Annotated in this window: 53 protein-coding genes, 5 tRNA genes, 1 other RNA gene and 1 other annotated feature; of the genes, 50 read left to right on the top strand and 9 right to left on the bottom strand. The window is 37.0% G+C overall.

Going from position 1 to position 52183, the window contains the following annotated elements; all coding sequences use genetic code 11:
• The first annotated feature begins 146 nt into the window (after positions 1-146).
• The 9 genes from IV36_RS07500 to IV36_RS07460 all read left to right on the top strand — a co-directional run bounded on the left by IV36_RS07500 (position 147) and on the right by IV36_RS07460 (position 6736).
• Positions 147-218, top strand: a tRNA-Glu gene (locus IV36_RS07500).
• 8 nt (positions 219-226) lie between these two features.
• A tRNA-Thr gene (locus IV36_RS07495) sits at positions 227-299 on the top strand.
• Positions 300-685: 386 nt separating this feature from the next.
• Complete coding sequence (locus tag IV36_RS07490) at positions 686-1666, top strand: hypothetical protein (RefSeq protein WP_056991561.1); 981 nt, start codon at positions 686-688, stop codon at positions 1664-1666.
• Positions 1667-2199: 533 nt separating this feature from the next.
• Complete coding sequence (locus IV36_RS07485; RefSeq protein WP_420864920.1) at positions 2200-3654, top strand: peptide MFS transporter; 1455 nt, start codon at positions 2200-2202, stop codon at positions 3652-3654.
• A 76-nt stretch (positions 3655-3730) separates the two neighbouring features.
• Positions 3731-3816: transfer RNA gene (locus tag IV36_RS07480), tRNA-Tyr, on the top strand.
• 3 nt (positions 3817-3819) lie between these two features.
• Positions 3820-3891, top strand: a tRNA-Gln gene (locus IV36_RS07475).
• Between the two features lie 163 nt (positions 3892-4054).
• Positions 4055-4855, top strand: a complete 801-nt coding sequence (gene proC / locus IV36_RS07470; protein WP_056991559.1) for a pyrroline-5-carboxylate reductase — start codon at positions 4055-4057, stop codon at positions 4853-4855.
• 20 nt (positions 4856-4875) lie between these two features.
• Positions 4876-6012, top strand: a complete 1137-nt coding sequence (gene nagA, locus IV36_RS07465) for an N-acetylglucosamine-6-phosphate deacetylase (RefSeq protein ID WP_056991558.1) — start codon at positions 4876-4878, stop codon at positions 6010-6012.
• 22 nt (positions 6013-6034) lie between these two features.
• Positions 6035-6736 (top strand): GntR family transcriptional regulator, encoded by a 702-nt coding sequence (locus tag IV36_RS07460; protein WP_056991566.1) that lies wholly within the window; start codon positions 6035-6037, stop codon positions 6734-6736.
• 139 nt (positions 6737-6875) lie between these two features.
• Here IV36_RS07460 and IV36_RS07455 read toward each other — a convergent pair whose 3' ends face one another.
• Positions 6876-7622, bottom strand: a complete 747-nt coding sequence (locus IV36_RS07455) for a WecB/TagA/CpsF family glycosyltransferase (protein WP_056991557.1) — start codon at positions 7620-7622, stop codon at positions 6876-6878.
• A 181-nt stretch (positions 7623-7803) separates the two neighbouring features.
• On the opposite strand from IV36_RS07455, the gene IV36_RS07450 reads away from it, so the two are divergent.
• From IV36_RS07450 to IV36_RS07425, 6 genes are all read left to right on the top strand, one after another.
• Positions 7804-9267 (top strand): nicotinate phosphoribosyltransferase, encoded by a 1464-nt coding sequence (locus tag IV36_RS07450; RefSeq protein ID WP_056991556.1) that lies wholly within the window; start codon positions 7804-7806, stop codon positions 9265-9267.
• Positions 9268-9324: 57 nt separating this feature from the next.
• Positions 9325-10152 (top strand): ammonia-dependent NAD(+) synthetase, encoded by an 828-nt coding sequence (gene nadE / locus IV36_RS07445; RefSeq protein ID WP_056991555.1) that lies wholly within the window; start codon positions 9325-9327, stop codon positions 10150-10152.
• 86 nt (positions 10153-10238) lie between these two features.
• A complete protein-coding gene (locus IV36_RS07440) occupies positions 10239-12416 on the top strand; it encodes a Tex family protein (RefSeq protein ID WP_082623731.1) in 2178 nt (725 codons plus the stop codon).
• 6 nt (positions 12417-12422) lie between these two features.
• Entirely contained in the window at positions 12423-12881 is a 459-nt protein-coding gene (locus tag IV36_RS07435) for a SprT family protein (RefSeq protein WP_056991553.1), read from the top strand.
• A gap of 49 nt (positions 12882-12930) precedes the next feature.
• A tRNA-Leu gene (locus IV36_RS07430) sits at positions 12931-13016 on the top strand.
• A gap of 138 nt (positions 13017-13154) precedes the next feature.
• The gene (locus IV36_RS07425; RefSeq protein WP_056991552.1) at positions 13155-14138 is read left to right on the top strand and encodes a beta-ketoacyl-ACP synthase III; all 984 of its coding nucleotides are present in this window, start codon (positions 13155-13157) and stop codon (positions 14136-14138) included.
• 154 nt (positions 14139-14292) lie between these two features.
• Here the strand turns inward: IV36_RS07425 and IV36_RS07420 are convergent, their stop codons facing one another.
• The gene (locus IV36_RS07420; RefSeq protein WP_056991551.1) at positions 14293-15453 is read right to left on the bottom strand and encodes an LCP family glycopolymer transferase; all 1161 of its coding nucleotides are present in this window, start codon (positions 15451-15453) and stop codon (positions 14293-14295) included.
• Between the two features lie 206 nt (positions 15454-15659).
• Here IV36_RS07420 and IV36_RS07415 point away from each other — a divergent pair, with 206 nt between their 5' ends.
• The 4 genes from IV36_RS07415 (at position 15660) to IV36_RS07400 (ending at position 20137) form a co-directional block, all read left to right on the top strand.
• On the top strand, positions 15660-16604 hold the full coding sequence (locus tag IV36_RS07415) for an AEC family transporter (RefSeq protein WP_056991550.1): 945 nt from the start codon (positions 15660-15662) through the stop codon (positions 16602-16604).
• 14 nt (positions 16605-16618) lie between these two features.
• Positions 16619-17572, top strand: coding sequence for a DMT family transporter (locus tag IV36_RS07410; RefSeq protein WP_056991549.1), 954 nt, complete (start codon positions 16619-16621; stop codon positions 17570-17572).
• Between the two features lie 368 nt (positions 17573-17940).
• On the top strand, positions 17941-19131 hold the full coding sequence (locus IV36_RS07405; protein WP_056991548.1) for a C40 family peptidase: 1191 nt from the start codon (positions 17941-17943) through the stop codon (positions 19129-19131).
• A gap of 331 nt (positions 19132-19462) precedes the next feature.
• The gene (locus IV36_RS07400) at positions 19463-20137 is read left to right on the top strand and encodes a 2,3-bisphosphoglycerate-dependent phosphoglycerate mutase (protein WP_056991547.1); all 675 of its coding nucleotides are present in this window, start codon (positions 19463-19465) and stop codon (positions 20135-20137) included.
• A gap of 199 nt (positions 20138-20336) precedes the next feature.
• On the opposite strand, the gene IV36_RS07395 is transcribed toward IV36_RS07400, so the two are convergent.
• From IV36_RS07395 to IV36_RS07385, 3 genes are all read right to left on the bottom strand, one after another.
• The gene (locus IV36_RS07395) at positions 20337-21671 is read right to left on the bottom strand and encodes a C1 family peptidase (protein ID WP_056991546.1); all 1335 of its coding nucleotides are present in this window, start codon (positions 21669-21671) and stop codon (positions 20337-20339) included.
• A gap of 74 nt (positions 21672-21745) precedes the next feature.
• Complete coding sequence (gene rpiA, locus IV36_RS07390) at positions 21746-22429, bottom strand: ribose-5-phosphate isomerase RpiA (protein WP_056991565.1); 684 nt, start codon at positions 22427-22429, stop codon at positions 21746-21748.
• 13 nt (positions 22430-22442) lie between these two features.
• Entirely contained in the window at positions 22443-22736 is a 294-nt protein-coding gene (locus IV36_RS07385) for a GNAT family N-acetyltransferase (RefSeq protein WP_056991545.1), read from the bottom strand.
• A gap of 103 nt (positions 22737-22839) precedes the next feature.
• Between IV36_RS07385 and IV36_RS07380 the strand changes: the two genes are divergently transcribed.
• The 17 genes from IV36_RS07380 (at position 22840) to mprF (ending at position 38045) form a co-directional block, all read left to right on the top strand.
• The gene (locus IV36_RS07380) at positions 22840-23376 is read left to right on the top strand and encodes a dCTP deaminase/dUTPase family protein (RefSeq protein ID WP_056991544.1); all 537 of its coding nucleotides are present in this window, start codon (positions 22840-22842) and stop codon (positions 23374-23376) included.
• An 83-nt stretch (positions 23377-23459) separates the two neighbouring features.
• On the top strand, positions 23460-24830 hold the full coding sequence (gene radA / locus IV36_RS07375; protein WP_056991543.1) for a DNA repair protein RadA: 1371 nt from the start codon (positions 23460-23462) through the stop codon (positions 24828-24830).
• Positions 24831-24851: 21 nt separating this feature from the next.
• Positions 24852-25979 carry a PIN/TRAM domain-containing protein gene (locus IV36_RS07370; protein WP_056991542.1) on the top strand — a complete coding sequence of 376 codons (1128 nt, stop codon included), beginning with the start codon at positions 24852-24854 and terminating at the stop codon, positions 25977-25979.
• A 128-nt stretch (positions 25980-26107) separates the two neighbouring features.
• Positions 26108-27592, top strand: coding sequence for a glutamate--tRNA ligase (gltX, locus tag IV36_RS07365; RefSeq protein WP_056991541.1), 1485 nt, complete (start codon positions 26108-26110; stop codon positions 27590-27592).
• A gap of 317 nt (positions 27593-27909) precedes the next feature.
• The gene (gene cysS / locus IV36_RS07360) at positions 27910-29331 is read left to right on the top strand and encodes a cysteine--tRNA ligase (RefSeq protein WP_056991540.1); all 1422 of its coding nucleotides are present in this window, start codon (positions 27910-27912) and stop codon (positions 29329-29331) included.
• Positions 29324-29728 (top strand): Mini-ribonuclease 3, encoded by a 405-nt coding sequence (locus IV36_RS07355; RefSeq protein WP_056991539.1) that lies wholly within the window; start codon positions 29324-29326, stop codon positions 29726-29728. Before cysS ends, IV36_RS07355 begins: the two co-directional genes overlap by 8 nt.
• 1 nt (position 29729) lies before the next feature.
• Entirely contained in the window at positions 29730-30479 is a 750-nt protein-coding gene (rlmB, locus tag IV36_RS07350) for a 23S rRNA (guanosine(2251)-2'-O)-methyltransferase RlmB (RefSeq protein WP_056991538.1), read from the top strand.
• 2 nt (positions 30480-30481) lie between these two features.
• The gene (locus IV36_RS07345; RefSeq protein WP_056991537.1) at positions 30482-31018 is read left to right on the top strand and encodes an NYN domain-containing protein; all 537 of its coding nucleotides are present in this window, start codon (positions 30482-30484) and stop codon (positions 31016-31018) included.
• A 54-nt stretch (positions 31019-31072) separates the two neighbouring features.
• On the top strand, positions 31073-31222 hold the full coding sequence (gene rpmG / locus IV36_RS07340) for a 50S ribosomal protein L33 (RefSeq protein WP_056991536.1): 150 nt from the start codon (positions 31073-31075) through the stop codon (positions 31220-31222).
• A 12-nt stretch (positions 31223-31234) separates the two neighbouring features.
• Entirely contained in the window at positions 31235-31402 is a 168-nt protein-coding gene (gene secE / locus IV36_RS07335; protein WP_056991535.1) for a preprotein translocase subunit SecE, read from the top strand.
• Positions 31403-31533: 131 nt separating this feature from the next.
• A complete protein-coding gene (nusG, locus tag IV36_RS07330; RefSeq protein ID WP_003688889.1) occupies positions 31534-32085 on the top strand; it encodes a transcription termination/antitermination protein NusG in 552 nt (183 codons plus the stop codon).
• Between the two features lie 22 nt (positions 32086-32107).
• A complete protein-coding gene (locus tag IV36_RS07325; RefSeq protein WP_056991534.1) occupies positions 32108-32842 on the top strand; it encodes an alpha/beta fold hydrolase in 735 nt (244 codons plus the stop codon).
• A gap of 114 nt (positions 32843-32956) precedes the next feature.
• The gene (rplK, locus tag IV36_RS07320; RefSeq protein ID WP_003688885.1) at positions 32957-33382 is read left to right on the top strand and encodes a 50S ribosomal protein L11; all 426 of its coding nucleotides are present in this window, start codon (positions 32957-32959) and stop codon (positions 33380-33382) included.
• 101 nt (positions 33383-33483) lie between these two features.
• Positions 33484-34173, top strand: a complete 690-nt coding sequence (rplA, locus tag IV36_RS07315; RefSeq protein WP_056991533.1) for a 50S ribosomal protein L1 — start codon at positions 33484-33486, stop codon at positions 34171-34173.
• Between the two features lie 59 nt (positions 34174-34232).
• Positions 34233-34371 (top strand) — a sequence feature (ribosomal protein L10 leader region).
• A 27-nt stretch (positions 34372-34398) separates the two neighbouring features.
• Positions 34399-34902 (top strand): 50S ribosomal protein L10, encoded by a 504-nt coding sequence (rplJ, locus tag IV36_RS07310; RefSeq protein ID WP_056991532.1) that lies wholly within the window; start codon positions 34399-34401, stop codon positions 34900-34902.
• A 45-nt stretch (positions 34903-34947) separates the two neighbouring features.
• Positions 34948-35316 (top strand): 50S ribosomal protein L7/L12, encoded by a 369-nt coding sequence (gene rplL / locus IV36_RS07305; protein ID WP_003688881.1) that lies wholly within the window; start codon positions 34948-34950, stop codon positions 35314-35316.
• A gap of 143 nt (positions 35317-35459) precedes the next feature.
• Positions 35460-38045: a bifunctional lysylphosphatidylglycerol flippase/synthetase MprF gene (gene mprF, locus IV36_RS07300; protein WP_056991531.1), complete on the top strand. Its 2586-nt coding sequence runs from the start codon at positions 35460-35462 to the stop codon at positions 38043-38045.
• A gap of 145 nt (positions 38046-38190) precedes the next feature.
• Here the strand turns inward: mprF and nrdF are convergent, their stop codons facing one another.
• The 4 genes from nrdF to nrdH are packed head-to-tail and all read right to left on the bottom strand — an operon-like array spanning position 38191 to position 41930.
• Positions 38191-39150, bottom strand: coding sequence for a class 1b ribonucleoside-diphosphate reductase subunit beta (gene nrdF / locus IV36_RS07295; protein WP_056991530.1), 960 nt, complete (start codon positions 39148-39150; stop codon positions 38191-38193).
• Between the two features lie 23 nt (positions 39151-39173).
• Complete coding sequence (gene nrdE / locus IV36_RS07290; RefSeq protein WP_056991564.1) at positions 39174-41345, bottom strand: class 1b ribonucleoside-diphosphate reductase subunit alpha; 2172 nt, start codon at positions 41343-41345, stop codon at positions 39174-39176.
• Positions 41323-41703 (bottom strand): class Ib ribonucleoside-diphosphate reductase assembly flavoprotein NrdI, encoded by a 381-nt coding sequence (gene nrdI / locus IV36_RS07285; RefSeq protein ID WP_056991529.1) that lies wholly within the window; start codon positions 41701-41703, stop codon positions 41323-41325. The genes nrdE and nrdI overlap by 23 nt, the downstream gene beginning before the upstream one ends.
• Entirely contained in the window at positions 41700-41930 is a 231-nt protein-coding gene (nrdH, locus tag IV36_RS07280; RefSeq protein WP_010077655.1) for a glutaredoxin-like protein NrdH, read from the bottom strand. The genes nrdI and nrdH overlap by 4 nt, the downstream gene beginning before the upstream one ends.
• 194 nt (positions 41931-42124) lie before the next feature.
• Here nrdH and IV36_RS07275 point away from each other — a divergent pair, with 194 nt between their 5' ends.
• The 14 genes from IV36_RS07275 (at position 42125) to IV36_RS07215 (ending at position 52181) form a co-directional block, all read left to right on the top strand.
• The gene (locus IV36_RS07275; protein ID WP_056991528.1) at positions 42125-42733 is read left to right on the top strand and encodes a class I SAM-dependent methyltransferase; all 609 of its coding nucleotides are present in this window, start codon (positions 42125-42127) and stop codon (positions 42731-42733) included.
• Between the two features lie 17 nt (positions 42734-42750).
• A complete protein-coding gene (gene tadA, locus IV36_RS07270; protein WP_415587397.1) occupies positions 42751-43239 on the top strand; it encodes a tRNA adenosine(34) deaminase TadA in 489 nt (162 codons plus the stop codon).
• A 41-nt stretch (positions 43240-43280) separates the two neighbouring features.
• Positions 43281-43367: signal recognition particle sRNA small type (gene ffs, locus IV36_RS11885), an RNA gene on the top strand.
• A gap of 68 nt (positions 43368-43435) precedes the next feature.
• Positions 43436-45169, top strand: a complete 1734-nt coding sequence (gene dnaX, locus IV36_RS07265) for a DNA polymerase III subunit gamma/tau (RefSeq protein WP_056991527.1) — start codon at positions 43436-43438, stop codon at positions 45167-45169.
• A 14-nt stretch (positions 45170-45183) separates the two neighbouring features.
• Positions 45184-45498 carry a YbaB/EbfC family nucleoid-associated protein gene (locus tag IV36_RS07260; protein ID WP_156648639.1) on the top strand — a complete coding sequence of 105 codons (315 nt, stop codon included), beginning with the start codon at positions 45184-45186 and terminating at the stop codon, positions 45496-45498.
• Between the two features lie 30 nt (positions 45499-45528).
• Positions 45529-46128 carry a recombination mediator RecR gene (gene recR / locus IV36_RS07255; protein WP_056991526.1) on the top strand — a complete coding sequence of 200 codons (600 nt, stop codon included), beginning with the start codon at positions 45529-45531 and terminating at the stop codon, positions 46126-46128.
• A gap of 14 nt (positions 46129-46142) precedes the next feature.
• Positions 46143-46382, top strand: a complete 240-nt coding sequence (locus tag IV36_RS07250) for a YaaL family protein (RefSeq protein ID WP_056991525.1) — start codon at positions 46143-46145, stop codon at positions 46380-46382.
• A 79-nt stretch (positions 46383-46461) separates the two neighbouring features.
• Positions 46462-47100 carry a dTMP kinase gene (gene tmk / locus IV36_RS07245; RefSeq protein WP_056991524.1) on the top strand — a complete coding sequence of 213 codons (639 nt, stop codon included), beginning with the start codon at positions 46462-46464 and terminating at the stop codon, positions 47098-47100.
• Between the two features lie 25 nt (positions 47101-47125).
• Positions 47126-47455: a cyclic-di-AMP receptor gene (locus tag IV36_RS07240; protein WP_010077663.1), complete on the top strand. Its 330-nt coding sequence runs from the start codon at positions 47126-47128 to the stop codon at positions 47453-47455.
• Between the two features lie 11 nt (positions 47456-47466).
• Positions 47467-48462 (top strand): DNA polymerase III subunit delta', encoded by a 996-nt coding sequence (holB, locus tag IV36_RS07235; protein ID WP_056991523.1) that lies wholly within the window; start codon positions 47467-47469, stop codon positions 48460-48462.
• 14 nt (positions 48463-48476) lie between these two features.
• Complete coding sequence (locus IV36_RS07230; protein ID WP_056991522.1) at positions 48477-48821, top strand: DNA replication initiation control protein YabA; 345 nt, start codon at positions 48477-48479, stop codon at positions 48819-48821.
• Positions 48818-49711 (top strand): 16S rRNA (cytidine(1402)-2'-O)-methyltransferase, encoded by an 894-nt coding sequence (gene rsmI / locus IV36_RS07225; protein WP_056991521.1) that lies wholly within the window; start codon positions 48818-48820, stop codon positions 49709-49711. The genes IV36_RS07230 and rsmI overlap by 4 nt, the downstream gene beginning before the upstream one ends.
• A gap of 17 nt (positions 49712-49728) precedes the next feature.
• Positions 49729-50472, top strand: a complete 744-nt coding sequence (locus tag IV36_RS07220; RefSeq protein WP_056991520.1) for an acyl-[acyl-carrier-protein] thioesterase — start codon at positions 49729-49731, stop codon at positions 50470-50472.
• A gap of 614 nt (positions 50473-51086) precedes the next feature.
• Positions 51087-52181 (top strand): glycosyltransferase, encoded by a 1095-nt coding sequence (locus IV36_RS07215; RefSeq protein ID WP_056991519.1) that lies wholly within the window; start codon positions 51087-51089, stop codon positions 52179-52181.
• Positions 52182-52183 lie beyond the last annotated feature (2 nt).

Below are 52183 nucleotides of genomic sequence, written 5' to 3'. Positions count from 1 at the left end.
TAGCGCCGATAGTAGTTGGGGGATCGCCCCCTGCGAGGATAGGTCGTTGCCGTGCAAGTGGCTCAGAATTTGTTGATAACCGGGATAACTGATTATTTTCAGTTTCTGAGTTTTTTGTTAGCAAAATCGGTTGTATTTTGCTGTGCGACCCGTTGGTCAAGTGGTTAAGACACCGCCCTTTCACGGCGGTAACATGGGTTCAAATCCCGTACGGGTCATCTGAAATGCCGGCTTAGCTCAGCTGGTAGAGCATCGGTATCGTAAACCGAGGGTCACAGGTTCAAGTCCTGCAGCCGGCATATATATACCTTATTTTACGAGGCTTTAAGCAGCTCCATTGCATCATTATTGTATTAATTGCCAGTTTTTCTAAAGCTGGTTTATTTTTTTGCCCAATTTTATCCGGTAAGTTTTTAATTTACGGTTAAGTTTTTCGTAAATTGGGTCTTTTTTATATTTTTCAATCAAATGTGTATGTAGTTTTCCTATGTTTGGCAACTAATTGTATGTTCAAATTATATGGAGTACTTTGTCAAGTCATCCTTTATAGTTATTATATGTAGGCGTATAAAGCAGCTAGTAATAGAATAATATAATTTATCTATATTTAATATGGGCACTATGTTTTTCGTAAATAGAGATATATAATGAATAGACTAGTTTAATTATAAAGGGGAGCTTAAACTTGAGGCATTTAAGTATTAAACGATATAGGAGAATTATAATTGCTTCTGGCATAGGAGTCATCGCAACAACATCTTTATTGGGGTATGGATTTGTCAAAAATCAGAACCAAAGGGCAGATGCAGACCAGGTTAAAACCGAATTAGTAAAAGTTAGCAGTTATGGTAAGGATTTCAATGGTAGTAGCGAAAAGAGATTAAAAGCACTTAAAAAGTTGGAAACCGAATATGCTAAATATTTGAAATCAACTACTGTGGGAAAAAATGGGGAAATCACCTATAAATTTGAAACATTGATTACCAGAGAAAAGAGATATTTTAAAAATAAAGCCGACAGTATCATTAGGGAAAATGAGACCAATAATTTGAAGAAGGAAACAAAGGATACACTGCAGTCCAAGGTTGCCAACTTAATCCGTGAATTAAAGGACGTTAAGAGTGAAAAAGGTATTGTATTTACGTCCAAAAAAGTTAAGGACTATACTGAGGAAATTAACGCTTTTCTTAATAAATACAATTCTAAATTAAAAAAAATAAATAATAAAAGGGAGGCTAAGGCTTCCAGTACAGCAATCACTGCGGCAGAAAGTTCAGCAACATTGGCTACAAATCAATCTGACTCTGTCAATACTGCTAATTCGACAGCGGCTGTTAAATCATCTACAGAAACAAGCTCAACTGGTACATATTCAAGTGCCGAAAATAGCAAAACATACAGCTCTGCGGGAACGGCCAAGCCAACAGTATCTAGAACATATACAACATCAAGCACAAAAGGCTACAGGGCAACGTCAACTTATAAAGCGCCAACATATTCTAGTTCTGCCAGATCAAGTAGTGATGCACAAGAGTCAAGTACTACAACTGATTATGCAGGGCAAACATCAGACACTCAGCATTATGTTGGAACCAGCACTGAGGGTGAAAGTTCAATCACTGTAAATAACAATTATGGAGAATCTAATGGTGCTGATTTTAAATGATTTATCGAAGTGACACTTAAATGTTAGATAAAAATTTATCAAAGAGTGGGAAAAATTTTATTTATTCATTAATCTTTATTATGAATATACGATTAAATTAAATAAGGGAATAGAATGATGTGTAGGTATGTGATAAGCCATTTTGGTGGTCTGCCTATACATTATAAATAATTGCAGTAAGCCAAACGATGCTAAATGGGAGAGATATAACGATGATATGAAAATCTTAGTTAAATCTATCATGGATGCTGCAAGGAATAATTTGAAAACAAATACTGAAGTAGCAATGAAAATACGGCAATACGACCGAATTGAGTTTCTTATTTTTAATTTTGTTGACACTTTTGTATGACTGTTTTTATCATAAACATGGAAACGTTTTGATTACTTATGTGTTAAATTATAGAATAATGATACTTATAATTTTATTTTACATACGATGTAACCATGCGCGTAATTAAAAAATTATTTAATTATATAGGACAAAGTACTAATTGAAGATCAGGAGGAATTTACTAATGGATAAAAAAACGATGGATGTGACGTTTTTGGGACATCCGCGAGGATTATCCACACTTTTTTTCACAGAGATGTGGGAACGATTTAGCTATTATGGCATGAGAGCGATATTACTTTATTATATGTACTATGCTGTCGATGCTGGTGGACTTGGTTTTAGCAAATCACTTGCATTATCTATAATGTCGATTTATGGGTCGCTTGTTTATCTTTCAAGTGTTTTGGGAGGATTTATCAGTGACAGGGTCTGGGGCAGCCGCAGAACTGTATTTGTGGGCGGAATTTTAATAATGCTAGGTCATACGGTATTAGCCACCCCATTTGGTAAACTGGCACTTTTTATTTCAATTGCATTAATTGTCATAGGAACTGGACTCTTAAAACCAAATGTTTCGGAGATGGTTGGAGATTTATATCAAAAAGGTGATGCAAGAAGAGATACAGGCTTTAACATCTTTGTTTTTGGAATTAATCTAGGGGCGTTTATTGCTCCAATTATTGTGGGTTATTTGGGTCAAAAAGTGAATTTTCACCTGGGTTTCTCACTAGCAGCAATTGGAATGCTAATAGGTTTAATCCAATATTATTTTGATGGTAATAAGTACCTATCAAAGGATAGTCTGTATCCAAATGATCCAATCGATCCAAGCGAATTACGGACAATTATTAAGAAGATACTTCTCTTTGTCATAGTAATTGCTCTGATTCTTACTATCATGTATTTATTTAATCTGTTGACCATTAGTAATGTTATTTTATTGATAACGATTATTGCAGTATTGATTCCAATCTATTATTTTGTAGTAATGCTGAATAGCAGAAAGATAACTAAAAGTGAAAGATTACATGTGTGGGCATATGTTCCATTATTTATTGCAAGCATATTATTCTGGTCAATTGAGGAGCAAGGTGCCGTTGTATTGGCAATATTTGCCAATGAGCAAACCCGACTAGAGTTTTTGGGATATTCATTTCCATCTAGTTGGTTTCAAAGTATGAATCCATTATTCATCATGATATATGCTCCAATTTTTGCAATAATTTGGACTGCACTAGGGAGTAAGCAGCCAGCAGCACCATCCAAGTTCTCGTATGGTCTTTTTTTTGCAGGCCTGTCCTTTCTATGGATGATGCTTCCAGGAATTTTATTCAGCACCGATACGAAAGTCGGTCCTTTATGGTTAATAATGAGTTGGGCCCTAGTAATAATTGGTGAAATGCTGATTTCTCCGATTGGACTTTCTGCTACAACCAAATTAGCCCCTAAAGCATTTGAATCACAAATGATGAGCTTATGGTTTATCAGTGATGCAGTTGCACAGGCATTCAATTCACAATTAGTAAAATTTTATAATGAACAAAATGAAGTTGCTTATTTTGGAATAGTCGGGGCTGTTACAATTCTTTTTGGAGTTGTATTATTGATGTTTTCTTCAAAAATAAAGAAATTGATGAAGGATATCGAATAAAAATTCAAAAAACACTTGCACAAGATAGTGAAAAATAGTATTATTATTAGGTCGGATATGACAACGGTAATGCTATGGAAGGGTAGCGAAGTCTGGCTAAACGCGGCGGACTGTAAATCCGCTCCTTCGGGTTCGGTGGTTCGAATCCACTCCCTTCCACCATATTGGGCTATAGCCAAGCGGTAAGGCAACGGGTTTTGATCCCGTGACGCGCTGGTTCGAATCCAGCTAGCCCAATTAAGAATAGAAGATAGAGAACGAAATAATTTTGTTTCGTTCTTTTTTTGTCTTTTTTTTATTTTATATCGAAAAAGATGGAACAAGAGTGATTGACTTTTCAAATAAAAATGATACATTCAGTACATTGGTATATATCATTTTCTAAAGTGGAGGTTGGCAAATGAAAATTGGATTTATCGGTGTTGGGAATATGGCCAAGTCAATAATTACAGGCTGGTTGACGAAAAAGGTTTTTGAACCTGGGGATATCCTTGTACATAGCGCACATCGGAATAATTATGAGGAATACGCACAAAAAACAGGAGTTATTGCATGTACTAGTAATGCTGCTGTGGTTGAGGAGGCAGACATTGTTTTATTGGCTGTGAAACCTTTTGTGTTAGCTAGTGTGATTGATGAAATAAAAGATGTAACTACTGGGGGAAAGCTTATTATCTCTATGGCTAGTGGTGTTTCATTGGAAGAAATATCTACACAATTTGAAAGTAAGAAAATACCTATAATTAGAATCATGCCTAATGTAAATGTCGAAATCAATGAAGGAATGACAGCGTTTGTTAGGAATGATGCTGTATCTGATATCATTTACGAACAGACTAAGAGCTTGTTTGACAGTTTGGGTCGGACATTGGAGATTCCTGAGAAGGATTTTAGTATTTTTGTAGCACTGGCAGGAAGCTCACCTGCGTATATCTATTATTTTATAGATGCGATGGCTCGTTCAGGTGTTAAGTACGGTCTTACTAAGAAACAAGCAACAGAAATATCTGCCCAAGCAGTTTTAGGCAGTGCCCAAAAAGTTTTAGCAGGAACAAAATCTCCTATGGATATGGTTGATGATGTTTGTTCTCCAGGTGGAACGACAATAGCTGGATTATTGGCAATGGAGGAAGCAGGTTTCATGACTGCAGTTGTCAAGGGCATAGATGCAACTGTTTTAAAGGACCAGGCAACACACTAAGAAGGGGAGACGAAAATATTATGACAAAAGTTTTAAAACACGCTGATATTTTTACTGGGACAGAAGAAATTAAAGATGGGTACATTCGTTTTTCTGAAAAAATCGAAGATGTTGGACCAATGGCACAGTTTGTCGCTAAGGGGGAAGACACAGAGGTTGTTGACCTTGAGGGCAAAATCATTGTTCCTGGTTTTATTGATGTTCACAGCCACGGTGGTTATAGTTTTGATGCGATGGATGGAAATGCTGACCAAATCGATGAGATGGTGACAGACATGATTCATGAAGGCATTACGAGCTATTTTGCAACGACAATGACACAATCGCATGAAAATATAGCGAAGGCTATGGTCGGAATCAAGGAAGCGGCAAAGAGAAATCGTGTAATTCAAGGTATTCATTTGGAAGGCCCATTCATTTCACCTGTTTTTAAAGGAGCCCAACCGGAAAAATATATTCAAGCACCAGATGTTGAGTTGTTTGATAAATGGAATGAACTTTCTGGTCATCTGGTAAGACTGGTTACTTTTGCTCCCGAGCATGAAACTTCAGCAAAGTTTGAGGATTATTGTCTGCAAAATGGGATTGTACCTTCAATTGGTCATAGTAATGCTTTAAGAGAACAGCTTAAGCATTCAAAAGCAAGTCATGTTACACACTTATATAATGCACAGCGAGAATTCAAGCATCGTCAACCTGGTGTAACTGGGCATGCATTACTTGAAGATAACATTTATTGTGAAATGATTGCTGACGGGTTTCATGTTGTTCCAGATATGATTAAGTTGGCATACGAGATAAAGGGACCGGAGCGAATTGAGTTGGTTACTGATTCGATGAGAGCTAAAGGAATGCCTGAGGGTATTTCTGAACTTGGAGGACAAAAAGTTATTGTTAAAGATCGTCAGGCACGACTAGAAACTGGAAATTTAGCCGGATCGGTATTGCAATTTCAAGAAGCATTCCGTAATATTATTGCATATACAGGTTGTGGAATTAAAGACGCGGTTTTAATGTCATCTGTTAACCAGGCACGCGAATTTGGTCTTACTACCAAAGGTACTCTTGAGATTGGGAAAGATGCTGATCTGAACATTTTAACTGGTGGATTAAAACTAATAGAGACATACAGTTATGGAACTTGCTACAAAAATTAAACACGAAAGAGGGAATATACTAATGTCATCACCTATTTATATTCAGATTCACAACGAAATTAAGCGTTCAATTGAGTCTGGGAGGTGGAAGGTAGGCGAGCGTATTCCCTCAGAACGTGAGATGGCTGTGACCTTTGGTGTGAGTCGAATGACTCTGCGACAAGCAGTAAAAACTCTTGTCGATGAAGGTATTCTCGAAAGGCATGTAGGTTCTGGTACATTTGTCGCTAGACAAAAAGTTCAAGAAAAAATGTCATCTGGTGTGACTAGTTTTTCTGAATTGATGAGAGCACAAGGGAAAAAGCCATCTAGTAAAACAATTTCTTATCATATTGCAACTCCATCTTTGAGTGAAATGGAGAAACTGAATTTGGTGGAAAAAGATCTGGTTTTGAGAATGGAAAGAATCAGGTATGCTGACGGTGTGCCAATTTGTTTTGAGGTTGCTACAATTCCTCATGAATTAGTAAAACAATACAGTAAGGAAGAAGTCACAAGTTCTTTGTATCATGTGCTTGAAGAGAGTGGGCATATAATTGGGCACGCACAACAAACGGTTTCTGCGATGTTAGCTTCAGAACAGATAGCTGAATATTTAGGAATTCGCAGAGGCGAGGCTGTACTGCGATTGCGTCAGATCACTAATCTAGAAGATGGAAAGCCATTCGAATATGTTAGGACGCAATATGTTGGTGAGAGATTCGAGTTTTACTTGGAAAAATAGCTTGTTATTTTGCTAATAAAGAATTGATGAAACTTTGACTTATGAAACACGTTTATATGGAATAAATAAATAGAGGAGCTGGTTCAAAATATAACTTTTGAACCAGCTCCTTTTTTGAACTTAATAATAATAATTTAAGTCAGTCATCAGTCTTAAGCAGGCCAAATTTTTCCAAATATATCATTATTAGGTATTTGGGCAATGCTAGCATTCTCCAGAATCTAGATGGTTCTTGGAATAAACGATATAACCACTCAATATGATGCTTTTGCCAAAAAAGTGGAGCACGTTTGACAGTTCCTGCTAGAACATCGAAACTACCACCGACTCCCATCCAGATAGAAGCAGTGAGCTGACGATGCTTGGCAATAAAAAATTCCTGTTTTGGGAAGCCCAATGCAACAAAGACAAAATCTGGATTGCTTGCTTTAATCTCGGTTGCGATCTCCTGTTCGTCCTCAAAATAACCATCATGATATCCCGCAATCTTCAAAGCAGGATATTCATGACGAATTTTAGCAATTGCTTTTTTGACTGTTTCGGGCTTAGCACCTAAGAAATAAACACTTTTTTGTTCTTTATCAGCAAATTCCAACAAAGAGCAAAGCGTATCAAAACCGGTTACTCTTTCAGGCAAAGGAGTCTTCAGTATATTAGCACCCTTAATAATCCCAATCCCATCGGCAGTTGTGTAGTCGGCTGATTTGATTACCGCTAAATACTCTGGATTATCACGCGCGTACAAAACAATTTCAGGGTTGGCTGTGATTACGAAACGATTTGAATGATTCAGGCTATCTGTCTTTAACTGTTCCAGTAGTTCCTTATTTGTAATTTTAGTAAAATTGACACCAAGGACAGCTACTTTTTCATATTTATCTGACATAAAATACCTCTTTTTCAAAATGACTAGCCATAGTATAACAGAAATGACGTGATTATGAAAAAGTGTTATTATAGTGCAATGGACATTGCATAAAGGGAAAGCGTTACAGCTTTTATTTTTTTGTGTAAATGTGATTACAAATAATAATATTGCTCAGCATAGCTGAGAAGGAGTAAAAAAGATGGAAATGAATTATCCAGACGATAGTTATGCTTTACATACTGATGAATATCAGATCAATATGATTCAAACGTATTGGCTGAAGGGGATTGACCAAAGAAAAGCAGTTTTTGAGCTTTATTTTCGAAAAATTCCCTTTCAAAATGGGTATGCTATCTTTGCTGGTTTAGAACGTGTAATTGATTATCTTAATAAATTACACTTTACAAAAAGTGATCTTGAATATTTAAAAGAAACTGGTAATTTTTCTGATGATTTTTTGGAATACTTAAGAAATTTCAAGTTTTCAGCAACGTTAAGAGCTGTAGTGGAAGGAGAAGTTGTCTTCAATAATGAACCAATCTTGCAAGTTGAAGGTCCCCTTGCGGATTGTCAACTTGTCGAGACGGCAATTTTGAATGTAGTCAACTATCAAACATTGATTGCAACAAAGGCAGCTCGTGTGAGATCGGTCGTTCATGATGATGCTATCATGGAGTTTGGAACAAGAAGAGCTCAAGAATTTGATGCAGCTATTTGGGGAACCAGAGCGGCTTATATTGGTGGCTTTGATGCGACGAGTAACGTAAGGGCCAGCAAAATTTTTGGAATCCCAGCTAGCGGGACTCATGCACATGCGCTTGTTCAAGCATATCGTGATGATTATGAGGCGTTCAAGGCATATGCTACTACACACAAGGATTGTGTATTTCTTGTTGATACTTATGACACCTTAAGGAGTGGAGTTCCTAATGCAATCAGGGTTGCAAAGGAATTAGGTGATAAGATAAATTTCTTGGGTGTGCGAATTGACTCTGGAGATATGGCGTATATTTCTAAACGTGTTAGGGAACAGTTGGATGAGGCTGGCTTTTCAAGTGCTAAAATATATGCTTCAAATGATCTTGATGAAAAGACAATCACAAATTTAAAAATGCAAGGGGCAAAGATCGATGTGTGGGGAGTTGGAACAAAGCTGATCACGGCATACGATCAGCCTGCACTTGGCGCAGTCTATAAGATGGTAGCAATTGAGAATAGCGACGGAATTCTCGAGGATACGATTAAATTATCAAGTAATGCAGAAAAAGTTTCAACACCAGGGAAGAAACAGGTATGGCGCATTACAAAGAAGGCCGATGGTAAATCCGAGGGTGATTACATCGCTTTGTGGGATGAAAAGCCCGCAGAAGAAAAATCATTGTACATGTTTCATCCACAATACACATATATTAATAAGAATATAACAGATTTTGATGCACGCCCGCTTTTAAAGGATATTTTTGTAAATGGAACACAGGTTTACCAAGTTCCTAGTCTAATAGCAATCAAAGAATATGCACATGAGCGGCTCGACAGTCTCTGGGAAGAATATAAGCGTGACCTTAATCCACAAGACTATCCAGTCGATTTGTCTGAAGCGTGCTACAATAATAAAATGAAGATAATTAAAGAAATTCGTGAAAGTATCAATAAAAAAGCGTAAAATGATGGTAGAAAACATCACATATAATTATGTGTGGCACTCAAGGAGGATTTCTAGATGAGAGAGTTACAAAAAAAAATTATCAGTGAATTGTGTGTTAGTTCTGCTTTTGATCCAAAGGCTGAGATTCGAAAAAGTGTTGACTTTATGAAGGAGTATCTAAAAAAACACGATTTTCTGAAAACACTTGTTTTGGGAATATCGGGTGGACAAGATTCTACTTTGACCGGTGCGTTAAGCCAGTTAGCAATCAAGGAATTACGAACAGAAACCGGTGATAATGAATATCAATTTATTGCTGTACGACTACCATATGGTAACCAAGCCGATGAACAAGATGCGATGGATGCAATCGAATTTATGAAGGCTGATAAAATAGTTCGTGTTAATATCAAGCCAGCAACAGATGCGATGGTAGAAAGTATTGCAGAAAATGGCTTAGAAGTCAGTGATTTCAATCGTGGGAATATCAAGGCACGTGAACGAATGATTGCTCAATATGGAATTGCAGCTGCTAACAAAGGAGCTGTGGTTGGCACGGATCATGCTGCTGAAGCAGTAACTGGGTTTTATACAAAATTTGGTGATGGCGGCGCAGATATTACTCCACTATGGCGCTTAGATAAACGACAGGGTAAAGCAATGCTCGAGATTCTTGGGGCACCGGAGCACTTATATAAGAAGAAACCAACGGCGGACTTAGAAGATAATCGTCCAGCGTTACCAGATGAAGTAGCCTTAGGAGTTACCTATGATGATATCGATAATTATTTGGAAGGCCACGATATTGATAGTGCCGCGGCAGAAAAGATTGAAGCATGGTATTTAAAGACGCAGCATAAACGGCATTCACCAATCACAGTTTATGATGAGTTTTGGAAATAAAAAAATTAGTGTGGTTAAACCATAATCTGAAGTGAATTATCAACTTGGAGGTTTAACTATGCTATTTTTTTTAAAGGAGAATGACAGTGAGTAATCTGATATTAGATAAAATTGCAAAACAGCTTAATTTAAAGTATAAGCAAGTACAAGCGACTGCAGAAATGTATGATGAAGGTGCAACCGTTCCATTTATGGCAAGGTACCGAAAAGAAAAAACCGGTAATCTGGACGAAGTAAAAATCCGTGAAATTCTTAATAGTAAACAGTTGTTAGAGAAGATTGAAAAAAGGCGTGCAGATGTTCAGGCCGCAATTGAAAAACAAGAAAAATTGACTCCAGTTTTGAAGAAAAAACTTGAAGAAGCCAGTTCTTTACAGACAATCGAGGATTTGTATTTACCTTTTAAGAAAAAAAGAAGAACAAGGGCGATGGTTGCAAGAGAAGCAGGAATTGAACCATTTGCTAAATGGTTAATGACGGTAAATGCAAAAGCAGCAAAGAAATATGCTGAGAAGTTTGTAAATCCATCACAAGATGTTCTTGATGTACAGCAGGTTATTTCAGGAGCATGTGACATTATTGCGGAAGAAGTAAGCGAGAATGCTTTATATCGTACTAGAATTCGGCAAATTACTAAGCAGTTAGGTAAAATAACGACTAAGCCTAAGAAAACAGAAGAGGATGAGCAGCAAGTTTTTAAAAACTATTATGATTTTGTAATGTCATACAAAAAAATTGCTAATCATCAAGTTTTGGCAATTAACCGTGCAGAAAGACTTGGAATCATCGGTGTTAGTATTCAGGTGGATGAGGCTCAGATTCTAGACTATTTATCAGTAAGAATTATAAAAAATAAAACACCAGAGATCATTAAAATCTTGCAAGCAGCAATTGCTGATGGATATAAAAGGCTGATCAAGCCAGCAATTGAAAGAGAACTTCGTACTGAATTGACACAAAGAGCTAGTGCACATGCAATTGAAATTTTTGGAGATAATTTATATCATCTATTGATGCAGTCTCCTCTAAAGGGCAAGTGTGTATTAGGATTTGATCCTGCGTACCGTACGGGCTGCAAATTAGCAGTGGTGGATGAGACAGGGAGATTTAAGAGTAAGGCAATTATATATCCGCATAAACAAAAGAATTCGCAAAAAGATGATGTGAATTGGAATAAGGCAATGAGTCAATTTGTAGAGATACTTGAAAAAAACAAGGTAGATGTCGTTGCGATAGGAAATGGAACAGCAAGCCGCGAGTCTGAATCTTTTGTGGCTGAGGCTGTGAAGCAGACTGAGCAGCCGGTTGTCTACGCGATTGTGAATGAAGCTGGTGCGTCAGTTTATTCGGCCAGTAAAATTGCACGGGATGAATTCCCAGACTTTCATGTAGAAGAACGTTCCGCCGTAAGCATTGCAAGGCGTTTGCAGGATCCACTGGCAGAGTTGGTAAAAATTGATCCGCAAGCAATTGGTGTTGGACAATACCAGCATGATTTACCGCAAAAAGAACTTAGTAATAAGTTAGATGCTGTGATTGAAACTGCGGTTAACCAAGTTGGAATTGATTTGAATACAGCAAGTCCACAGCTTTTGCAGAATATTTCTGGCTTGTCAAGTACGACAGCAGCAAATATTGTTGCTTATCGTAATGAAGTCGGGATGTTTACGCAAAGAAATGAGTTAAAAAAGGTACCTAGACTTGGACCAAAAGCATATGAACAGGCTGCCGGTTTCTTGAGAATAATCGGCGGTAAGAATTTCTTAGACAATACTGATATTCATCCTGAGAGTTACCATGTAGCTAAAAGTCTGTTAGAGAAATGCAAGATTATCATTTCAGATATTGGAACAAGCAAGGCCACCGTAAAATTGAAAGGTGTGGATATTCAGGCAGTTGCTGGTGAACTTGGTGTTGGAACGGCAACACTAGCCGATATTGTTACAAGTTTAATTAAACCTGGTAGGGATATTAGATCCGATTTACCTCCAATTCTGTTACGAAGCGATGTTTTAAAAATATCAGATTTAAAAGTGGGCATGAAACTCAAAGGTACAGTGCGTAATGTTATTGATTTTGGTGCTTTTGTGGATATTGGAGTAAAACAAGATGGATTGGTTCATCTATCCCAATTAAGAAGGGAATTCGTAAAAAATCCTAATGATGTTGTAGCAGTGGGTGACATTGTCGATGTATGGGTTTTGAGTGTTGACGAACAAAGGAAGAGGATTCAGCTAACAATGATTTCTCCAGAAAAGAGATGAGTTATTTTGAATAGTGATACTTTGCAAAAACTTGTTGAAAAAATATCTGTGGAGTCATTTGGACAGACTTTTGATTATAATGCAACGTTCAATACGCGTTTACGCACGACTGGTGGGCGCTATGATCTTAGGACACACAACATTGATATAAACCCAAAGATGTTAACTGAACATGGCGTGGAGACTTTGCAAGGTGTGATTAAGCATGAGTTATGTCATTATCATCTGCATCTTAATAATAAAGGATATAGGCATAGAGATTGTGATTTTAAGAAGTTATTGGCCGAAGTAGGTGGCTTAAGATTTGCACCCTTAAGCAGTAACAGCTCAGCACATGCGTATAGGTACATCTGTACAGAATGCGGTCAACCTTATTTGAGAAAACGTAAGATAGATTTAAAAGGGTATGTCTGTTCAAGGTGCCATGGCAGATTGAAATTACAAAAAGAAGCAATGTATAAATAAAAAAGGCTTGCCCTCACGCAGAGTATTTGGTATAATTATTTTTGTTGTTGCGGGTATGGCGGAATTGGCAGACGCGTCAGACTAAGGATCTGGTGGGCGTTACAGCCCGTGATGGTTCGAATCCATTTACCCGCATCATATGGGCTATTCCAAAATTATTGTTTTGGTATGGATTTTTTATTTATGTATAAGTAAAATAAAAGTATCGCAGATTTGTATAAAGAAGTTGACCAATGAACTAATTGGATATTCGATATAGGAGAATATAATAAGATGCCTAGAGCCGTAAAAATAGAAGCCAGTGCACATTATGTGCCAGAACGTGTAGTGACTAATGCTGAACTATCTAAGTATATGGATACTTCAGATGAGTGGATTCAAAAGCATACAGGGATAAAAACGCGCCATTATGCTATTAATGAGAATACGTCAGATCTTTGTGCAAAGGTGGCCAAAAAATTATTAGCCGAGGCCAAGGTTGAAGCCAGTGAAATTGATTTAATCATAGTAGCTACAATTAGTCCGGATTCAATTACACCGGCTACTGCATCACTCGTTCAGCAAAAAATTGATGCAGTGAAGGCTTTTTCTTTTGATATAAGTGTCGCTTGTGCAGGTTTTATCTTTGCATTAAGTACAGCAGAAAAGTTTTTGCGTCACGGAAATTATAACAAAGCAATTGTGATCGCTGGTGAAGTAAATTCCAAAATGATGGATTTTTCTGATCGAACATCTGCTGTTTTCTTTGGTGATGGAGCCGGCGGAGTGTTGTTGACGGCAAGTGATAATCCAGATGATGAAATGTTCATCGCGGAAAAACTTGAAACAAGTCCAGCGCCTAACGTAATTCATAGCGGAAGAATTGCTCCTTTAAGTGAGATATCTGGAGATAATTATCCTAAGATGGATGCTTTTTATCAGGATGGACGTGCAGTTTATGAGTTTGTGACATCGATAGTTCCAGAACATATTACTAATTTACTTGAACAAAATGGTTATACAAACTCTGAATTGGAATTAATTGTGACGCATCAAGCCAATCTAAGGTTAATTGAAAATATTGCACTTGGCATTAATGTACCATTAAGTAAGTTTGAAACAAATGTTGAATTCTATGGTAACACGTCTTCAGCTGGAATAGCGATTGGCCTGGACCGAGCACTAAAGCGAGGAGAAAGGCCCCATGTTGCACTGATATCGGGTTTTGGAGCAGGGCTGTCATATGGCAGTATGCTGCTGGATCTATCTAGAATATAAAAATGGCGTGGGGTGGCTATGCGTGATCTAACATGAGATTATGAAATTTGTAAACACATTTTTTGCTGTGGTTAATTCGAAGTTATATGGATAGAAAATCAAAAAAGGACTAAATCAAAATTAATCTTTGATCTAGTCCTTTTTATATTATATTTTAGTAACCATAGTGAGAAGGAGAACTTGAAGAATAGGTACCATAGGTAGTACCAGTTCCTGATGAATAGGTAGAACCATAGCCAGAGCTTGAGCTGTAGCTGGAACTTGAACCATACGAACTATATATTTGACCAGTGAAAGTAGCAGTTGAAGGATTCAATCCTAATTCTGAACGAATCTTATTAGAAATTTTACGTTTTTCATCTGCCGTGGCAACTTGGTATGATAAACCACCAATTGTTGCATCTTCACCTTGAAGTACATACGATTTAATGGTTCCTGCCGCGTCTTTATAGTTAGTTTCAATTGTCATCATATCATTGAAAGTTAAGTCAGTTTGCATATTGTCTTTAACGGTATTCAATATTTTTTGAAAGTTGGATATGGAAGAAATTGTCAGCAGTTTAGAAACAATTGCTTCAATTACCTGTTTTTGACGTTTCTGGCGTCCATAATCACCCTCTGGATCAGAGTAGCGCATTCTTGAATATGCAAGGGCTTCATTTCCATTTAAGGTCACGGTTTTGCCCTTAGTAACATTGGCATAGCTATAATGGAAGGTCAATAGAGGATCAATTGAAACCCCACCAACTGCATTAACCAATTTTGATAAGCCTCCCATATTAACCAGTAGATAGAAATCAATCGGAATATGGAGTGTCTTTTGCACGGTTGAAATTGCAGCAGATGTTCCCCCAATTGTATAAGCCGAATTGATCTTGTCATAGGAATTGGATGAGCCAGTAATCTTAACTTGAGTATCACGAGGAATACTTGTTAAAGTTGCCCTTTTGGTTTGTGGATTGATAGTAGCAACAATGATAGTATCGGTACGTCCCTTGTCAGTTCTTCCTAGGTCACCAGTATCAGTTCCTAGAAGTAAAACTGAGAAAGGTTTTTTCTTTTTTAAGATCTGAGAGACATTCCTTAGTTTCTTAACTTTGGTTTTTTGATATGTTTTATCAAGAGTTTGTTGGGCAGCTCCTAGCAAGCTGCGAGCATAAATACCAGCTCCATAGAATAAAATCAATACTACAATAAGTCCAATTAAATTTAACATTCTGCGCTTTTTATGTGGTCTCTTTTTGCGGTGGTCATGATTATTTTCTCTTCTTAATGGAGAAGACGTGGAAAATTCATTATTATTATTGTTATTCATCAGTAACTCCTTAATCAACATTGTTACAAGAATTATACTACTAAGAATTGTGGATTGAGTAGCATAACTTAAAATTAAATTTTTTTTAAACTATTTTGGATATTAAATAGGATAATCTAATTAAAAACCGGAGGAAATTTTGTAATAAATTGTGATATACTGGTGAATGTTGATATATGACAGAATGAAGAGAAAGAGATGAGAATATGAAGGTTTTTGAGCACAGCATTTCTGGTGTGCTGGTAATATTAGTGATGATAATACTGGGATATATTTTAGCAGAACGCGGCTGGTTTGGTGAAAAGTCGACTAAACTGATAGCTAGATTAGTAACACAAATTGCGTTACCATGCTATATGGTATCCACGATTACGATGAAGTTCAGTGCCAATGATCTGTCTGGAATGTTGCCAGATTTAAGGTTTCCAGTCATCTCGATGGTAATACTGATGGCACTTGCGTTTGCAATTGTAAAAATATTTAGAATTCGCAAAAGTCATGCAGGCTTGTTTTCATCGATGTTTTTTAACTCGAATACGGTCTTTGTAGGTTTACCAATTAATAGAGCGCTTTTTGGGGTGGATAGCATACCATATGTATTGATTTATTATATGGCAAATACTACCATTTTTTGGACGTTGGGTACATACTTGATACAGCGAGACGGTGGATTGAAAAGTAAATTGGACTGGAAAAAAACGCTAGGTAAGATTTTTTCACCGCCGCTTATGGGTTTTGTAGTAGGTGTTATCTTAGTCCTATTAAAGGTCAAATTACCAATATTTGTTAAATCTGACTTGGATTATATTGGTAACCTAACCGTACCACTTTCAATGTTGTTCATTGGTATCTCTGTTTCGCATGCCGGTCTTAACCATCTTGCTTTGCATAAAGATAATATTCTGGTGCTAATGGGGCGTTTCTTATTTGCGCCAGCGTTGATGTGCTTGCTGGTTATACCAGCAGATATGCCAGTTTTGATGAAGCAAGTTTTCATACTTCAATCGGCTATGCCTGTAATGACTAATGCTCCGGTTGTTGCGAATTTATATGGTGCAGACTCTGACTACGCTGCGGTGATGGTCACGGAGACGACATTGATGTCATTAGCAGTCGTACCAATTTTAATGTTAGTTACACAAAGTATTTAAAAAGAGGGATAGTTGTGAAAAAGACAATAGTTTATGTCCTAATATCGACATTTATGTTCAGTTCAATGGAAATAGCGCTAAAGGTAGCCGGTGCCACGTTTAATCCAATCCAATTGAATCTTATTCGTTTCTTTATTGGTGCCTTGGTATTGCTGCCATTTGCAAATAAGGGATTGAAAGCAAGTAAGAGAAAGCTGAGAAAAGAAGATTGGTACCTTTTCTGTCTTACAGGATTTCTCTGTGTAATTGTCAGCATGTCGCTTTTTCAGTTGGCGGTTGTTGCAACGAAGGCTTCAACAGTAGCAGTTTTATTTAGTTGTAATCCAGTATTTGCGTTAATATTTGCTTTCATTATCTTGCGAGAACGTTTAGGACGAGCAAATTTAATTGCTGTTGTGATATCTATTTTAGGCCTGATTGTAATCATTGATCCACTTCATCTTACTAAACCAATGGGAATCATCTTGGGTGTCCTAGCTGCAATAACATTTGGTTTTTATTCAATTATTTCACGCTATGGTTCTACTAAAAGAGGACTCAATGGGATTGTCATGACATGCTATACATTCATAGCTGGAACAGTTGAATTGTTTATACTTTCACTAATTACACATATACCATTTGTTGCTGATGCTTTAGGAAGCATTCCAAGTTTAAAATCTTTTCAAGACCTGCCAATATTGCAGAATATAACAATTGGTTCTTTACCAATGTTACTCTATTTAGGAATCTGTGTTACAGGTGGTGGATTTGCTTTTTATTTTCTTGCAATGGAGAATTCGAATGTCTCCACTGCTTCCCTAGTGTTTTTTATAAAACCAGGGTTGGCTCCAATTTTAGCAGCAATCTTGATTGGAGAGAAAGTAACAACATTGACAATTATTGGAATTGTAATTATTTTGTTGGGTTCTGTTGTCACATTTGTGGGTAATCGAGCCAAAGAAGAAACGATCATACCCAAAAATTAATTATTACATGACTTATATATTTCAAATTTGGAAGGGAATTGCTGCTCTAAGCAACAAACATCCCTTCTTTTTTATTGTTTTTAACTAATTAATTCCACTAAGAGAGCCATTATAATAATAAAAAGTATGAAACTTGTAAATTTTGTCGAAATATGCGAATAAAAAGAGCAAAAAACCTCTAGATTTCCTTTTGTAATTTTTGAAATCTTAATGTAATAAAAGTGCTTGAAATTGCTATTCTTGAGCAGATTTTGTAAATATAATGTAATGCTCATTACTGTGCAAGCGTGGTAGAATTACTCTTGTAGTTAAATTGTACGTAAAAAATTAAAAAAAAGTATTTAATCAAATGTCAGAGGTGTAAGTCAGTGAAACATAATTTAATTTCAAAAACTGTACTCGTAGTTGCTTCACTTGTAACAGTTGTCAGCTTAGGAACACACGTTTCAGCTTCAGATACTGCAACACAAATTAACGAGGTAAATCAAAAGATTTCTGATACTCAGAAATTAGTAAACGAAAGTCAAAAGAAACTTTCAAAGTTACAGGATCAGCAATATTCCGATTCAGTTGAGATTGCTTCATTGACGAAAAACATTAATGCAAGAAAATCTCATTTAGCTGAGCAAGCACGTTCGGCTCAACAAAATGATACAGGAAGCTTAATAGAATTCTTAACAGATTCAAAAAGCTTTAGTGATGCAATTGATCGTGTTGCTACAGTTGCAACGATGATTCATGCAAATAATCAAACTTTGCAAGATCAAAAAAATGATCAAGAAAAAGTTGCGGCTGATAAAAAGCAAGTTGATGAATCCGTAGCAGCTCAAAAGAAGACTAGTGAAAAATTAAGAAATGATATGGCTGATTTAGCTGTTCAAAAGATACAATTAAAGGTTAAGAAAGCTAAAGAAGATGCTGCAAAGGAAAAAGCTGAAGCAGCTTTAGCAGCGGCCCAGAAAGCGGCTGCAGCTGTCAAAGCAGCCAAGAGTAGTGCAGATGCTAATAAGGCTTTAGCAACAGCTACAAAGGCTGTAGCGACAGTCACCACTACTAATACAAATAGTGGTACGACTACTTCGAACACCTCTACAAATAGTTCCAACAATTCTAATAACAGCAGCACAAGTAGTTCAGCAACTGTAACTCAGACCGCATATTCAACCACTTCAACTGCGACTGCATCATCAAGTTCGAGTGTGGATACAAGTTCAGTTGTTGCAGCTGCATTATCTTTGACAAAAATGAACATTCCTTATGTTTGGGGCGGTGAGTCTCTATCAGGGATGGATTGCTCAGGTTTGACTGCATATGTCTATGCTAAGTTTGGAGTATCGTTGCCACATAATACTGTTGCGCAAGAGGGATATGTTACATATGAATCTGTTTCGCAAGCACAACCAGGCGATTTATTATTCTGGGGTAGCAAAGGAGCATCATATCATGTAGCAATTTATATTGGAAATGGTCAATATGTACATGCACCAAGAACTGGTGAAACAGTTCGTGTTGGATCAGTTTCAGGATATGCACCTTCATTTGCAGGACGCTTAAAGTAGGAAAGTTCTGATTTAGTTAAACTGACATTTGATTAATGAAACAATCTAAGAATAGATCTAGTTCAAGTAACTAAATTAATGAAATACTTTATTAATTTAGTTTCGCGGGCTGGGTCTTTTTAGTTACACTGATAATGAAGCTAGAAAACGCAGCGTAACATCAGTCGAAAAGATTTGACTTATAGAACGTGTTTATAAGGAATGATAGGGGAGTTAGGTCAGAAGTTGAATCTTGACTTGACTTCTTTTTTGCTCTGAATAAACTACTCTAGATCAAAAAAGTCTGATATGATAAAGATATTAGGCAAGACTATTAGAGGAGACAGAAGATATGGTTAAATTAGTTTTACTAAGGCATGGACAAAGCACAGCAAATTTGGCAAATGAATATACCGGTTGGTCAGATTCACCATTAACTGTAGAAGGAGAACAGCAGGCGATAAAGGCTGGGAAGCTCTTAGATGAAGAGAAAATTATTTTTACTGATCTGCACACATCCGTCCTTACGCGTGCAATTAAGACCGCTAATATTGTACTCGATTGTATTAATCAAAATAGTGTTCCAATAAAAAAAACATGGCGTCTAAATGAGAGACATTACGGAGCTTTACGAGGTTTAAACAAACAGTGGACGGTGGAAACTTATGGGAAAAAAGAAGTTGCGTTGTGGAGAAGGAGCTTTACCACTGTACCTCCTAAAATGGATAAACCTGACGAAGATAGACGATATTCTGCTTATCCAAAGACAATTTTACCTTTGGCAGAAAGCTTAAAGGATGCATCTGATAGAATTATTCCGTATTGGTTGGATAGTATTGCTCCTAACTTGATTCATCAAAAAAATCAGATCATTGTGGCACATGGTAGTACTTTGAGGGCTTTAATCAAGTATATTGAAGGAATCAGTGATTCAGCAATTGACGGAGTTGAAGTCGAAAATGCGGTCCCAATTGTCTATGAACTTGATAATAAGTTAAAGATTATTTCCAAAAGGGAATTAAGATAGGGTATGTAAAAAATAAAGCGGAAATTAGACATAAATTGGTAAAATTTGTGGTTAGTAGGAGAACGTTGATTTGTGTCACACACTTATCTGAAATAAATAGAGGAGTCAGTCAAAAGTTAACTTTTGACTGACTCCCTTTACTAATTAAAATTATATTTTTTTGTAAGTAAAGCCTTATCTAACATTGAGTTTCTCTAACTTATGCTAAAGCACCCATTGGATCCCAAGGAGCTAGTACTTTTGGCTCTTCCTTGAGGACTTCTTGTAATTTTTCAGAAAGGAATTTCTTGTTAACAACAATTTGATAGCAATATTCATTCATCCAGTCATTACTCATAACGAAAAATCCATTAGTACCAACTTTTTTACCCCATGAATTTTCAACTTTCCATTTAGTTGGTTCACCATCGACAAGATCAACTCCAGTTAAAACCATGGCATGTGTCATTAGGCTTTCACCGTAATCCAATCTTTCAGCCTTAGAAATACTTAAATCAATATCAAAAAGTTCATCTTTGTGATATAACTCAGTATCCATGATTCCCTTTTGGCGGTCGGAAGATTGACCTACATCACAGCCAAACCATACACTTTCACCACTTTGAAGCTGCTTTACTGCAACGTCGCGGAATGTTGCCATGTCAACGTTCAAGTGACGAACTTGACGACCGTCTACAACGTTACCAAGCATTTCAACAGTATACATGTGATTGAATGGCTTGTCAGCAGTTGGGCCGTTGATGATTGAAACATAGTCATCTAGGTTCCAGCCAACATACTTGTTAAAGAAATCGATAGGTGTAATGTTACGATCAATATGATATTTTTTATCTGAATCACGATACTCGAAGTCAAAGTGAGCAGGTGGTTCACCAAAGCTATAAGCTAGCATGCGGTATGCATCATCTAACATTTTTTCTTTTGTATCCTCAAGCTCTTTTTCCGATGCTCCGTTTGCAACTAAATTACGTAAAGTTACAGCGTCTTTGCGTAATTTTAAGTCAAAAGTATTATTAAATTCACGTGAAGCAGAAGAATTGAATGTTTCAGGCATAGCTGATTGAGGAACTACACCATATTTTTCAATGATTGCCACGATCATATCCCACTGACCACCATCTTGTTGAGGTGTTGTCATCAGGAAGGAAACTTTACGATCTGATGTTGGTAAGGAAGCTGTATTAATCACATTTTCATAGAAGTAATTAGCTTTTTCAAGTTTATCCCAGAAAAATGTATAGTTTTGTGAAAGCTCGAAATCCTTTGGCATATTGAATTTATTTTTCATGTCATGGCGCATTGTATTTAATGCGGCAAACATCCAACAACGGCCAGATTGTTTTTGATTAGCAACATCCCCTGTATCCAAGTCGATAGAAAAAACAGGTGTCATGTTAACTTCAGAACGATAATCAGCAGAGGTTGTATAGATTCCGTTTTTTGTAACTGCACGCTCAAGGACCTTATGATCTACACGGTTTTCTAGAGAATTTTTAAATTTTGATAATTGTTGGTGCTGAATAGCTTTACTCACTATTTGTCACTCTCCTTAAAAAGATATAACAACATTATATGATAAATAAAGTAACACGTAAACCTTGCTTCCAATTAGCGGGCTTCGAGAACTTTAGGACCACTAGCGTAACCAACGATAACAGTGTTGACAGTATTTAAGAAGAGGCCGTGCTCGACGACACCAACTTGTGCTTTCAAATAATCAGCAAGCTTAAATGGATCTGATATTTGTTCCAAATGCAGATCAATTATATAATTATCGGAATCAGTTCGTAATTTTGAACCATCAGCGGCTAATCTGAAAGTTGGATGGAATTTCTTAGAATCAAAACGTTCAAAAATCTTTTTGCTGCCATAGGGAATTACTTCGACTGGAAGGGGAAAGCTTCCTAATTTATTTACTAACTTGCTTTGATCCACAATCCAGATATTCTTTTTCGAGTTAGTTGCCACTATTTTTTCGAACAAAAGGGCAGCTCCACCACCCTTTATACCTTGGAAGTCGGAACTAACCTCGTCGGCGCCATCAATCGTGAGATCAATGTGATCAACTTCATCGACTGACTTTAAGGGAATGCCTAAGGAAGTTGCCTGCTTAGCTGTTTCTGCGGATGTGACAACACCTGTAATCGACAGATTTTCTTTCTGAATTTTTTTTGCGAGAGCTTCTATCATATATTTAACTGTTGACCCTGTTCCTAAGCCAATAGTCATATTATCAAAAACCCAATCTACTGCTTTTTTTCCAACAAGAGCCTTTAACTCATTTTGATTCACCATATTCACCTCATTAATTATTTTCTTCTTTAAGTAGATGCTGATACTCAGCATGGTTTTCAAAGAATTTCTTCGTATAGGGACATAACGGGATAACTTTCTTGGATTCTTCAGTCACCTTGGCAAGAAAATCCTTCGTAATTTTTCCTGCTAGTCCGGTTCCACGTGCATTTTCATCTACCCAAGTGTGTTCAACTAAGTATGTTTGGGAGTTGTCAAGCAATGAAAAACCAATATGTGCTACAGGTTTTTTATCACTTTCTGAACGATAATAATCAAAGGAATTTTCTGTGAATTTAGTAATCATATAAAACACCTCTTTTTGTTTAATTATAGCATACGAGAAGGTACTGTATCTGTTTGTTGATTAATGATAGAATAGTAGAATAAATTAGGGAAAGAGTGATATTTTGAAAAGAGGATTCGAGGTAGTAAAGCGGTTTAAAAAAGAAGAAATCACACTGCCGACGCGTGCTACAAAAAATGCAGCGGGGTATGATTTTTATGCGGCACAGGATTTTGTGTTGCCATCAATATGGAAACTTAATTTTTTAAAAATTTTATGGAGTATTACGAAAAAACAAAAGATTACAGATATTGATTATGAAAAAGCCACCAAAGTCCTTAAGCCACTTTTAGTTCCGACAGGCATCAAAGCATATATGGGAGACGAGGAATTTTTGATGCTTGCCAATCGCTCTAGCAATCCATTAAAAAGAAACTTAATTTTACCAAATGGGGTCGGAATTGTTGACGCTGATTATTACGGCAATGCTGATAATGATGGAGAGATATTCTTTCAACTCATGAATTTTGGCATCAGGGATGTAGTAATCAAGAAAAATGAACGTATTGGTCAAGGCATCTTTATTCCTTTTCTGACGATTGACAGTGAAGAGGAGCCATTAAAGAAACGAACAGGAGGTTTTGGATCATCAGGTAGGTAAAAAAAATTAAAGAATGAAGGAAACACGCTTAAAAATAAGCAAACATGCTATGATGAATCTAGTAAGCGAAAGAAGGCTAGCAAGTGGTCAAGATTAAAACACAGTATGTGTGTCAAGATTGTGGGTACTCTTCACCACGATATTTGGGGCGCTGTCCAAATTGTGGTGCATGGAATACTCTAGTTGAAGAGGTTGAAAAATCCAATAAAACTAATAAAAAAACGAGGGTTAGTTTTAGCGGTAACAGTCCTAAACCACAATTAATTGATGAAGTGGATGTGCAAGATAATCCGCGAACAACGACTGCATCGGTTGAACTTGATCGAGTTTTAGGTGGAGGGATCGTGCCGGGTTCGCTTATCCTAATAGGTGGTGATCCTGGGATTGGAAAGTCCACGCTATTGCTTCAACTTTCGGGACAGCTGGCAAAACAGAAATTAACGGTTTTATATGTATCCGGTGAGGAAAGTGCAATGCAAATCAAGCTGCGGGCACAGCGCTTGGGAGTAAAAGGACAGCAATTTTATCTATACCCAGAGACTGATATGACAAGTATTCACCAATACATTGATAAGTTGAAGCCTGATTTTGTAGTCATCGATTCTGTTCAGACCATGCAGGAACCTGAGATGTCTTCTGCAGTTGGGAGCGTGGCACAGATCAGGGAGGTTACAGCTGAGTTAATGCAGATTGCAAAGACTAACGGTATAACTATTTTCATAGTTGGTCATGTTACCAAGGGTGGAGCAATTGCTGGTCCAAAAATACTGGAACATATGGTTGATACAGTCTTATATTTTGAGGGAGACTTGCACCACGCTTATCGAATTCTTAGAGCTGTAAAAAATAGATTTGGCTCGACAAATGAAATTGGAATTTTCGAAATGAAAGAAGGAGGGTTGTACGAAGTTCAAAACCCTTCTGAGATTTTTTTAGAAGAACGACTCAGTGGAGCGACCGGCTCTGCCATTGTTGTCTCTCTAGAGGGAACACGTCCGATTTTGGTTGAAATTCAGGCACTTGTTACACCAACTGCTTTTGGAAATGCCAAGCGAACTACGACGGGATTAGATCACAACCGAATCTCTTTGATTATGGCTGTTCTTGAGAAACGTGCGGGTCTGCTTTTACAAAATCAGGATGCATATTTAAAGGCAGCCGGTGGGGTGAAGCTAGATGAACCGGCCATTGACTTAGCAATTGCGGTCAGTATTGTTTCAAGTTATCGTGATGCTCAATCGCAAGCAACCGATTGTTTCATTGGAGAACTCGGATTAACCGGTGAAATCAGAAGAGTTAATCGAATTGAGCAAAGGGTCGCTGAGGCAGCTAAACTTGGGTTTAAAAGAGTAATTTTGCCTAAAAATAATTTGGCTGGATGGACTCCCCCAAAAAATATAAAGGTTGTCGGTGTTTCGACTTTAAGTGAGGCACTGAAAGTAACTTTTAACTAATAATTTAGGAAGGAGAAGGAAATGAGAAAAATAATGATAAAAGTTGTACTCGCAGTACTAGGAGTTGGTGCAGGGTACACCTTTATGCCACCAATCTGGTTATTGGTAGGTCTCTCAGATCATATCTGGATTAATAATTTTGCTGTAAATATTTTAATTGGGTTGGCAGTGATGCATGTCGTCTCGATATTTGTGACTGAACCCTTGGAAAGATTAATAAAGAGACTAGAGAACAACTTGGCACAGCAGAATCCGTATGTAATAATTTCAACAAGTCTTTCGGTTGTCGTAGGTTTAATGATAGCCGCCTTGATATCAACTTTGGTTTCGCGTTCACAGGTATTTTTATTGAATACAGTGATCCCTATTGTTTTGATGGTTATATTTGGTTACTTAGGATATTTCGTAGGGAAGAATCATTTAGATTTCTTTAAAAAACTTATGAACAGCAGGAAACTGCGAACAGAAAAAAAGACTGAGAGTGCGGATAATGCCAGTGTCTTGGAACGAAAGACTGGGGATAATTTTCATCGCCTAAAACTTTTGGATACAAATATCTTGATTGATGGCCGAATCTATGATTTGGTTAATACTGGATTTATCGAGGGAACACTGATTGTGCCTAATTTTGTATTGTATGAGCTGCAGTATATCGCTGATTCTGCAGACAGTATTAAGAGGGTTCGTGGCAGACGGGGACTTGATATTCTTAATAAGCTGCGAGATGAAAAGAAAATACCTGTTGAAATGTATGAAGGCGATTTTGATGATATTCAAGAGGTTGATAGCAAGTTGATTAAATTAGCTAAACTCTTGGATGCAGTGATTGTTACGAATGATTATAATTTAAACAAGGTTAGTGAGTTTCAGAATGTTGAAGTATTAAACGTTAATGCATTGGCAAAAGCTCTAAAGCCTAGAGTGGTACCTGGGGAGAAGCTCACGGTCACGGTTATCAAGAATGGTACTGAAAGGCAGCAAGGGGTTGCATACTTAGACGATGGAACGATGATTGTTGTTGAAGATGGAAGATTTTATTTGAACAATCCAATTGAAGTGGTAGTGACAAGTGCATTGCAGACAGACGCAGGGAGAATGATCTTTGCTAAACCTGTACATTCAACAAGAGGAATAAAAGAAAATAATTAAAATAGGAAATTTTTATCTAGTTGGTTTATTTTTCTGCATATTCATTGTAAAATTATCGGTGTATCGATTATTTTGACTATGAAATTTAGTTTGATTAATCAATTCAGAAAAAGAAAGAGGCGCTATAATTGGTAGATAAAAAAATTCGTGTGCGTTATGCACCAAGTCCAACGGGGCATTTGCATATAGGGAATGCACGAACTGCATTGTTTAACTATTTGTTTGCAAGACATAATAACGGAACCATGGTTATCAGAATTGAAGATACTGATTCTAAAAGGAACATTGCAGACGGTGAAAGAAGTCAATTAGAGAATTTAACATGGTTGGGGATTGACTGGGATGAAGGCCCTGATAAGCCAGGAGACTTTGGACCATACCGCCAGTCTGAAAGACAAGCAATTTATTTACCTTTGATTAAGCAATTATTGGATAAGGGTCTTGCCTATGAGTCTTACATGACTGAAGATGAATTGAATGCACAACGTGAAGAACAAAAGGCAAATGGTGAGGCACCACGATATATCTATGAATATGCAGGTATGTCTGATGAAGAAATTTCAAAAAAGCAAGCAGAAGCACGTGCAGCTGGACTAAAGCCAGTTGTAAGAATTAGAGTACCAGAAAACAAAACCTATGAATTCGATGACATGGTCAAGGGTCATATCAGCTTTGATTCGAACACAATTGGTGGAGATTTTGTTATTCAAAAGCGCGATGGTGTACCTACATATAACTTCGCAGTTGTTGTAGATGATCATATGATGGAAATCACTCATGTGTTACGTGGTGATGATCATATTGCCAATACGCCAAAACAATTAGTTGTATACGAAGCATTTGGCTGGGAACCACCAGTGTTTGGACATATGACATTAATCATTAATACTGAGACCGGTAAAAAGTTGAGTAAGCGTGACGAAAGCGTTCTTCAGTTTATTGAACAATACCGTGCATTAGGATATTTGCCAGATGCAATGTTCAATTTCATTACATTATTGGGATGGTCTCCGGTGGGAGAAAAAGAAATCTTCAATCGCAAAGAACTGATCAGTATGTTTGATCCAAAACGTTTGAGTCGTTCACCTGCATCATTTGATGGTAAGAAACTTGAATGGATTAATAATCAATATGTTAAAAATGCTAAAGAAGACGGTGTTGTTGATTCTGCACTTAAGCAGCTTATTAAGGCGGGCAAGGTCGAGAAAAATCCTGATCCTAAAACGATTGAATGGGCTCGTAAATTGATCAGTTTGTTTAAACAACAAATGTCTTATACAGGTGAAATTGTAAAATTATCAGAAATATTCTTCGATGAACCACCAAAATTGGATGAAGCAGCAATGAAGGAATTGAGTGACGAGAGTGCAAAGACAGTGTTGAATGAATTTGCGAAGAAAGTAGCAGAATTGCCAATTTTTGATGCTACCGAGATTCAAAATACTATTTATGCGATTCAAAAAGAAACTGGGATTAGGGGCAGAAAGCTTTATATGCCTATTAGAATTGCAACCACACGCGAAACGCACGGTCCAGAACTTGCAGCTTCGATTGAACTATTGGGTAAAGAGAAAGCTCTGAAGCATCTTAAAAAGACATTAGCTGAGATGTAGTTGTATTTCTTAGTTGTGGATATTTTTGAAGAAGGCTAATTTTTAGGCACATTTATTTGTAATTTTGTACAGAGGGCTGGGTCAAAAGTTGAATTTTGATCTAGTCCTTTTATTGGCTTTCGGATAAACATGTTCCATAAGTCAAACTCCTCTGTCTAACTTCGAAGCACTTATGAAAAAAATATGCTTAAAATTTGTGTTAGATTTTATCGACTCGTACGATACATCCTTTTTGTATCTTACAAGAGACTTGAGGAGTTTCTACCACTTTATCGGATAATCGTATATAATTAAGAGTAAAAAAGGAGAAGCAGTGAATGATTCAACTCTATAATACGCTCACAAATGAAAAAGAAGATTTCACCCCCCTTAGTCCGGGGCAGATTACAATGTATGTATGTGGTCCAACTGTATACAACTACATCCATATTGGAAATGCGCGAAGTGCAATAGCTTTTGATACAATCCGGCGATATTTTGAGTATCGCGGGTTCCATGTTAATTATGTTTCAAATTTCACGGATGTTGATGATAAAATCATTGCTGCTAGCAAGAAACTCAAGATTACTCCGCGTGAAGTTTCTGATAAATATATTAAAGCCTTCTATGAAGACACAGATGCACTTAATATCAAGCGAGCAACTTTGAATCCACGAGTAATGGATACAATGGATGATATTATTAATTTTATCCAGGTATTAATTGCTAAGGGATATGCATATGAATCACAGGGAGATGTCTATTATCGAGCCCGTAAATTTGCTAATTATGGACAGCTTTCTGGGCAATCGATCGATGAACTGGAGCAAGGAGCAAGTCAGCGGCTCAATGATGATGAAATTCAAAAAAAGGAAGATCCTTTAGATTTTGCTCTTTGGAAGGCTGCAAAGAAAGATGAAATCTTCTGGAAATCACCTTGGGGAAATGGACGGCCTGGTTGGCACATTGAATGTTCTGTCATGGCAACAAAACTTTTGGGTGATACAATTGATATACATGCCGGTGGACAAGACTTAGAATTTCCTCATCATGAAAATGAGATTGCACAGAGTGAAGCTAAAACGGGTAAGAAATTTGCAAACTATTGGTTGCATAATGGCTTTGTCACAATTGGTGAAGATGAGGAAAAAATGAGTAAATCATTGGGCAACTTCATTACTGTTCACGATATTGTCAAAAAAGTCAATCCGCAAGTTTTAAGATTCTTTATGGCAACGACTCAGTATCGGCGGCCAATCAAGTACAGTCAGGCTAATTTAGAAGATGCAGCTGCAAATTTAAAGAAACTGCAAGGGGCATATGACAATGCTGCTTATCGCCTAAAAGATGCTGTGGATGCGCAAATTAATGGTGAAAGTAAAAAATATTTAGCACAGCAAAAAGTTGATTTTGAAGCTGCAATGGATGATGATTTCAACGTTCAAAATGCAATTACGGTTGTCTATGATTTAGCTAAGCGGCTGAATGTTTACAGCTCTGAAACTCAAGTAGTAAAAAGTACTTTGGAAGAGTTCATGTCAGCGTTGGTCGAGGAACTGAATATTTTTGGTGTTTTTTTGAATGTTCATAAAGAAGCAGATGTTGATGTAAAAGAAATCGAAGAACTAATTGAGCAGCGCAATGAAGCACGCAAGAACCATGACTTTGAAAAGAGCGACACAATTAGGGATTTGTTAAAGGAAAAGGGCATTATATTGGAAGATACTGCACAGGGAACAAGGTGGAAGAAAGATGAATGAAAAAAATAATTTCGAACAAGTAAATGGGATTGCACTAGCATATATGGGTGACGCAATTTATGAGGTATATGTCCGTAAACATTTACTTGCTAAGGGATTAACAAAGCCAAACCATCTTCATAAGACCGCCACTCATTATGTTTCAGCAAAGGCGCAATCATTTCTGGCTGAAAAAATGCAGGAACAAGATATTTTGAATGAAACGGAATTAGAATATTTTAGACGTGGAAGAAATGCCAAGAGTCATACTTCAGCAAAGAATACGGCAGTAATTACTTATCGTATTTCAACTGGTTTTGAGGCATTATTCGGTTATTTGTTTTTAAGTAATCAGGAAAGCCGAGTTACTGAACTAGCTCAATGGTGTATTGAAATGATTGAAAAGGAGCAAAAATAATTTGGTCGATACAAATAAAGATACTGAGTTCGTTATAGGACGGCACCCAGCAACTGAAACGCTCAAAAGCAATCAGGATATTAATAAGGTTTTCGTACAGGAAGAATTAAAGTCGGATGCCATTCGCGATATTATTACACTAGCCCAGAAAAAGAAAATTATTGTCTCGAAGGTTCCTAAAAGCAAGCTGGATTTATTGTCTGATGGGCAAAACCATCAAGGAGTGGTAGTTGCCATCGCTGCCTATAAGTATGCCGAGATCGATGATCTATTCAAGGCTGCTGCCATCAAGAATGAAGACCCTTTTTTCTTGATTTTAGATGGGATTGAAGATCCACATAATTTAGGCTCAATCATGCGGACTGCTGATGCTGCGGGAGTACATGGTATTATTATTCCTAAAAGACGTGCTGTTCAGCTAACTTCAACGGTAGCAAAGACATCAACTGGAGCAATTGAGCATGTTCCTGTTGCACGGGTTACTAATTTAGTACAGCTTGTTAAGGAACTCAAGAAAAAGAATGTTTGGGTTTTTGGAACTGATATGAATGGAACCGACTTTCGAAAGTGGAATGCAACTGGAGCTGTTGCATTAGTAATTGGCAATGAAGGCAAGGGAATTTCACCTCTTCTGAAGAAAGAGTGTGATGAAATGTTAACAATACCAATGATTGGACACGTCCAAAGTCTAAATGCGAGTGTGGCAGCAAGCTTGTTGATATATCAAGGATTTTCTTCGCGGGGTAATTAAAGATGAAGAAGAACATTCTAATCGTTGATGCTTATAATATGATTGGCAATTGGCCACAACTAAATAAGTTGAAATTATCGGGACATTTGGAAGAAGCACGTGATACATTGCTGCATGTTTTGTCTAATTATAAGAAACAAAGAAACTATCATATCATTGTTGTTTTTGATGCGATGTATGTTCCCGGTCTGAGCAAGAATTATCAACAATACGGGTTAGAGATTATCTGGACTGCGGAGGAGCAGACTGCCGACTCGTATATTGAATCGTTGGCAAAGAAACTACAGACTAGGTTGACACAAGTAACTGTCGCAACAAGTGATCAGGCAGAGCAATGGACAATTTTTTCTCAGGGAGCATTACGTATACCAGCTTGGGAATTGTATCAAGATATTGGTAGAGCTAAGAAGGATGTCAAGAAGCAGGCAAAAAAATATCAAGATGAAGCTGCGGTCAGAAGAGTACCATGGAATGAGGAGCAGCTGTCACGCTTAGCCGATTTGCGAGACAATATGTCTAAGGATAAAAACGACAATTGACAGAAAAAGGATTATCATGGTAGAGTTAGTCTGATAATCGATAGGAGAAACATTATGGCGCAGAAGAAGATCGCTCTAGCTTGTTCAGTATGTGGTTCGCGTAATTACATTATTGCTGCTAATCCAGCTAGACAGGAACGACTAGAGGTTAAGAAATTTTGTAAATATTGTAATAAACATACTTTGCACCGAGAGACGCGGTAAGGAGGATTTTCAGTGAAATTTATTAAAAGTGTTTTTAAAACCATGAAAGACACTACATGGCCGACTAAGAAAGAGGCTACCAGTGATACGGCAACAGTTATATCAACTGCAGTAATGTTTGCAATCTTTTTTGCCGTTGTTGATTTTCTCGTACAGTGGGTAGTAAGTTTTGTTGCATAATAATTTTTAAAAGAGCTACGATATAGTAGATAATTCTTAACTTTTTATGATATACTACTTTTCGTAGGGGAAACTTCGAATGTTCGAGGTTTTTTTATTTTGTTTTTTAATTAATTTAGGAGGATAATCTGATGGCAGAATCATTTGAAAAAAATTGGTATGTATTGCACACATACTCAGGATATGAGAATAAAGTAAGAACAAATTTAGAGTCACGTGCACAATCAATGGGGATGGAAGACTATATCTTTAGAGTTGTGGTCCCAGAAGAGGAAGAAACTGAGACGACCAAGTCAGGAAAAGATAAGGTTGAAACTAAAAAAACATTTCCAGGGTATGTTTTAGTTGAAATGGTAATGACAGATCGTTCATGGTATGTTGCACGTAATACTCCTGGTGTAACTGGTTTTGTTGGATCTCATGGGGCAGGAAGTAAGCCAGCACCACTGCTTTCAGATGAAGTTGAGTTAATACTGCGCAGGTTAGGAATGAGTTCGAGACATCAAGACTTTGATGTTGAGGTAGGCGATTCCGTTACGATTATCGAAGGAGCATTTAAAGGACTAGTTGGTAAAATAACCGAAGTTGATAAGGAAAAAATGAAGTTGCGTGTCAATATCGATATGTTTGGTCGAGAAACTGCAACTGAATTAAACTATGATCAGGTTGACAAATTAGTTTAGTCTATTTAAAGAAAGTGATACGATGGGCAAAAGGCTTAACGAACCGCTTGTTTTTGTACATGGTTATGCTGGGGGATTTTGGTCTTTTTTTAGTATGATACACAAATTAAAGAAAAGACGATTTATTTCGAATCGGATTATTGTTACGGTTTCGCACAGGGGAATTATCAGAATTCACACGAAGAAAATCACGAAGAATTCTGGGATTCAGATAATTTTCAGAAATGGTAAACAGAGTGTTGAACAACAGGGAGTATGGCTGGGTGAAATATTCAGCAAGCTGAGAGCAGATTATGGTATCAAACGGCTTGATATTATTGCACATTCTATGGGTGCAGTTAGTGCACTATATTTGTTGACGAATTTGAAGATTGAGAATCTGCCGAAAATAAAGAAAATGGTAATGCTTGGTGCACCATTTGCAGATGTTGAACCAGGTGCTGATTCTGCGGAGGTTGAGGATGTTCAACTATCTGAGAAAGGAATTCCCTTAAGGCAAACAACTAGATACAAATTATTAAAAAAGGGTAGTAAAAATCTTGACGATGACATTGAAGTTTTTAATATCATAGGTAACAATGATTCTGGCTTCTCTGATGGAAAGGTATCTATTTCTTCTGCAAAAGCCTTACGATATTTACTGCAGGATGTTGGCTATTATCGAGAAAAGATAGTAAGAAATAGAAAAGTAAATCATCGTAGATTGCACGAAGATAATAATATTTTTAAGCAGATTATAGATTTTTTACTAAATTAACTTGAATAAGATGAAGTAACATGATACGATACAATGGTATGTTTTGCATACGAGTGGGAGGCCAAATTAAGCTGGCCATCCGTACCACACACGGACTTTAAGGAGGTATGTACCGTGGCTAAAAAAGTAATTAATGTTGTTAAACTGCAAATCCCTGCTGGGAAGGCAACTCCAGCTCCACCAGTTGGACCTGCTTTAGGTCAAGCTGGTATTAATATCATGGGATTTACAAAGGAATTTAATGCACGTACAGCCGATCAGGCTGGGATGCTTATCCCTGTTGTAATCTCAGTGTTCGAAGATCGTTCATTCGAATTCGTTACAAAGACACCACCTGCAGCAGTTTTGTTAAAGAAGGCTGCTGGTGTTGAACATGGTTCTGGCGAGCCTAACACTAAGAAAGTTGCTACAGTTACAAAGGCACAAGTGAAAGAAATCGCTGAAACAAAAATGCAAGATCTAAACGCTGCAGACGTTGAAGCTGCAATGCGCATGATTGAAGGTACTGCACGAAGCATGGGCTTTGTTGTAGAAGACTAATTTTTCTACGGCCATGCTTCTCAGTCGGGCACTCTATGAAAGTAGATGTGCCAAGTGGGAGGTATATCCGTTACACCACATTTGCAAGGAGGAAAACACAAATGGCTAAAAAGAGTAAAAAATATATTGAGGCTTTAAAACAAGTTGAAGCTAACAAAGTTTATAATGCTGCAGAAGCAATTGCTTTGGTAAAGAAAATTGATTTCGCAAACTTTGATGCAACAATCGAAGTAGCTTACAATTTGAATCTTGATACAAAACAAGCTGACCAACAATTACGTGGAGCTGTTGTTTTACCAAATGGTACTGGTAAAGATCAAACAGTTATCGTTTTTGCTAAAGGTGACAAAGCTAAGGAAGCAAAGGCTGCCGGTGCAGACGTTGTCGGTGACGATGATTTGGTTCAACGCATTTCTGATGGTTGGTTGGATTTTGATATTGCAATTGCAACACCTGATATGATGGCTAAAGTAGGTCGTCTTGGTCGTGTGTTAGGGCCAAAAGGTTTAATGCCTAACCCTAAGACAGGGACAGTTACAATGGATGTTACAAAGGCTGTTTCAGAATCTAAGGCTGGTAAGGTAACTTATCGTACAGATAAAGCTGGTAACGTTCATGTTCCTATCGGAAAAGCTTCATTTACAGAAGAAGCCCTAGTTGGCAACTTCAACACAATTCATGAAGTAATTGCAAAAGCACGTCCTGCTTCTGTTAGAGGACAATACATCAAACATGCTTCATTTGCTTCAACATTTGGACCAAGTGTAACTGTTGATGTTGCAAGCCTTTAATTAATTTGCAAGTTATGGTTGACTTTGATTAGTTTATGCGATAAACTGATTAAGGTCAATTTTTTATAATGATTCTACCTAAGACTCAGGTGGCGAAAGCCTTAATATATTGCCTGCCGAGGAATTTAAGTGAAACTATATTTTACTTTGAATTTTTCTCTATGTCTTGGTTGGACATAGGGTTTTTTATTTAAACCCTGACACAATGACTAGGAGGTGAATCAAATGAGTAAAGAAATTATCACTAAGAAGGCTGCGATTGTTGCAGATGTTGTTGAAAAATTCAATGATGCTGTTTCATGTGTGGTTGTCGATTATCGTGGACTCACGGTTGAACAAGTAACTGAATTACGTAAGGAATTACGTGAAGCAGGTGTTGAGATGCGTGTTATTAAGAACACATATCTTAAGCGTGCAGCTGATGAGGCTGGTTACGAAGGCTTAGATGATGTTTTCGCTGGTCCTACAGCTGTAGCATTTTCTAAAGAGGATGTTGTTGCGCCTGCACGTATTCTTGCAAAATTTGCAAAGGATGTCGACGCATTGAAAATTAAGGGTGGTATGATCGAAGGTAAGGTTGCATCCTTAGACGAAATCAACGCTCTTTCAACATTACCAAGTCGCGAAGGATTGCTTTCAATGTTACTTTCAGTATTGCAAGCACCTGTGCGTAATGTTGCATATGCTGTTAAGGCTGTTGCCGAAAGCAAAGATGGCGACGCAGCTTAATTGTCAATTTTAAAAAATAAATTAATTTAATGGAGGATATTAACAATGGCATTAGATACAGAAAAAATCATTGCTGATTTAAAAGAAGCTAGCATTCTTGAATTAAACGACTTAGTTAAAGCTATCGAAGAAGAATTTGGTGTTTCAGCAGCAGCTCCAGTTGCTGCTGCAGGTGCAGCTGCTGGGGAAGCTGCTGCAGAAAAGGATTCATTTGATGTTGAATTAACAGAATCCGGTGACCAAAAGATTAAAGCAATCAAGGCTGTTCGTGAGATCACAGGTCTTGGATTGAAAGACGCTAAAGGTGTTGTTGATGGTGTACCTTCAATCGTTAAAGAAGGCGTTTCTAAGGATGAAGCCGAAGAAATCAAGACAAAACTTGAAGCTGTTGGTGGCGTAGTTACTCTTAAGTAATTACAACTGATGCAAAAAGATTCACTCAGTAGATGGGTGAATCTTTTTTTTAGCAAATCTCTTAAATTTATGAGTTTAAAAGGGTAGATTGTTGATAGGTGTGTCATAATAGTTAAAGGTTCTTGAATTGGGAGTTGGGGAAAATGAAAAAAGGAATTTCAAAGATTATCTCTTTTACTGAAAAACGATGGTCTTTAATTAAGGGATTATTTGTTTTTTCAGTACTATGGTTTGTCGTCTTTGAAGTTGGACGAATTCTTAAGGGGATATCTTGGGAGCAGGTTAAATTCAATCTAAGTTCGCAATCTTTTGGTAGTATTGGGATTATGGTAGTGGCTGGATTTGTTGCTGTTGTACCAATGCTAGTATATGACTTTGTAATCATTTCATTTCTTCCAGGAGAGTATTCTACTCGTGAAATCTTGCGAAGTGGCTGGATTACAAACACATTCACAAACATAGCCGGCTTTGGTGGTTTTTTGGGAGCCACGCTACGCGCGAATTTTTATGGGAAAAATGCCTCAAAAAAGCAGGTAGTTTTTGCTTTATCCAAGATTGCTTTATTTTTATTGTCCGGATTATCATTATTTTGCATGGTTTCTCTGATTATGATTTTTGGCTTTGGCTATGATCATAGATTTGATCAATACAGTATTTGGTTAATTGGCGGGGCATTATATTTTCCCGGAATCATTATTTTTACAAAATTGACGGATTCTGAGTTTTTCAACGATCTTTCATGGAGAAAAGAGCTGGCATTAGTATTAGGTTCTGTTCTTGAATGGGGTTCAGCAGCTGGTATGTTCCTGCTGATTGGAATTCTGATGGGTGTTAAGTTTAATGTCGGCGAAGTCATGGTGCTATATTTTATAGCATCAATTATTGGTGTAGTTTCACTAGTTCCTGGTGGACTAGGCTCATTTGATGTATTCATGCTGATTGGTTTGTTTAACTTGGGTGTTGTTAATGGAAAAGGAGTAGCATGGCTGTTATTCTTTCGATTATTTTATTACATACTGCCATTTTTTGTTGGAATATTTCTATTTGTCAGGGATGCTGGAAAGCGTCTTAATCAATTTTTGGATGGAATTCCAAAGTCGATCATTCAAAAAACAGCACATGGTATTTTGACATTATTCTTGTATGTATCTGGTAGCTTGATACTGCTTGAGTCAACTGTACCTAATTTTGTTTTTAGTAATTCTGTGTTTGTTAAACTATACCCGTATACTTTTTTCTTTTTGAGTCAATTATCAAGTACTGTCTTTGCCTTTTTACTGATAGGAGTTGCTAGAGGAATCGAGGCAAAAGTAAAAAAAGCGTATTGGCCAACAATATGTGTATTGTTAATCGGGATTATAAATACCCTATGGCGCAGTTTCTCAATCGGTACGGCAGTCTTTTTAATCTTTGTCACTTTTGTGGTTGCTGTCTCGCGAAAAGAATTATATCGTGAGAATCTAACCTATTCGTTTAACAGGGTAGTAGTGGATAGTGGAATGTTTATTACAGTCTTCGGTCTGTATGCCACAGTGGGAATTATGAATTCTCCACAACATTTTATAAGACATAAGGTTCCAACTGCACTGCTTTTTCCGTCAGAAAAAATTTGGTTTTCAGGATTTCTCGGAATGGTGATTGCTGCGGTCATACTGATTATCGTTTTTAGATACTTTACAGCTAATAAGTCAATTTTTTCGAATATGGATTTTCCAGAAGAGAGAATAAAAGCTGTTGTTGAAAAATATGGTGGCAATGAAACAAGTCATTTAGCATATTTAAGAGACAAGCAATTTTATTTCTTCCAAAAAAATGAAGAAGATCAGTTATTTTTTATGTATAGAAAGAAAGCTGATAAAATTATAGTAATGGGAGAACCAGTAGGTAATCGTGAATATTTGAGAGAAGCTGTCACACAGCTAATGGTGGATGCTGATGTACAGGGATATCAGCTTGTCTTTTACGAGATAGGCAATGAATTGACACTGTTGCTGCATGACCTAGGATTTGATTTCCTAAAGACTGGTGAAGAGGGCTTTGTTGAACTTGATTCTTTTACACTCGCTGGGAAAAAACAACGTGCGCAGCGAGCGTTAATGAATAAATTTGAGAGAGAAAATTATTCTTTCTCTTTTGAAATGCCGCCATTTTCAAAGGAAAAGTTAGCAGAATTTAAGGAAATCTCAGATGAATGGCTGGATGGGCAGGTCGAGAAGGGATTCTCTCTTGGATTTTTTGATGAATACTACCTTAATCAGGCGCCAATAGCTGTAATACGCGATTCTAAGGGCAATGCTGTTGCATTCGCTTCAATGATGCCTACTGGTGGTAAAAGGGTTTTATCAATTGATTTAATGCGTCACAAAAAGGATGCCCCTTCTGGAATAATGGATAAGATCTTCATAAGTTTATTTGAGTATGGACGCGAAGAGCATTATGAGTATTTCAACTTAGGAATGGCCCCTCTAGCGAATGTAGGAAAATCTTCGTATAGTTTCATTGAAGAAAGGGCCGCCCACTTAATTTATGAATATGGGTACCGAATCTACGGATTCCAAGGCCTGAGAGCATATAAAGAGAAATATGTTACAAATTGGTATCCCAAATATACTGCCTATAGGCGTAGAAGTTCTGTTATGGTTACAATGGCAGAGGTAGCTAGTGTGGTAAACCAGTCTCCAAAGGGAAGAAAAGGATTTTTTGCACGCGCTACATTCTTTAATAAGTAATAATGAACTCATTAATCGATATGCAAAGTGAAGCACCAAATGAAGTATTTAAGGGTTTGTTATAAAAGCAAGAAGGCTATAAGCGAAAAATTATTACTTTTTCGCTTATAGCCTTTTTTATGAGTTAGTAATGAATCTATTCCATTTATAATCCAATATTGTAATCTTCATCAGACATTGGCTCAACGTCACCTAAAAGATAACCATTGCCAACTTGAGAGAAGAAATCATGATTGGAAGTAGAAGTAGAGATTCCATTCATAACCACGGGATCAACATCATCAACTGTATCAGGAAAAAGAGCATCCAGGCCTAAGTTCATCAATGCTTTGTTTGCGTTGTACCTTAGAAAAGCAAGTACTTTTTCTGTCCAACCAACGGTATCATATAATTCGTGAGTATACTTTTCCTCATTGTCGTACAAATCATAAAGTAATTCATAGACCCAAGAGAGCAGTTTACTTTGCTGCTCTTCATCAAGTTCGTTGAAACCGAGCTGAAATTTATATCCAATGTAGGTTCCGTGCACGGATTCATCACGCAAAATCAACTTAATGATTTCTCCAACATTGGCCAGCTTATTGTGGCCAAGCCAATAAAGAGGAGTGTAGAAACCAGAATAGAAGAGGAAGGTTTCAAGAAAGACCGATGCAACCTTTTTCTCTAATGGGGTTCCTGTACGATAGATACTAGTAATCTTATTAGCCTTATATTGTAAATATTTGTTGGTATGAGTCCAATCAAATATTGCTTCGATTTCTCTAGGGGTATTTAAGGTTGAGAATATAGAAGAATAGCTTTTTGCATGAACCGATTCCATAAACTGAATATTGTTTAAAACAGCCCGTTCATGCTGAGTCCTGATATCCTTCATAAGAGAGTCCATGCCATCTTGGGACTGAACAGTATCTAACAGTGTCAAGCCTCCAAAAACATGTGCCACAACTTCTTTATTTTCATCACTGAATTTACGCCAATCGGGTAAATCATTCGACAGAGGGATTCTTGTGTCCAACCAGAACTGTTCTGTCAATTTTTCCCAAGTTGCTTTATCAATCTGATCTTCAAGTTTATTCCAATTAATTGCTCGGTAGAAATCTTCCATTATTTATTCATGCTCCTTAACTATTAGATAACACAGCTTTCACACTCGTTTGCGCCAACTTCATTTTGATCATCTGTAAATGTTCGAACATAATAAACTGACTTAATGCCCTTAGCGTGTGCGTAGTTACGCAAAATTGATAGATCACGTGTGGTCATCTTGTTGGTTTTTCCATTTTTCCATTCGTACATGCCCTCGGGAATAGTAGAGCGCATAAACAGTGTCATACTCATACCTTGATCAATATGTTGCTGTGCAGCAGCATATACATCAATAACTTTGCGCATATCCGTATCATATGCAGATTGATAGTACGGGATCGTATCATTTGAAAGATAGGGAGCTGGATAGTAAATCTTACCGATTTTGCGCTCTTGGCGTTCTTCAATACGATTGATTATTGGGTGTAAGCTAGCAGTTGTATCATTAATATACGAGATTGAACCATTAGGAGCAACGGCAAGTCTATTTTGATGATAGAGTCCATCTTTCATAACAGCATCTTTGAGGTTTTCCCAATCCTGTTTTGAAGGAATAAAGATATCTTTGAAAATCTCTTGAACTTTTGCTGTTTTTGGTTGGAAATTACCCTCCAAATATTTATTGAAGTACGAGCCATCAGCATAAGAACTCTTTTCAAAGCCGTTAAAGACAACGCCACGCTCTTTGGCAATATGATTTGAAGACTGCAAAGTCCAGTAGTTTAATAGCATAAAGTAAATATTTGTAAAGTCAATTGACTCTTCGGATCCATAGAAAATATGATTTTTGGCAAAGAAAGCATGCAACCCCATTGCACCTAGTCCGATAGTATGTGCAAGATGATTACCATTTTGAATTGAAGGAACTACATCAATTTCTGAGTGATCAGTAACATAGGTAAGTGCACGCACCATTGCATCAACAGAATTTCCAAAATCAGGCGATGCCATTAAATTAACGATATTGGTTGAACCTAGGTTGCAGCTAATGTCTGTACCAAGTTCGTCAAAGTTCTGAGTATTGTTGACAATCGATGGTTTTTGAACTTGTAAAATTTCAGTACAGAGATTACTCATAATGATTTTGCCATCAATTGGGTTTTCACGATTGGCTGTATCAATATTGATAATATAAGGATAACCAGACTCTTGCTGTAATTTGCTGATTTCGGTTTCGAGATCGCGTGCCAAGACCTTCTTCTTAGGAATATTGGGATTAGCGACAAGATTGTCGTATTCTTTTGTAATATCAATGTAGGAAAACGGTTTGCCATACTCACGTTCTACGCCCCAAGGATCGAAAAGATACATTTCTTCATTATTACGTGCAAGTTCATAAAACTTATCAGGCACTACCAAGCCCAAAGAAAGAGTCTTAACACGAATTTTTTCATCGGCATTCTCTTTTTTTGCAGATAAGAAAGCAACAACATCTGGGTGGAAGATGTTTAAATAAACAACACCAGCACCTTGACGTTGTCCTAGCTGGTTCGAATAAGAGAAGCTGTCTTCAAGAAGTTTCATGACCGGTACAACACCGGAAGCGGCACCTTGAATGTTCTTGATAGGGGCGCCTGCACCACGCAAATTACTGAGAGTAATCCCAACACCGCCACCAATTCGTGATAGTTGGAGCGCGGAGTTTATCCCGCGTCCAATAGAATTCATATCATCCGTAACTTGAATCAAAAAACAAGAAACAAGTTCGCCACGACGCTTACGGCCAGCGTTCAAGAATGAAGGTGTAGCCGGTTGATAACGTTGATGAACAATTTCATCAGCGAGTGTCATGGCTAACTTTTCATCTCCATCAGCAAAAAAAAGTGCATTTGCGGCGACGCGGTCGATGAAGCTTTCGAGATACAGTGCATTGTCATTTGTTTTAAGTGCATATTGAGCATAAAACTTATATGCAGACATGAAAGTTTTGAAAGTAAAGTTCTGAGCTGATAGGAATGAATACAGCTTTTTGATAAATTGAAAATCATATTTTTCGATGAATTCTTTTTCCAGATAATCATTCTCAATCAAATAATTGAAACGTTCTTCTAAAGAAGAAAACTTCATCGAATTCGGTTCAATATTTTCTTTCAGGAAAGCAGCAAGTGCTTCTTTGTCTTTGTTTAGTGGAATTTGTCCGTTTACTGGAATATTAATTTCATTATTTAGATCATAGTAGGTTACTTTAGCACTATCTAACTGTTTTAATGTCAATTTCATTCACCACTTTCTTAAAATTTGCAACATCTTTAGGGGTCCCACTAAATTCGAACGAATATACTAAGGGTACTTGATATTCGCGCGCTATGTCTTTTGCGGTAAAAATAAAAAGTTCGGCAAAATTTCGATTACCTGTGCCTGCAACTCCAAGCAAATTTTGCCGATTAAAGCTATAATTAAGAAAATCTTCTACGAATTCTGTTATTTCTTTTTCATAGGTAGGAACCACAAGTATGTAAGGTTCATTTACCGCAAAGAAGGGATCTGTTGGTGTGATCTCAACACTTGAAAAATCTAATTTATTTATGAATCTGCGCGTTTGACCGGTAACACTGAAAAAAACGATTTTCATTGTGTGACCAAATTTCTTAAAAGATCAGGACGAAAACCATTGATGATTGGATCGTCATTGTCCTCAATAACTGGAACAGAACGGAAACCTTTCTCCTTAAGATAATCAATGTATTGTGGCTCAGTATTTATATTGTGTTCTTCAAAAGAAATATTGTGTTCACTTAAGAACTTTTTAGTCATCTTGCATTGAATGCAATTATTTTTTGTGTAAATGGATAAACTCATAACTAGCACCTCGCATTAATTTGTTGTATGATTAGTATACATCATTTATCAGAATAAGCAAGAAACAAATACTATATATTGTGTTTGTTTCTTTTACTAATATACGATATATAGTACTTTTTCTAAAGACTGAAGGACTATTAGAATTATGATGTTTTAAATACTTTGAACAATTATTGAAAAGGTAGGAATAAATGGGAAATTATTATTATTCAAAAAACCCTGAGGTAGTGCACGAAGAAAAAAGATGGGATTTTGATATTTTAGGGAATAAAATTAGTTTTGTGACAGATAATGGTGTTTTCTCGAAAACAACTGTCGATTATGGTTCAAGGACACTGATTAACAACTTAAAAATCGAGACAATGCGAGAAGGCAGAATTTTGGACCTTGGCTGCGGTTATGGCCCAATCGGTTTAGGAATAGCAAAAAGCAATCCAAAATTAATTGTTGATATGGTGGATGTTAATGAACTTGCACTTTCATTAGCAAAAAGAAATGCGGAATTAAACGGGCTTAAGAATGTAAATATTTGGGAGTCTAATGTGTATGACAAGATTGAATGTACAGATTATAATCTGATTTTATCGAATCCGCCTATTCGTGCAGGGAAAAAAATTGTTTCGCAAATCCTAGCGGAAGCAGTCAGTCATCTTAGTGTTGGTGGTAGGTTAGTTGTGGTAATTCAAAAGAAACAAGGTGCGCCCTCAGCCAAGAAATTAATGGAAACAGTTTTTAATAATTGTGAGGTAGTTGCAAGAGATAAGGGCTATTTTATTTTAGAGAGCATAAAACTCGTCTAAATCGGAGGTGAATTTTGATTTTAAATAATCTTCAAAAGGAATTCTTCATGAAAGAAGCCATCTATGAGGCACAAAAAGCGGCTGAAGTTGGTGAAGTGCCGATTGGATGTGTAGTTGTGGTTGATGGTAAGATTGTTGGTCGAGGCCATAATCTTAGAGAGCATTCGCAAGATGCAACCATGCATGCTGAGATATTGGCAATTCAAGAAGCAAATGCTTTTTGCAAAAGCTGGCGTCTACCTGAAGCTCAGCTATTCGTAACGCTAGAGCCTTGCCCAATGTGTAGTGGTGCAATTCTTAATTCAAGAATTGAACGAGTCTATTATGGAGCGATGGATCCCAAAGCAGGTACAGTCGGGTCGTTGATGAACTTGTTGGACGATAATAGATTTAATCATCAAGTAATTGTTGAAAAATGTTGCATGGAGGCTGAATGCGGACAGCTGCTTAAGGATTTTTTTAAGAATGTTAGACTAAAAAAGAAGAAATCAAAGCGAAAGGACTAGCATTTTTTCAGTATTTCATGTATCATAGAATATGCCGCAAGGCCTTGGGACAATGTTGTCCTTGTGAACCGTGTCAGGTCCGGAAGGAAGCAGCACTAAGCTCGGTTCGGCATGTGTCTCAAGTTAATATGACATTTATCTCCCGACTGTCTTGTGGTCGGGAGTTTTTTAAATTGCAAAAGATAGGAGTGTTAGCATGGGATATCAGGCCCTATATCGTGTCTGGCGACCACAAAAATTTGTCGATTTAGTTGGTCAAAAGATGATAACGCAAACTTTACAAAATGCAATTATGACCCAGCAAACAAGTCATGCTTATCTTTTTACAGGGCCGCGTGGTACTGGTAAAACTTCAGCAGCAAAGATTTTTGCAAAAGCGATTAATTGTCATAACCAGAAGGATGGGGAGCCTTGCAATGAATGTGCAACCTGTCGGGCAATCACTGAAGGACGATTAAATGATGTAATTGAAATCGATGCTGCGTCTAATAATAGTGTAGATGAAATTCGTGATATTAGAGATAAGGTCAAGTATGCTCCGACTCAGGCCGATTACAAGGTATACATCATTGATGAAGTTCATATGCTTTCGACAGGGGCATTTAATGCATTACTGAAGACCCTTGAAGAGCCTCCTAGTAATGTAGTATTTATTCTGGCGACGACTGAGCCACACAAAATTCCAGCTACAATAATATCAAGAACTCAAAGATTTGATTTTAAGAGAATCACTAATGACGATATTATTGCGAGAATGCAGTACATTCTAGCGGAAAAGAATTTCAAGTATGAAGAAAAAGCCTTAAGAGTCGTTGCAAAAGCATCTGCTGGCGGGATGAGAGATGCACTAAGTATTCTAGATCAAGTACTTTCCTTTGGAAACGATGTTGTAACGCTTGAAAATGCACTGCTTATAACGGGCAGTGTCAAGCATGAGCAACTTAATCGTTATCTCAAACTAGTTTTTGAAGGTGAAACGGCTCAGGCCTTGCAAACTTTGCAAGAGATAATGTCTGAGGGAAAAGATGCAAATCGTTTGGTAGAAGATGTTATTGATTACTGCAGAAACTTATTGTTATATCAAGCTTCTCCAAGTATTGTTGAGCAAAATAGTTTGTTGGATATTGATGATGATTTTAAAAAATTAGCAGATAAGACAACAGTCCAATCATTGTATGAAGCGATTGATATCTTAAATGAACAACAGCAAAATATGCGCTTTTCTACACATTCAGACATTTATCTCGAAGTTTTAACTGTCAAATTGTCACAATTGATAAATAAAGTTCAGACTGACAAGCAGGTTAAGGGAGAGCTATCGGATGTATCCCAAGAGGAGATCACAAAACTAAAGTTACAAATTAAAGAATTAAAACAGGCTGTTAACAATTTACAAAAGGGTACAGTAAAGCGAGTTGAAAAGGCAAAGGAAAAGAAAGTACCTACAAGAAAGAAGAGTAATACAACAGTTGATTTAAAAAAGGTATATCCTATCCTTGCTGAGGCAACAAGAAATGATTTGGTAAAGTTAAAGGACATATGGCCAGATCTAATGAATATGTTATCAATTACTCAACGTGCTATTATGAATGTTAGTAAACCTGTAGCCGCTAGTGCAAAGGGTGTAATCGTTAGTTTTGATTATGATTTTTTGTATGAGAAAGCTGATGGAAATGATTCACTGAAAGATAGTTTAACTCAGGGACTGGGACGGCTAATAGGGCAAGATTATAAAATGGTATTTATGCCTAAGGAAAAATGGCCTGAAGTCAGGGAAAAATATCTTACTGAACATCGAGGAAACTCTGAAAAAGAATCAAAACCTGATGCTGAAGATAAGAGAGAAGTAGCAGATGATCCACAAATTGCTGCCGCAAAGCAGCTTTTTGGTGAGGGTTTCAGTCAAATAGTGAAAATAAAGGAAGATTAAGGAGAAGATTAATTATGATGCGTGGAATGGGAAATATGCAAGGCATGATGAAGCAAATGCAAAAGATGCAAAAGAATATGAAGAAAGACCAGGAAGAACTTGAGAAAAAAGAGTTTACTGGAAACTCAGCAAATGATTTAGTAGTTGTAACGTTTGATGGGAAAAAGGAAATGAAAGATATTCAAATTAAACCTGAAGCTGTAGATCCTGATGATATTGATATGCTTCAAGATTTAGTAATAATGGCAGTGAATGATGCAATTACGAAAATTGATAAGCAAACTCAACAGACAATGGGGAAATACACACAAAATATTCCAGGATTCTAAAATACAAATCAGGCAGAGAGGAATGTTAATATGCAATATCCAGAACCCATTGCCAAATTAATTGATAGTTACTTGAAATTGCCTGGAATTGGGGAGAAAACTGCGACACGCTTAGCTTTCTTTACGATTGATATGCAAGAAGAAGATGTAACAGCTTTTGCACAGTCATTGATAACTGCAAAAAAAGATTTGCATTACTGCAGTATCTGCGGAAATATAACTGAGAATGATCCATGCATTATTTGTGCTGATAAGCAACGAGATCAGACAAAAGTTATAGTTGTCGAACAACCCAAAGATGTAATGTCACTTGAAAGAATGCGTGAATATCATGGGCTATACCATGTTTTGCATGGTGTTCTATCTCCTATGGAAGGCAAGGGACCAGAAGATATTAATATCGCTGGTTTGGTCAGAAGACTGCAGAAAAATGCAGATTTGACAGAGGTAATTATTGCTACTAATGCGACTCCAGAAGGTGAAGCAACCGCAATGTACATTTCACGACTAATCAAACCGGCACACATAAAAGTGACAAGATTGGCTCATGGATTAGCAGTAGGCAGTGATATTGAATATGCGGATGAGATGACGCTGTTTAAAGCAATTGAAGGCCGGCAAGAAATTTAGAGAGGATGATTGGCATGCTTGGTGGAAAAAAACAAAGATTGAGAAAAGAATATGATGAAAGACTGCTTGATACGATTGATTTAGCAGCCGCTCAATGGGAACATGCTAAGCAGACTCAAAGGGCAGTCAGAGAAGAAGACAGTGAGTTGATTGCGCAGACTATGCTTGAAGGTGCGAAGTACGCATTTTTATATGCGGAAGCTCGCAGGAGAAGAGTTCACGGTCATATGCAGTCATCAATAATTGAACATTAAAATTTGAGTTAAGATTGTTAGACAGCTAGGGATTAGTAAAGTAAAATAGAACTATGAGTAAGTTAGTGAGGTCAAATGTGTGAGTGGAAAATTTGTAACTTTTGAGGGTCCAGAAGGCTCCGGAAAAACTACTGTTTTGAAAGGAATAGTTAGTCTGTTAAAGGAAAACAACAAGGAATATCTATTAACGAGGGAACCGGGGGGCAATCGAATATCTGAGGCGATTCGTAATATAATTTTAGATACGAGATTGGTCGAGATGGATGCACGAACTGAGGCATTACTTTATGCAGCAGCGCGGAGACAGCATTTAATTGAAAGTGTTTTACCAGCTTTGAAACAAGGAAAATTGGTTCTTTGTGATCGCTACGTAGATAGTTCAGTCGTTTATCAGGGAGCCGGACGGGGCCTAGGTGAAGAAGAAGTCTTGCAAATGAATCTTTTTGCCACAGAAGGACTTACTCCAGATTTTACTTTTTATTTTGATTTATTACCGGAAATTGGATTAGCTCGTATTAAAAAGCACAGACAAAATGAGATAAACCGACTTGATAAAGAGTCTTTGGATTTCCATAACACTGTGCATGATGCGTATTTAAAACTTGCGCATGATAATCCTGAACGGATCATTGTGATCGATGCTTCTCTTCCTTTGAGCGAAGTTATCAAGCTCACAGTTAATCAAATGAAAATAAAATTACCAGATCTTTTCAAATAAGGATTCAAAGATGGAGGAAAAGAAAATGAAAATGATCATTGCGATTGTCCAAGACAAAGATAGTAATCGGTTAAGTAATTTGTTTATAGAATCTAACATTCGTGCAACAAAATTATCAACAACTGGTGGTTTTCTAAAATCAGGTAATACAACATTTATGATTGGGATTGAAGAAGAACGAATCGAAGAAGTGCTAGACCTTATTCGTGAAACATCTAGAACACGTAAGCAATTCATGACACCTCCAATTAACTTGGATGCATCGATGGATTCATCCGCTGCTTATCCAGTGGAGGTTCAAGTTGGGGGAGCAACCGTTTTTGTATTACCAATCGACTCCTTTCAACAATTTTAGGTTTGTAAGCCATGAGTGATAATGACGAAATACGGAATCAGCAACCGGTTTTAACTGATTATTTTGCTAATGTGATAAGCCAAGGTCATCTGGCACATGCATATTTACTAACTGGTCCAAAAGGAATAGGTAAGCGCACACTAGCATTATGGATTACTCAGGGTATTTTCTGCCAAAATAAGATTGCGGGTTGTCCCTGTTTGAATTGTGAAGAATGCAGGAGAATCGAGAGTGGTAATCATCCTGATGTAGTTCATGTTGCACCTGATGGTTTATCGATCAAAGTCGATCAAATTCGTTTTCTAAAGTCAGAGTTTAGTAAAAGCGGGATTGAAGGTAATCGGAAGGTCTTTATTATTGAAGACGCTGATAAGATGACGATAAGTGCTGCTAACAGTCTATTGAAGTTTCTTGAGGAGCCCAGTGGTGATGTTGTTGCCTTTTTACTGACAGAAACAGTCAATCGAATTTTGCCGACAATAGTTTCACGTTGTCAACTGTTTGAACTTGCGAAACCTTCTAGTGCTCAGTTGATTGCGATGTTAAAGAAAAAAGGAATTACGGCGGATAAAGCAGTTATTTTAGGTAATCTGACGGATAGTCTGGCTGAATCAGAAAAAATAGCAGCAAATGAAAGTTTTGATAAACTTGTCCGGAATGTATGTGTGTGGTATTTACATATTTTACAAGAGGACGCAAGGTGTTTTGTGGAAGTGCAGACGAGCTTATTGCCCCTAATAAATAACAAAGATGATGAAGTTATCTTGTTGAATTTAATAATCTTACTTGTTAAAAATTCAATATCTGTATATTATGGTAAGAAGGATAATATTTTTGTGAAATTTCAAGCAGAGTTCACAGAATTAATAGAAAGATTGACGGCCGACAGAATTACGCAAGCTGTTGAACTAGTTCTAGAGACGAGAAGAAAGTTGGCAGTGAATGTCTCGTTCCAGAATGTTATTGAAGCATTGACGATTGATTTGAGTCAGTGTTACCACGTATAGATGAAGGTGATTTTTTGAACAAGCGGGAATTATACGATGGATTCTCCGATTTGGGTGCAGAAGCTCAGAAGATGATTGAAAAAATCGAACTCATAAAGGCAGAGATGACAAAAGTCATTGAAAAAAATGCAGAATTAGAGATTGAAAATCAGCATTTGCGAGCTCACCTTAAAGAATTAGAAGAACAAAAACAATCTGATGAACAAGGCGGATTGTCTAAATCACGCAAAAATTTAGAGATGTTGTACGAGGAAGGTTTCCATGTGTGCAATGTTGATAGTATGTATGGAACAAGACGAATCAACGATGAACCTTGTGTCTTTTGCCAGGATGTAATTTACGGGGAGAGACGACAATGACATTAAAGAAGATGAGCAGTTATCGGCGAGAAGAGCGATTAGGTGTACTTTACTTGGTGCCGACACCGATAGGCAACTTAGGAGATATGACGTATAGGGCAGTTGATGTGCTCAAAAAAGCTGATCTAATTGCAGCAGAAGATACGCGCAATACTCAAAAATTATTGAATCATTTTGAAATAAAGACACCTCAAATTAGTTTTCATGAACACAACACGCAGGCAAGAATTCCACAGCTAATAAAGAAATTAACTGAAGGAATTAATATTGCACAAGTTAGCGATGCAGGGACTCCTTCAATCAGTGATCCTGGACATGAACTGGTTGTGGCATGTGTTGAAGCAGGCATTTCAGTTATTCCATTACCTGGAGCAAATGCCGGATTGAGTGCATTGATAGCGTCAGGATTAAATCCTCAGCCCTTTACATTCATTGGTTTTATTTCACGGCGAAAAAAAGAAAAAGAAGAACAGCTGAAGTTTCTTGCTAAGAAACAAGAAACACTAATTTTTTACGAAGCACCGCACCGCCTGAAAAAAACATTGGAATCCCTTCAGGCTTTTTTTGGTGGAGCAAGGAAAATTGTTCTATGTAGGGAACTTACCAAGAGATATGAAGAATTTATCAGAGGAACAGTTGCCGAAGCGCTTGAATGGGCTAAAGAGGAACAGGTGCGTGGCGAATTCTGTATTATTTTGGAAGGTAATCCGGATATTTCTTCAGAAGAAGATAATACTGAGACGGTGAGTGTCTTACCACTAGAAGAACAAGTTGATAATTTGATTAATAAAGAGAATTATCGACCAAATGATGCAATTAAGGAAGTTGCGAAGAAAAATAACTTAAAGAAGCAAGTAGTTTACAATACTTTTCATCATATTGATGTGTAGGGAAAGACGGCGGTTTTTTGAAAGAAAATATTTTTAGCGAGTCCCACAAAATTTTGTTTTACGAGACTGATCGCACTAAAAGGACAACGATAGGGATGCTTGTCAATATCTTGATGCTGGCTTCACAAGACCAAAGTATCCAATTAGGCTTAACTGAAGAAAAGTTGAATGAGAGAGGATATGGCTGGGTAATCACACAGCATGTCTTGAAGGTTGAAAGATTACCCGTCTTTGGTGAAAATATTAAGGTATGTACCAAGGCGGATTCGTATAATCGATATTTTTGTTATCGTGATTTTTGGATCGAAGATGAAAAAGGCGAGGTTATTGTGAAGATGCACAGTATATTTGTGCTGATGGATCACAAGAAAAGAAAGATCGCGCGGTTGCTTCCAGAGTTCATTGAACCATACGAAAGTGAATATACCAATAAGATCGAACGTGTGGCTGATCCCAAGAGTGATCCTAAAAGCCAATTGGTTTCAGAAAAAAATTACCGAGTACGTTTTATGGATATCGATTCAAACCAGCATGTTAATAATGTTCATTATTTTGATTGGATGATAGACGGTTTAACTGAGGAGTTCTTGTTAACACATACGCTTGCAGAAATGAATATTAAATATAAGCGTGAAGTGCATTATGGTGAAATGGTTAACAGTGAAACAAGAATGGCAGAAAATCAGTTGATAACATATCATTTAATTAAAGCTGGTGAAGAAGAGAGTTGTTATGCTTGTTGTACATGGAGATCTAAATAATATTGACACAGAAAAATTCTGTTTTTAAAAATAAAAAGTATTAGTATGAGGAGCAAAATCGGTATTTTACCTAGCATACTAATACTTTTTTGNTTTCTATACAATTCAGAAATCTTTTATGCATTTACACAAGATATTTTACGCTCTCTTTTGTTTACAAAATTCAACTATTTGAGTTTTTCTGTTGATTAGATCTATAATAAAGTTTAGATGGGGGTAAGTATAATATAGATTCTTTAGTTTCTGTATTGTCATATCAGTTCAACAACCATTTGGATAAGGTTATTGTACCTTTATTTTTTTATTATTTAAATAATGCCATTCTTATGTATCCAACTAGCCATAAGTAAACTATTTTCTTTGTTGATAAAATGAAAGCCGGGTGAATTTTAAAATCGAGTTCTGCATTTGTTTGAAACAAAATCACATACCTTAGCTGTCTGTACTTTTGTTACAACTGCATTATTGTGTTTTAAATTTTTTATAATTAACAAATGCGGTGTAACTATTTTTAGAATTTTTAAGTTAATTAACAATTACTGACTCACTAATACAACTTATTTAAGATTACATCAGATTAATGTTGGCTTCATAAAATGAAAGGATGAATTATCGTGAAAATAACATTAATAACACAGTATTTAGAGGGACATGGCGGTACCGAAAGAGTCATTTCGAACTTGGTCAACGAAGATTTAAAAAATGAATATCAGGTTTTGATCCCTAAAAGCGGAAAACCTGAATGGCTCCAATGGATTACACGTACTACCGGCTACCAACTTAAAATTTGCCATGCACAAGATACACAAGCACAAAAAGAGTTTATTGAAAAAAATGTTTTAGCAGCAGAACCAGATATCGTTTTGGGACTCGAAGGCAGAGCTTGTGTAACTGCCTATCAGATCAGGAAAAAATATGACCTTCATTATAAAATTGTTTCTTGGGGACATACCTCCATTGCTGAATCAAACATTTTTGCTCGTCAAGAACTTGCTTTCTCAGAATATCATCTTGCAATTAGTACAGGGATAAAAAAACAGTTGATCAAACTCGGGGTCCCAGCCCAAAAAATCTTTCTGATCTATAATCCTATCCGCACTGTAAATAAGAAAACAATCAGCACACCTAAAGCTAACGCTCCTTTCCATGCAATTTTTATTGGAAGAATATTGTTGGATGATCAAAAAAATGTACGTATGCTTCTTGAATCAATGGCACAGCTTAATATTCCTTGGAAACTGGACATCTTTGGCAAGGGAGCTGATCTTCCAAAAGCAAAAACATTAGCAAATGATTTGCATATTTCACAAAACATTAACTGGCAAGGTTGGATGCCTAATCCTTGGGAAGCAATTAATGAAGCTGATTGCCTGCTGCTCTGTTCAAAATATGAGGGATTCCCAATGGTTGTTATTGAAGCTGCTTCTTATGGCTTGCCAATTGTTTCAACAAACTGTCCTACTGGACCGGCAGACATCATTAATTCCCACAATGGAATTTTAACTCCAATGAACGACCAAAAAGCTTTTGTAGCTGCATGCCGGCAAATCTATCGTTTGCGTGGTAAATATAATCATACAGATATCAAAAAAACAGTTTTGAAATTTGATATTTCTCGCTATATTAAGCACATAGAAAACATCTATAACTTAATTGCTGCTGATAATAAAAACACAGATAAATCAGCCATTAAACTTTCTTCTTTATAATA

This window comes from Liquorilactobacillus mali, from assembly GCF_001437155.1.
Lineage (GTDB): Bacteria > Bacillota > Bacilli > Lactobacillales > Lactobacillaceae > Liquorilactobacillus > Liquorilactobacillus mali_A.
The sequence above is the reverse complement of the archived record's forward strand: the minus strand, read 5'-3'. Positions and strand labels throughout refer to the sequence as shown.

What these genes read in the sequence shown, in the direction of transcription:
- rplJ (WP_056991532.1), top strand. Translation starts at nt 34,399, where the DNA reads ATGAGTAAAGAAATTATCACTAAGAAGGCTGCGATTGTTGCAGATGTT.
- IV36_RS07425 (WP_056991552.1), top strand. Translation starts at nt 13,155, where the DNA reads ATGCCTAGAGCCGTAAAAATAGAAGCCAGTGCACATTATGTGCCAGAA.
- rplL (WP_003688881.1), top strand. Translation starts at nt 34,948, where the DNA reads ATGGCATTAGATACAGAAAAAATCATTGCTGATTTAAAAGAAGCTAGC.
- nadE (WP_056991555.1), top strand. Translation starts at nt 9,325, where the DNA reads ATGAGAGAGTTACAAAAAAAAATTATCAGTGAATTGTGTGTTAGTTCT.
- recR (WP_056991526.1), top strand. Translation starts at nt 45,529, where the DNA reads ATGCAATATCCAGAACCCATTGCCAAATTAATTGATAGTTACTTGAAA.
- nagA (WP_056991558.1), top strand. Translation starts at nt 4,876, where the DNA reads ATGACAAAAGTTTTAAAACACGCTGATATTTTTACTGGGACAGAAGAA.
- nrdH (WP_010077655.1), bottom strand. Translation starts at nt 41,930, where the DNA reads ATGAGTTTATCCATTTACACAAAAAATAATTGCATTCAATGCAAGATG.
- IV36_RS07260 (WP_156648639.1), top strand. Translation starts at nt 45,184, where the DNA reads ATGATGCGTGGAATGGGAAATATGCAAGGCATGATGAAGCAAATGCAA.
- cysS (WP_056991540.1), top strand. Translation starts at nt 27,910, where the DNA reads ATGATTCAACTCTATAATACGCTCACAAATGAAAAAGAAGATTTCACC.
- IV36_RS07385 (WP_056991545.1), bottom strand. Translation starts at nt 22,736, where the DNA reads ATGATTACTAAATTCACAGAAAATTCCTTTGATTATTATCGTTCAGAA.
- rsmI (WP_056991521.1), top strand. Translation starts at nt 48,818, where the DNA reads ATGACATTAAAGAAGATGAGCAGTTATCGGCGAGAAGAGCGATTAGGT.
- IV36_RS07240 (WP_010077663.1), top strand. Translation starts at nt 47,126, where the DNA reads ATGAAAATGATCATTGCGATTGTCCAAGACAAAGATAGTAATCGGTTA.
- IV36_RS07355 (WP_056991539.1), top strand. Translation starts at nt 29,324, where the DNA reads ATGAATGAAAAAAATAATTTCGAACAAGTAAATGGGATTGCACTAGCA.
- IV36_RS07345 (WP_056991537.1), top strand. Translation starts at nt 30,482, where the DNA reads ATGAAGAAGAACATTCTAATCGTTGATGCTTATAATATGATTGGCAAT.
- nrdI (WP_056991529.1), bottom strand. Translation starts at nt 41,703, where the DNA reads ATGAAAATCGTTTTTTTCAGTGTTACCGGTCAAACGCGCAGATTCATA.
- IV36_RS07455 (WP_056991557.1), bottom strand. Translation starts at nt 7,622, where the DNA reads ATGTCAGATAAATATGAAAAAGTAGCTGTCCTTGGTGTCAATTTTACT.
- IV36_RS07275 (WP_056991528.1), top strand. Translation starts at nt 42,125, where the DNA reads ATGGGAAATTATTATTATTCAAAAAACCCTGAGGTAGTGCACGAAGAA.
- IV36_RS07420 (WP_056991551.1), bottom strand. Translation starts at nt 15,453, where the DNA reads ATGAATAACAATAATAATAATGAATTTTCCACGTCTTCTCCATTAAGA.
- IV36_RS07485 (WP_420864920.1), top strand. Translation starts at nt 2,200, where the DNA reads ATGGATGTGACGTTTTTGGGACATCCGCGAGGATTATCCACACTTTTT.
- IV36_RS07400 (WP_056991547.1), top strand. Translation starts at nt 19,463, where the DNA reads ATGGTTAAATTAGTTTTACTAAGGCATGGACAAAGCACAGCAAATTTG.
- holB (WP_056991523.1), top strand. Translation starts at nt 47,467, where the DNA reads ATGAGTGATAATGACGAAATACGGAATCAGCAACCGGTTTTAACTGAT.
- nrdF (WP_056991530.1), bottom strand. Translation starts at nt 39,150, where the DNA reads ATGGAAGATTTCTACCGAGCAATTAATTGGAATAAACTTGAAGATCAG.
- rplA (WP_056991533.1), top strand. Translation starts at nt 33,484, where the DNA reads ATGGCTAAAAAGAGTAAAAAATATATTGAGGCTTTAAAACAAGTTGAA.
- IV36_RS07325 (WP_056991534.1), top strand. Translation starts at nt 32,108, where the DNA reads ATGGGCAAAAGGCTTAACGAACCGCTTGTTTTTGTACATGGTTATGCT.
- IV36_RS07450 (WP_056991556.1), top strand. Translation starts at nt 7,804, where the DNA reads ATGGAAATGAATTATCCAGACGATAGTTATGCTTTACATACTGATGAA.
- proC (WP_056991559.1), top strand. Translation starts at nt 4,055, where the DNA reads ATGAAAATTGGATTTATCGGTGTTGGGAATATGGCCAAGTCAATAATT.
- dnaX (WP_056991527.1), top strand. Translation starts at nt 43,436, where the DNA reads ATGGGATATCAGGCCCTATATCGTGTCTGGCGACCACAAAAATTTGTC.
- rpmG (WP_056991536.1), top strand. Translation starts at nt 31,073, where the DNA reads ATGGCGCAGAAGAAGATCGCTCTAGCTTGTTCAGTATGTGGTTCGCGT.
- IV36_RS07250 (WP_056991525.1), top strand. Translation starts at nt 46,143, where the DNA reads ATGCTTGGTGGAAAAAAACAAAGATTGAGAAAAGAATATGATGAAAGA.
- IV36_RS07460 (WP_056991566.1), top strand. Translation starts at nt 6,035, where the DNA reads ATGTCATCACCTATTTATATTCAGATTCACAACGAAATTAAGCGTTCA.
- IV36_RS07415 (WP_056991550.1), top strand. Translation starts at nt 15,660, where the DNA reads ATGAAGGTTTTTGAGCACAGCATTTCTGGTGTGCTGGTAATATTAGTG.
- IV36_RS07370 (WP_056991542.1), top strand. Translation starts at nt 24,852, where the DNA reads ATGAGAAAAATAATGATAAAAGTTGTACTCGCAGTACTAGGAGTTGGT.
- mprF (WP_056991531.1), top strand. Translation starts at nt 35,460, where the DNA reads ATGAAAAAAGGAATTTCAAAGATTATCTCTTTTACTGAAAAACGATGG.
- nusG (WP_003688889.1), top strand. Translation starts at nt 31,534, where the DNA reads ATGGCAGAATCATTTGAAAAAAATTGGTATGTATTGCACACATACTCA.